This window comes from Mesorhizobium sp. M1396 (genome assembly GCF_040317725.1).
GTDB lineage: Bacteria > Pseudomonadota > Alphaproteobacteria > Rhizobiales > Rhizobiaceae > Mesorhizobium.
Genome location: NZ_JAMYLA010000020.1, coordinates 1 through 54894 on the forward strand (window position 1 = coordinate 1; position 54894 = coordinate 54894).

Sequence of the window (54894 nt, forward strand, 5' to 3'; positions counted from 1 at the left end):
CGGTCAATCCGAGCCGACCAAGAGACCGATCCTCCCTCAATCAGATGGCCTTCATATATGAATAAATTTCCCCGGACAGCCCTGCGCAAGGGGGGAGATTGGATGTCATACCGGCCTTCGCCAATCATCGACGTTGAAGGAAAGGCGCTATCATCGAAATTGCCAATCTCCCCCCCTGCGGGGGAGATGTCCGGCAGGACAGAGGGGGGTGTGAAGGAATGCTACCTCTGGAGGCAGCGTAGTCAGCCTGCAGAGGCGGTTCGCCAATGCTAGCGCTCTTCCTCCGCGACATCCGGCTCAACATCCGTGCCGGCGGCGGCGCGTTGACCGGCGTCATCTTTTTCCTCGCCGTCATCGCCACCATCCCGTTCGGGGTAGGGCCGGATCTCAAGCTGCTTGCCCGCATCGGGCCGGCGATCCTGTGGATCGGCGCGCTGCTGTCTTGCCTGCTTGGGCTCGACCGGCTGTTCCAGGCCGACCGCGAGGACGGTTCGCTCGATCTCCTGGTGCTCGGCAATGACCGACACATGCTGGCCTTGACGGTGCTGACGAAATGCCTGGCGCATTGGGCGGGCAGCGTTTTGCCGCTGGTCGTCGCCGCGCCCTTGCTCGGCCTGTTCATGAACATGGAGCCGCTCGGCATCGGCGCCACGGCGCTGACCCTTCTGGTCGGCACGCCGGCAATCACCTTCATCGGTGCAGCCGGTGCCGCGGTGGCGGTGGCGCTGCCGCGTGGCGGTCTGCTGATCTCGGTGCTGGTGCTGCCGCTGACCATTCCGGTGCTGATCTTCGGCGTTTCGGCGAGCTATGGCGCGACGGCCGACCCCGATCCGTTTCTGCAGCCCTTCCTCATTCTTGCCGCGCTGACCCTGTTTCTTGGCGTGCTGGGCCCGGTCTCGGCGGCGCTGGCGCTGCGCCACGGCACGGATTGAGTGACATCAGGCGCGGTTTGCGCGACATCAAGGGCGGCAGCCCGGCGACCGCATAAGTTCGGAAGCCGCGGCGCGGCAGCCGATTGCGAAGCCGCCAGCACGCCGTTAAGGGAAAGCATGATCGAGCGAAGCGGAAGGATCCGGTTGGGAAGAAGGATGTCGATGGAGCTGCAGGCCGAATGACCGCGCACGCACTTTACGTGACCGCCGCCTATGGCATCACCGCCGTGGTGCTGATCGGGCTGATCGGCTGGATCCTGCTCGACCAGCGGGCGCGCAAGCGCGAACTCGCCGAGCTGGAAGCGGGCGGCGTGCGGCGTCGCTCCGACAAGGCCGTCAAGTCATGAGCACCGAAATGGACACGCCGCCGCCGCGTCGCCGCCTGTTCGTGCTTTTGCCGCTGCTGATTTTCCTCGGCCTGGCGGGACTGTTCCTGTCGCAGCTGTTGTCGGGGCGCGATGTTTCGGAAGTGCCGTCGGCGCTGATCGGCCTGCCGGCGCCGCAGACCAACCTGCCGGCGCTCGAAGGCAGCAACCTGCCGGGGCTCGATTCGAAAGTCTTCGCCGGCAAGGTCACGCTGGTCAATGTCTTTGCGTCGTGGTGCGCGCCGTGCCGCGAAGAGCATCCGGTGCTCTTGGCGCTGTCTCAGGACAAGCGTTTTGTCATGGCGGCGTTGAACTATAAGGACCAGCCGGAAAACGCCCGCCGGTTCCTCGGCGAACTCGGCAACCCGTTCCAGGCGATCGGGGTCGACGAAGCCGGCCGTACGGCGATCGACTGGGGTGTCTACGGCGTGCCGGAAACCTTCGTCATCGGCAAGGACGGCAAGATCGCCTACAAGCATGTCGGCCCGCTGACACCCGAGACGGCGAGGGATCTCTTGCTGCCACAGATTGAAAAGGCGCTGGCGGCGCCGGGTTGACGGTCACTCGCTTTCGTCATCCTAGGGCGAAGCAAGGAGCGGGGCGACGCGGCGAAGACCCTAGGATCCATGCCGCGACATTCGCCCGGAAATGCGGCGGTCCGAAACGCGCGCTTTTTAGCGCGAAATCACGGGTCATCGCAAAACAAATTCTGCACCGTTGTGGTGCTCGAAAATCACGGCATGGATCCTTGGGTCTTCGCTCCGCTTCGCGTCGCTACGCCCAAGGATGACGAACGTGATAGGTCGACCGAATACTACTCAGCCGTAGATCTGCTTGTGGACCTGGTAGAGCATTTCCGAGCGGTCGGCGCGCATGTCGGCCAGATCGCGGCTGGAAAAGCTGTCGATTTCGGCGACAAGGCGGTTGTAGTGCTTGCGCTTGGCAATGCTGTTGCGAGCGCGGGTCATGAGACTGTCGAGGATCATAGCAAGGTTCCTTTTGGCGCCGCATTTGCGCGGCCGTTATTCCTCCCTTGATCGATACGAAGCATGACATAGTAATGGTGCATTGCAAAAAGAAGATGTTGCAATGCACCATTGCGTCTGGCGCATAGCCGGTTAAACCCGCTTAACCCAGGTTAACCCTGCTTAACCCTGCTTAACCCAGGTTAAGAGCCATTAACCCGGCATTCCTCGATCACGTGTGCAGGAGACCGCGGACGATTTCATCGATCGATCTTGCCATATCGATCGCCGGCTGGCTTGATCCGATCTCACCTGATGCCGGGAGGAAAGTATGGCGGCCGCAGACTATTATGAAATTCTCGATCCGCGCTTCGCGCGCCTGTTCAACGGCAACGCGCAGGTGGAGAAGCTGTTCACCGGATGCCAGTGGGCGGAAGGACCGGCCTGGTTCGCCGCCGGCCGCTATGTCGTCTGGTCCGACATCCCCAACAACCGCATGCTGCGCTATGACGAGACCGACGGCAATGTCAGCGTCTTCCGGCAGCCATCCGGCAATTCCAATGGCAACACTGTCGACCGGCAGGGCCGGCTGGTCACCTGCGAGCATTCCGGCCGCCGCGTCAGCCGCACCGAGTTCGACGGCTCGGTCACCACCATCGCCGCCAAATGGAAGGGCAAACGGCTGAACTCGCCCAACGACGTGGTGGTGAAGTCGGACGGCTCGATCTGGTTCACCGATCCGAGCTACGGCATCGACACCGACTATGAAGGCGACAAGGCCGAGAGCGAAATCGGCGCCTGCCATGTCTACCGGGTCGATCCCGGCACCGGCGAGGTCGAAGCCGTCATCACCGACATGGTCAGGCCCAATGGGCTGGCCTTCTCGCTCGACGAGAGCAAGCTCTATGTCGTCGACACTGGCCGCACGCACGGTGCGCAGAACCCGGCGCATATGCGGGTGTTCAATGTCGGCAAGGGCGGCAAGAAGGTGTCGGGCGAAAAGGTCTTCGCCGACTGCACCGCCGGCCTGTTCGACGGCTTCCGGCTCGACGAGGACGGACGCATCTGGACCAGTGCCGCCGACGGCATCCATTGCTACGATCCGGACGGCACGCTGATCGGCAAGGTCAAGGTGCCGGAAGTCACCGCCAATTGCGTGTTCGGCGGCAACAAGCTGAATAACCTCTACATCGCCGGCACCACCTCGCTCTACATGGTGCGGCTGATGGTCAACGGCGCCAAGACCTATTGAGACAAAGCAATGGCGACCGTTCGATAGTTTCGTCGAAGCGGCTCGCGAGCACGAACATCCCTGGGAGGACAAAAATGCCATTCGTCAACATCCGCATCGTCAAGGAAGTGATATCAGCCGATCCGGCGGGCAAGAAGGCGGATATCGCCAAGAAGGTCACGGCGGCCATCATGGAGGCCACCGGACTGGGTAACGACGATGTCTGGGTGGTCTTCGAGGAGGTCAACGCGCGCGATTGGTATGTCGGGAAGACGGATGTGGAGACGCTGAGGGGGAAGAAGTAGTTCGAAGGCGTGGTGGCCCAGCCCCACGCCTTCGTCATCCTAGGGTCTGCGCCGCGTCGCTGCGCTCCTTGCTCCGCCCTAGGATGACGAAGCGCGGTGATGGCTGCCCAGTGTCAACGCGAGCGGATGAACTCCACGAAGACTGAAACGGCATCATGCATCGCCTGCCGGTTCGCCGGCTCAGCCAGGATGGCCTCAACCTCCGGCGGTTTCTTGCCGAGCAGGGCAATCTCCGGCATTTCCTCGCAAAGCGCGAACGACATGGTGCGCATGATCTCGGCGGCGCGGGCGAACAGCGAGCGTAGTGAGGCATGCGCCAGCATGGCCGGCTTGGCGACGGCGGCGTCGCGCGAGACCAGCCAGTCGAGCGCATTCTTCAGCCCGCCGGGCACGCCGTGGGCATATTCGGGACACGAGACGATAACGCCGTCGGCTCGGGTGACGGCATCGATCAGCGCGGAGGCGTCGAGCGGTGTCCGCTCGCCCTCATCGTCGGGATTGAAGATCGGCAGACGGCCAAGTCCGTCATAGGCGGTGACGCGACAGCCTGGCGGCGCGTTGCGCGCCAGTGCGGCGATCAGCGCCGAATTGGTGGAGGCCGCGCGCAGGCTGCCGGAAATGGCAAGGATGTTCAGCAAGATATCGAACCGTTCAGGACGAATCGTCGTCCCGAAAGCCTACCACATCGTCTGCTTGTAGCCGTCGTCCAGCCAGCGGTCGGTCGCCTCGACCGAATCGGCAAGTGCCAGCTGGTCGCGCAGGATCTGGCCGAGCGTCGGCAGCGTCGCGCGGTCGTACCAGGTTTCCGACTTCCACAGGTCCGAGCGCATGGAGGCCTTGGCGCAATGCATGTAGGCGGCCTTGACGCTGACCACGACGACGCTCTGCGGCTCCTTGCCATCGACGGCAAGCCGTTCGCGCAAGCCCCCGTCCACGGTGATGCGGGCCTCGCCGTTGACGCGCAGCGTCTCGTTCATGCCGGGAATGAGGAACAGCAGCTCGACCGAGGGATTGACGAGAATGTTCTCAAGCGTGTCGAGCCGGTTGTTGCCGGGCCGGTCCGGAATGGCGATGGTCGTGTCGTCGAGCGCGGCGGCGAAGCCAGGCTTGTCGCCCTTCGGCGTCACGTCGGCATTGCCGGCGCCGTCGGACGAGCCGATCAGCACGAACGGACTCTTGCCGATGAAGGAACGGCAATGGCCGTCGAGCCCCTTCAATTCCTTGCGGATCGAGCCATCGGTCGGCCGCGGCGTCTTGTAGATCGTCCTCAGCTCATCGCGCGTGGTGACGAATTCCATCGCCCTTCCTGAGCGGTTCATCGTTTCACGAAAACGCAGAACCGCTCTTTCTCTTTGTTTTGACGCAACTCCCAAGGGAAAGCGCTATGCGCTTTTCCCGGAAAACCGCTTCACACTTTTCCTGGAGTTGCTCTATTTCCCGGCCTTGTCCTCGAGCGAATGGCGCAGGATCAGCGGCATCTGGCTGAAGGTGAACAGAAGCGTGATCGGCATGATGCCCCAGACCTTGAAGGTAACCCAGGCGTCGGTGGAAAAATTCCGCCACACCACTTCATTGGCAAGGGCCAGGAACAGGAAAAACAGGCCCCAGCGGAAGGTCAGCTTGCGCCAGCCTTCGGCATCGAGGCTGAAGGCCGAATCAAAGACATAGCCAAGCAGCGACTTGCCGAAATAAAGGCCGCCGAGCAGCACGCCGCCGAACAGCATGTTGACGATGGTGGGCTTCATCTTGATGAAGATGTCGTCCTGCAGATAGAGCGTCAGCGCGCCGAAGATGAAGACGACGACGCCCGACACCATCGGCATGATCGGCAAGGTGCGCATCAGCAGCCATGAGGCGATCAGCGCGATTGCCGTGGCGGCCATGAACAGGCCCGTGGCGACGAAGATCGGGCCGCCGAATTCGGCCAGAGCAGGGAATTTCTGCACCAGCCATTGGCCGCGCGCATTGGCGAAGAAGAACACCATCAACGGCCCCAACTCCAGCACCAGCTTGAGAAGCGGATTGACGCCTTCCTTCTTTTGTTTCTGCGGGTCGGACGGGTCGCGTTCGAGAATGGGTGGGTTCATGGAATCTCTTTCTTGCGCATGATCTGATCCAAAAAGTCTGCAACTTTTTGGGACATGCTTGCTACGCCACTCCAGCAATCGCCCTGGCGAATTCGCTTGCCGAGAAGGGTTCGAGGTCGTCGACCTGTTCGCCGACGCCGATGAAATAGACCGGCAATTTGTGCTTTGCCGCGATCGCCACCAGAATACCGCCGCGCGCCGTGCCGTCCAGCTTGGTCATCACCAGGCCGTTGACGCCGGCGACATTGCGGAAGATCTCGACCTGGTTGAGCGCGTTCTGGCCGGTGGTGGCATCGACCGTTTGCAGCACGGTGTGCGGCGCTTCCGGATCGAGCTTGCCGAGCACGCGGACGATCTTTTCGAGCTCGGCCATCAGTTCGGTCTTGTTTTGCAGGCGGCCGGCGGTGTCGATGATCAGCACGTCGGAGCCGGCTTCCCTAGCCTTTTCGAAGGCGTCGTAGGCCAACCCTGCGGCATCGGCGCCGATCTTGGAGGCGATGACCGGCGATTTCGTCCGCTCGCCCCAGATCTTCAACTGCTCGATCGCTGCGGCGCGGAACGTGTCGCCGGCGGCGAGCATCACCGACAGGCCGCCATCGGTGAGCTTGGCCGCGAGCTTGCCGATGGTCGTGGTCTTGCCGGTGCCGTTGACGCCGACCACCAGGATGACATGCGGCTTGTGCGAAAGATCGAGTTCCAGCGGCATGGCGACGTGGGTCAGCACCTTCTCCACCTCCGCCGCCATGATGGCGCGAACCTCGGTGTCGGAGACATCCTTGCCGTAGCGGCTGGCGGCCAGCGCATCGGTGACGCGCAGCGCGGTTTCCATGCCGAGATCGGCACGGATCAGCACGTCCTCCAGATCCTGCAGCGTCTCCTCGTCCAGCTTGCGCTTGGTGAAGACGCCGGCAATGTTGCCGGTCAGTTCCTTGGACGAACGGGCAAGCCCGTCCTTCATGCGCTGGAACCAAGAACGCCTCGGCGCCGGTTCCGGCGCCTTCCGCGGCTCGGCCTTCTGCTCGACTTTCCTGGTAACGGTCACCTTGCCGGGCGCGGGAACGGATCTTGGCGCGGGTTGCGGGACGGCCTGCGGTTCGGGTGCAATCTCGGCGATGATCGGCTGCGATTCGATCGGCGCGGGCTGGCGAATGGGAGGTACGATCTCGGCCGACGGAGCTTCAGCTACGTCTTGCGCAGGTTTGCGCTGCCCTTCTTCGAAGTCTGAAAGAGGAGGCGTGGCGTCACCGCTATCTCCCTTCTCCCCGTCTCCATACGGGGAGAAGGTGCCGGCAGGCGGATGAGGGGCTGCGCTGACCTCTGACGGTGGCTGAGCAGGGGCCGGCGCCGGTGTCGGCACCTCGATCGGAGTTGGTGTCTCTGCTGGAACCTCGACCGGCGGGGCCGGCACTTCGACCGGGGCCGGTTCCGGTTGCTTTTCCGGGCGCGACGGAACGATCTCCGGCTCGGACGGCGCGGGTGGCGGTACCTCTTGCGGCCGCGGTTTGGGAGCAGGCTCCGGAACGGCGGGAGGCGTTGGTATTTCCTCGGGCGCCGGCGGCTCGGCGGGTGTCTCAGGCGCGGGTTCTTCTTCCGGCTCGGGCTCCGGCAGGGGTTCCGGCACGGGCGGAACGGTAGGCTCCGGTGCCGGCGGAATGGTCGGTGCCGACTCGGGCACCGGTTTCTCGACAGGCGCCGGTTCCGGCGCTGGAATCACCTCCGGCCCGACTGTCGGCGTCGGCGCGGCTTCCGCCTCGGGCTCCAGCTCGTCGCGCTTCAAAAACTCCGGAACGACCTGCTCGGCCGCCGGCTTCAGCGCATCGAGTGCTTCCCACTTGATCGGCGGCAGCGGGGCGGTCTCGTCGACCTGCTCCTCGACCACCTCTTTCTTGCCGAACGAAAATATCTTCTTGAAAAAACCAGCCATGCTTTGCGTTTCTCAGGCCGCGCGGGCGGCAAGTGGGGTCGCGATCAGCCTGGTACCGTCGTGACCTGATATATCGGCCTCGACGATCTCACCCGGCACGCCCGTGCCGAGTGCGGCAAGCGTAAACCCTTCGGTGCGGCCAAGTCCGTCGCGCTCGATCAGGATCGACTGACGGGTTCCGGAAAGCGACGACAGATGGCGCCGATACGCGGCATCACCAGCGGCGCGCAGCCGGGCGGCGCGCTGCTTGACCAATTCGCGGCGGAGCTGCGGCATGCGCGCGGCGGGCGTGCCTTCGCGCGGGCTGAACGGGAAGACGTGGAGGTGAGTCAAGCCACACTCCTCGACGATTTTTTCCGAGTTCTCGAACATCTCGTCGGTCTCGGTCGGGAAGCCGGCGATGATGTCGGCGCCGAACACGATGCCGGGGCGCAGCTTGCGAACGTCCTCGCAGAAGCGGATCGACTGATCGCGCAGATGCCGGCGCTTCATGCGCTTCAGGATCATGTCGTCACCCGACTGCAGCGACAGATGCAGATGGGGCATCAGCCTGGGTTCGGTGGCGATGGCGTCGAGCAGATCGTCGTCGGCCTCGATCGAATCGATGGAGGACAGCCGCAGGCGCTTCACGTCGGGCACCTGCCTGAAGATGGTTTTTACCAGTCTGCCGAGCTTCGGGGCGCCCGGCAGGTCGGCGCCAAAACCGGTCATGTCGACACCGGTCAGCACGATCTCGGCATAGCCGTTTCCGGCGAGCCGCTTGACCTGCTCGACCACGGCGCCCATCGGCACCGAGCGTGAATTGCCGCGGCCGTAAGGGATGATGCAGAAGGTGCAGCGGTGGTCGCAGCCGTTCTGCACCTGGACGAAGGCGCGTGCACGGCCCTCGATGGCGTCGACCATGTGGCTGGCGGTTTCGCGCACCGAAAAGATGTCGTTGACGCGCGCCTTCTCGGTGTCGTTGACGCCGAAATCCGGCAGCGCGCGATAGGAGTTCGCCGCCAGCTTCTCCTCGTTGCCGAGCACGAGATCGACCTCCTCCATTGCGGCGAATTTTTCAGGCTCGGTTTGCGCGGCGCAGCCGGTGACGATGATGCGGGTTTGCGGGTTGTCGCGGCGCGCCTTGCGGATCGCCTGTTTGGCCTGGCGCACCGCCTCGCCGGTGACGGCGCAGGTGTTGAAGATCACGGCGCCGCCTTCCAGCGCGCCGAGGCCGGCGGTTTCAGCCTCGCGCCGCATCACTTCGGATTCATAGGTGTTCAGCCGGCAGCCGAAGGTCACCACATCGATGCCCCTGGACACCGGGCTCTTGGACAGAGCGGACATCAGGCCGCGCTTTCGGTGTCGCGAGCCCATGTTCCGGTCGCCGGATCGAAGCTGCCGGAAAATTCCCATTCGGCCGCGCCGGTGAGGATGACGTGGTCATCGCCGCGCCATTCCACATGCAGCGTGCCGCCGCCAGGGGTCAACAGGCTGACGCTGCGGCCGGTCCGATTGGTGCGGGCGGCTGCGACCACCGCGGCGCAGGAGGCCGAGCCACAGGCCTTGGTCAGGCCGGCGCCACGTTCCCATGTGCGGATGATCATGGTTTCGGGCGAAGTGATCTGAGCGATGGTGATGTTGGCGCGTTCGGGAAACATCGGATGGTTCTCGAGCAGCGGGCCGAAGCGGTCGAGCTCGTAGGACCAGACGTCGCGGTCGACCCAGAAGATGGCGTGCGGGTTGCCCATCGAGACGACAGAGGGTGAATGCAGCACCGGTGCGTCGATCGGGCCGATCTGCAGCTCGATCTTGCGGGTATCATGGAATTCCTCGGCCAGCGGAATGTCCTGCCAGCCGAAGCGCGGTATGCCCATGTCGACCGAGATCGAGCCATCGGCATGTTCGCGCGCGTTGAGAATGCCGGCGACGGTCTCGAAGGTGAAAGTCTTCTGGCCGGTCTCGGCGGCGAGCGCCTGGACGACGCAGCGCATGCCGTTGCCGCAGGCCTGCGCGCCGGTTCCGTCGGAATTCAATATGTCGATGAAAAAGGCGGTGCCCGGCGTCCTGGCGTCGTGGATCGCCATGATCTGGTCGAATCTTGTCGCGGCATCGGCGTTCAGCGCGATTGCCGCGGCCGCCGTCACCCGATCGGTACGGCCACGCATGTCGGCAACGATGATCTCGTTGCCGATGCCGTTCATCTTGGCGAAAGGGGCAGTGCTGGCCATTGCTCCGAAAGTTCCGTGTCCGATTGCCGCTATATGGCGGAAACGGGCAGGAATTACCAGTGCGGAGCCGCTTTACGTCACCGCGAAAATGCCAAGTACCATCAGCAGGAAGATGATCAGAACGATGCCGATGAGGATGCGCGCCCCGGTGGCGGCAGCACCTGCCAGCGCCGGCATGCCGAGCAAGCTCGCCGCCGCGGCGACGATCAGCAAAATGACGATCCATTTGAGCATGGGAATGCCTCGCAAGCCGACAGATTTTGAAACCGTATGAAAAACGCGGCTGCCGCGCTTGGGTTCCCGTCGGCTTGCGAGGCCGCTGCCGGTTGACCGACCTAGCCGGCGATCTCGATATCGGTGGTGAAGGGCGCCGTCTTGTTCGAATTCTCGTCATGCATGAGAAAGTCGCATCGGTATTTGCCGGGCGGCAAGCCGTCGAGGGACAGGTCCAGCTTGAAGAACAGTTCGCGGTTGTGTGAGCGGGAGGCGACCTGGACACGGCCGACCTTCTCACTCGTGCCGAGAGTCTCGCCGGTCGCGGAAACGACGGTGATGTCGACGGAAAGCGCGATCATGCTGTTGCCGAGACCGTCCGAGCCGTAGCCATAGCCAACAGGCTCCATATAGAGCACGATCTTCTCGCCGGGTTTGTAGATGCGATTGGCACGCTCGCTGTAGATGCCGAAACCGCTTGCGGAATCGACCTGTTTGACGTTCTGGACGGCCAGCGGCATCGCTTGCCAAAGGGCTTCCTCGGCGCCGCGGAATTTGTCCAGCGCGCCGGCGCCATGACCCGACTGCAGCAGTTTTTCGGCCTCGGTGGCGCGATCGGTGATTTCGCCTGCGAAAGCGCATGGCGTCGAAAACGCCAGCGCCATCAGAATTGCCATGATCGATTTCATCTGAAATTCCCCCTCTGCCCGTTAGGCGGACCATCCGCGAAAATGATCGGTCCGTAAATGCCCAATGCAGATGTCAGCCGCGCCCGATCTCGGGCACGCTCCAGACCTCGCCGGGCCGCAAGGCGCGAAAGCGCCCTCGTGGGATGCCTTGATCGTCAAGCGCCTCGGTCAATTTCCGCGCCGGTTCGTCGATCGGTTCGTCGGTGAGCTGAAAGGTGCCCCAGTGGCAGCCGGCGGCGAAAGCGGCGTTGCACAGCGTCATGCCTTGCACCGCTTCCCCCGGATTCTGGTGCTGAGGCGCCATGAACCAGCGCGGCTCATAGGCACCGATCGGCAGGATGGCGAAGCGGAAACCGCCATGTTTCCCGGCCATCTGCCGGTAGTTGATGCCATCGTGGAAGCCGGTGTCTCCGGCGAAATAGAGCTTGCTATCAGGCGTTTCGACGACGAAGCCGGCCCACAGCGCCATGCGCCGGTCGCGGGCGCCGCGCGCCGACCAGTGGTGCACCGTCTCGACATGGACGGCGACGCCGTTGCCGACCTCCACCCTGTCGCCCCAATCATGCGCCGACAGCCGCATGCCGGGAATCGCATGGCCGATCAGGGTGTCGTTGCCGAGCGGGGTAAGCACCAGTGGGTCGTGGCCGGCCTTCAGCCGCTTCAGCGTGGCGAGGTCGAGATGGTCGTAATGGTTGTGGCTGACCAGCACGAGGTCGATCGGCGGCAGGTCGGCGAAGGCGATGCCTGGCGGATTGATGCGTTTTGGTCCGGCGAAGAAAAGCGGCGACGCACGCTGCGACCAGACCGGGTCGGTCAGGATGTTCAGACCGGCCGTCTGGATCAGCAAGGTGGAATGGCCCACCATCGTTACGTTCAGCGCCGCGCCTTCGACCTTCGCGGCCGGCTTTGCCTGCGGAAAGGGGCTTGGATTCGTCGCCGGCCATTTCGAGCGCTTGCCATTCAACTGCCATTTCAGCAGGTCGGCGAAACGGCCGGGCAGCTGGCCGTCGGGATTGAAGAACAGGGTGCCGTCGAAATGATCGCTGGGCGGGCCGCTATAATAGCGATTGGCGGCTTTCTTTCTCGCAGCCAATTTTGCGGCTCCAGCAGGTTTCGTCTCCCTGACATAGGCGCTGTGCCTGCTTGCGCAAGCATTTGACCGCCGAATGGCAGGGGAGGGGCGGCACGGTGTCGACCGGGACCTCAGGGCGATGCGCGACAAGTGGCCCGTGCCATCGCGATTGCGATAAATTTGCAACAAATCTTGCCGCAAACCGTATTTTAACCATATCGGGTTGAAATTTCGCCACCTTCTCCATCTTGGTGGAGGTGAGATTGTGCGGACGGCTTCCCCCAGCCGGATCCGACGGAGGTTGGAATGACTTTTTCGAAAACCGGTCTGGTGGCCGTATCGCTGGCCGCGCTCGTTGCGAGCGGCTGTTCGACGTCACGTTTCTCGTCGATGGATGATCAGCAGCCGGCACCGCTGGAGGCCGCGCCCGCCGGCAAGGTGACCGCGAACCAGTTGCCGCCGCCGGCGTCGCCCGGCACCACGGACCCGTCGCAATTCCCGACCGCGCCGGCGAACACGCAGGTCGCCTCGCTGCCGCCGGACGGCACGGCACCGGCCGGCGCTTCGGACCTCAACGCCGCCAGTGTCGCGGGTGTCTGGAATGCCAACGTTTCGGGCCAGAGCTGCAAGGTGGCGACGCCGCAGACCAAATTCGGCGCCGGCTTCCGCGCCGGGCCGCTGCATTGCCCGGCACCGATCGACGGCATCAAGTCGTGGAACGTCGCCGGCAAGCAGCTGACGCTCTATGACGAGAATGGCGGCGCGCTGGCGCGGCTCTATTCCTCGGGCGGCTCGAAATTCGACGGCCAGACTTCGAACGGCCAGCCGATTTCGCTTACAAGATAGGCTAGCCCTTCCGAATGCATTTCGCCCAGAAGTGGCCCCGTTTTGGGACAGCGACATGCATAAAAACAAATGACGTGACCAATGCATCTGCGTGACGGCCTCCAGACCCATGCGACCGTCAGGCAGCGCTACGACCATCTGGTGGAAACCGGTGCGATCGGCCGCGATCCGGCGCAGGAGCGGATCACTGCCGCGCTGGACCGGCTGACCGACGAGATTTCGGCCAAGCGACTGGCACACAAGTCCAGCGCGCTGGGCTGGCTGTTTGCCCGCAAGCGCGAGACGCATGAGGCCGTCAAAGGCCTCTACATCCATGGCGGCGTCGGCCGCGGCAAGACCATGCTGATGGATATGTTCTTCGACCTGCTGCCGGTGCGGCGCAAGCGCCGCGTCCATTTCAACGACTTCATGGCCGATGTGCAGGATCGTATCCAGAAGCACCGGCAGGCGCGCAAGAATGGCGACGTCAGGGAAGACGATCCGATCCCGCCCGTGGCCAAGGCGCTCGCCGAGCAGGCCTGGGTGCTGTGCTTCGACGAGTTCTCGGTTACCGACATTGCCGATGCGATGATCCTGTCGCGGCTGTTTTCGGCGCTGTTTGCCAGCGGCGTGGTGCTGGTCGCCACCTCGAACGTGGCGCCGGAAGATCTTTATAGAGATGGGCTGAACCGCCAGCTTTTCCTGCCTTTCATCGGCATTCTGCAGCGGCATGCACAGGTGCTCTCGCTCGACGCCGACAAGGACTACCGGCTGGAAAAACTCGCCCGCACACCGGTCTATGTCACGCCGGCCGATGCGGCGGCCGACCAGATACTCGACGAGGCTTGGCAAGCCATGACGCGCGGAGTGCCAGAGGGCCAGACGTCACTTGCCCTCAAAGGCCGGCAAGTGGTCGTGCCGCGCGCCGCCGGCGACGTGGCGCGGTTCTCCTTCGCCGATCTCTGTGAAAAGCCGCATGGGGCACGCGACTACCTGGCGATCGCCGGGCGCTTTTCGACCATCTTCGTCGATCATGTCCCAGTGCTAGGCGAAGGCAAGCGCAACGAGGCCAAGCGCTTCATCCTGTTGATCGACACGCTTTATGACCATCATGTGCGGCTGGTGATGAGTGCAGAGGCTCCGCCGTCGCAGCTTTATCTCGCAAGGCGCGGCGTCGAGGTCTTCGAATTCGAACGCACGGCATCGCGCCTGATCGAGATGCAAAGCCATGACTGGCTGGAGGATTGGGCGGAGCGGCGGAAGATGAAGACGGCGCCAGAAGCGCAGCAGGCGCGTGCTTAGGCCTAGGTTCGCCACCCTCCTGCATCGCTGGTTACTGGCGAAACCGGCGCGACGATCGATCTCCCCCCTCGAGGGGGAGATGGACGGCAGGCAGAGGGGGGTTGGTTCGACCGGGCGCGGCACAGATGGCGCCAGCGCTTCACGCAAGGGGACCCCTCTGTCGCCTTTGGCGACATCTCCCCCTCGAGGGGGAGATTTGATGCCAGTATCACAACGGCGTCATCGCCTGGAAATAGCCTTCTGATCTCCATACTCATTGCGTAACCTCGCAAGTCGGCTTACAAACTTTGACGTTTACGTAAATCCCAATGTTTCTAACCGATTGAAATTATTCACTCGAAAATAATCGATTGAATATATTTTCCACCGGGGCTACTGGATGCGGCGAAGTCTCGCGGGTCCCCGCTGCATTCCGGCCTCTTCCTCGACGCCGCCAACCCAGATCGCCAGGGATTTGGGCGTCGTCACAGACAAAGGGAAAATTTCCTCACATGGCACGCAACAAGATAGCGCTCATCGGCTCTGGCATGATCGGCGGCACGCTCGCCCACATGATCGGCCTCAAGGACCTCGGCGACGTGGTGCTGTTCGATATTGCCGAGGGTATCCCGCAGGGCAAGGGGCTCGATATCGCGCAGTCGTCGCCGGTCGATGGCTTCGACAGCCGCCTCACCGGCATTAACGACTATGCCGGCATCGAGGGTGCCGATGTCTGCATCGTCACCGCCGGCGTGCCGCGCAAGCCGGGCATGAGCCGCGACGACCTTCTGGGCATCAACCTCAAGGTCATGGAACAGGTCGGCGCCGGGCTGAAGAAATACGCGCCGAAGGCCTTCGTCATCTGCATCACCAATCCGCTCGATGCCATGGTGTGGGCGCTGCAGAAGTTTTCCGGCCTGCCCAAGAGCCATGTCGTCGGCATGGCCGGCGTGCTCGACAGCGCGCGCTTCCGCTATTTCCTGGCCGAGGAATTCAAGGTTTCGGTCGAGGACGTCACCGCCTTCGTACTCGGCGGCCATGGCGATTCCATGGTGCCGATGATCCGCTATTCGACGGTGTCAGGCATTCCGCTGCCCGACCTCATCAAGATGGGCTGGACCTCGAAGGAAAAGCTCGACCAGATCGTGCAGCGCACCCGCGACGGCGGCGCCGAGATCGTCGGCCTGCTCAAGACCGGCTCGGCCTATTACGCGCCGGCCGCCTCGGCGATCTCGATGGCCGAAGCCTACCTCAAGGACAAGAAGCGCGTGCTGCCATGCGCCGCATATCTATCCGGCCAGTATGGCGTCAAGAACACCTATGTCGGCGTTCCCGTGGTGATCGGCGCCGGCGGCGTCGAGCGCATCATCGAGATCGACCTCAACAAGAGCGAGCAGAAGATGTTCGACAGTTCGGTGGCGACGGTGCAGGGCCTGACCGAGGCCTGCGTCAAGATCGCACCGCAACTCGCCGCCAAGTAACCCGGAGAAGATCCAGATGAACATCCATGAGTATCAGGGCAAGGCGCTGCTGAAGTCTTTCGGCGCGCCGGTGGCCGAAGGCGTGCCGGTGTTCAAGGCGAGCGAGGCGGAAGCCGCCGCCAGGGCGCTGCCCGGCCCGCTCTACGTGGTGAAGAGCCAGATCCATGCCGGCGGTCGCGGCAAGGGCAAATTCAAGGAGCTTGGCCCAGACGCCAAGGGTGGTGTGCGGCTGGCGAAGTCGGTGGCCGACGTCGTCACCAACGCCAACGAGATGCTGGGCAACACGCTGGTGACCAAGCAGACCGGCCCGGCCGGCAAGCAGGTCAACCGCCTCTACATCGAGGACGGCGCCGACATAGAGCGCGAACTCTATCTGTCGATCCTGGTCGACCGCTCGGTCGGCCGCGTCGCCTTCGTCGTCTCGACGGAAGGCGGCATGGACATCGAAGCGGTCGCGCACGACACGCCGGAAAAGATCATCACCGTCGCCATCGATCCGGAAAAGGGCGTCACATCGGCCGATCTGAAGGCGCTCAACGGCGCGCTGAAGCTCGATGGTGACGCGGCCAAGGACGGCGATACGCTGTTCCCGATCCTCTACAAGGCCTTTGTCGAAAAGGACATGAGCCTGCTCGAGGTCAACCCGCTGATCGTTATGAAGAACGGCCGGCTGCGCGTGCTCGACGCAAAAGTGTCGTTCGACAACAACGCGCTGTTCCGTCACCCAGATGTGCTCGAACTGCGCGACACCACCGAAGAGGACGAGAAGGAGATCGAGGCGTCGAAATACGATCTCGCTTATGTCGCGCTCGACGGCAATATCGGCTGCATGGTCAACGGTGCCGGCCTCGCCATGGCGACGATGGATATCATCAAGCTCTACGGCGCCGAACCGGCCAACTTCCTCGATGTCGGCGGCGGCGCGTCGAAAGAGAAAGTGACGGCGGCGTTCAAGATCATCACCAAGGATCCGGCGGTCAAGGGCATCCTGATCAACATCTTCGGCGGTATCATGAAGTGCGACATCATTGCCGAGGGCGTCATTGCCGCGGTCAAGGAAGTCGGCCTGGAAGTGCCGCTGGTAGTGCGCCTGGAAGGCACCAATGCCGAGCTCGGCAAGAAGATCATCAACGACAGCGGCCTCAACGTGGTGTCGGCCGACGATCTCGACGACGCGGCCAAGAAGATCGTGGCGGCGGTGAAGGGCTGATCTGGTGCCTCCGCACAAGATAAACCTGATCGAGGCGGCGGATCAGAAGATCAAGAAGGTTTTCGATCCGCATATCGCCGGCGACGTCAACGATGCCCAGGTCAAGATCGCCAAGTTCGGCGATGTCTTCGACTGGCACGCGCATGACAATGAGGACGAAGCCTTCCTCGTGCTGCGCGGGCGCATCGCAATCGATTTTCGCGACGGCACGGTGGAGCTCTCCAGCGGCGAGTTCATCGTCGTGCCGCGCGCTGTCGAACACCGGCCGCGCTCGCTCAGCGAAGAACCCGTCGTGCTGATGTTCGAACCGGCGACGACGCTCAACACCGGCAACGCCAAGAGCGACTTAACCGTCGCCGACCTGAAGCGGCTCTGACCCATGAACGCAGCCGCCTTCTCCTCGCTCTCGGCCGATCACCAGCGCCTGCAGGCGCTGGTCGGCGCGTGGCGTGGTGAGGAAGAGGTGGCGGCAACCCAGTGGACCGATGCCGGCACAGCGACTTCCGAAGTGCTGGCTGAGGCACAGTTCGGCGGGCTGTTCGTGGTGCAGCGCTATCGCCAGCGTCGCGACGGCACGGTCTCGTTCGGCGCGCACAGCGTGTTTGGCTTCGACCAGCAAAACAGCATCGCCACCATGCATCAGTTCGACTCGATGGGCTTCGTGCCGGCGGCGCCGGCCATGGGCACGTGGAACGGCAACGAGCTCACTCTGGAGCGGTCGTCGCCGCGCGGCGCCGCGCGCGTGACGTACATTTTTGACGGTGCCGACGCCTACCGCATGCGATTGCAGTTCAAACCTGCCGGCAGAGATGCCTGGCAGGACATGGTGAGCGGCGTTTACCGGCGCGTCTCGCCTTCCGAGTTAGGGGAAGGCTGAGCGATGCAGATCATGGGCATGGCGGTTGAAAAAATACACATAATCACACATATATCGGCTGTGTATTTATGTGGAGATAGGCGATGAAGAATGTCACCCTAGCCATGGACGACGCTCTGCTCGAAAAGGCGCGAGGCCTTGCCGGACGTCGCAACACCACGCTCAACGCCCTCATTCGTTCACTCCTTGCGCATGAAGTCGAGCAGGAAGACCGGATGGCCTGGGCCAAGGCGGGAATGAAGCGACTCATGGACGAGGCCGCGAGACAGAGCGACAGCGCCGACACCCCTTACAAGTGGGATCGAAGGGACGCCTATGCCGACCGGGAGGATCGATTGCTTTCTCGACACGAACGTCCTGATCTACGCGGCTTCGGAGAAGAATCGTGATCCACGCCGCGCGCCGATCGCCGCAGAACTGGTATCGAGCACCATCTTTGGCGTGTCGGGGCAAACTTTGGCCGAATTCGCCGCAGTGTCGCGAGCGAAATCCCTTCTGGGCGATCACCTGCTCGATCAGTGGCTGGTTCTCCTCGGGACCTGCCCTTTGGTGCCCGTCGACGAAAGCTACGTCCGCTCTGGGCTGGACCTCGCGCGCCGTTATGGAATTCACTACTACGACGCCGCGCTTCTCGCCGCGGCCGGGTATCTCGGTGCGCCGATTTTCTACACCGAGGATCTCAACCACAACCAGGTTTATGGCTCGGTACGAGCCGTCAATCCTTTCTTGTAATCGCTGAATCCAGAGGCGTTATCACCCATGTCCATCCTCGTCGACAAGAACACCAAGGTGCTGGTGCAGGGCCTGACCGGCAAGACCGGTACGTTCCACACCGAACAGGCGCTGGCCTATCACGGTACGAAAATGATCGGCGGCATCCATCCCAAAAAGGGCGGCGAGACCTGGACCGGCTCCAAGGGCGAGAGCCTGCCGATCTTCGCCACCGTCGCCGAGGGCAAGGAGAAGACCGGCGCCAACGCGTCCGTGGTCTATGTGCCGCCGGCGGGCGCCGCCGAAGCAATCCTCGAAGCGATCGAGGCCGAGATCCCGCTGATCATCTGCATCACCGAAGGCATACCGGTGATGGACATGATCAGGGTCAAGGCGCGGCTCGACCGCTCGACCTCGCGACTGATCGGTCCGAACTGCCCGGGCGTCTTGACCCCCAACGAATGCAAGATCGGCATCATGCCCGGAAACATCTTCCGCAAGGGTTCGGTCGGCGTTGTTTCGCGCTCGGGAACACTTACCTATGAGGCCGTGTTCCAGACCACCAATGTCGGCCTCGGCCAGACCACCGCCGTCGGCATTGGCGGCGACCCCGTCAAGGGCACCGAGTTCATCGATGTGCTCGAGATGTTCCTGGCCGACGACGAGACCAAGTCGATCATCATGATCGGCGAGATCGGCGGTTCGGCCGAGGAAGACGCCGCGCAGTTCCTCAAGGACGAAGCCAAGCGTGGCCGCAAAAAGCCGATGGCCGGCTTCATCGCCGGGCGCACGGCGCCGGCCGGCCGCACGATGGGTCATGCGGGCGCGGTCATCTCCGGCGGCAAGGGCGGCGCCGAGGATAAGATCGCGGCGATGGAATCAGCCGGCATCAAGGTATCGCCCTCGCCGGCCCGACTCGGCACGACGCTGGTCGAGGCGATCAAGGGTTAAAAGTGAGTAGCGAGTAGTGAATAGCGAATAGGGAAAACAGAGTAGCGGCGCGACCACAGGGCAATCCCTACTCGCTATTCGCTACTCCCTATTCGCTCCAAACAGGAGACGGAGCCAGGCTCCGCGGACAAAAATGGCAAGACAAGATCAGGCCAACGACCAGTTTTCGCTCACCTCTTTCCTCTATGGCGGCAATGCCGACTACATCGACGCGCTCTATGCCGCCTATGAGGACGATCCAGCCTCGGTCAATCCCGAATGGCAGGAGTTCTTCGCCGGGCTGAAGGACGATGCTGGCGATGTGCGCAAGAATGCCAAGGGCGCCTCATGGGCGAAGCCCTCCTGGCCGCTGCAGGCCAATGGCGAACTGGTGTCGGCGCTCGACGGCAATTGGGGCATCGTCGAGAAGACGATCGAAAAGAAGGTCAAGGACAAGGCGGTCACCAACGGTGTCGTCCTTTCCGATGCCGATGTGCACCAGGCGACGCGCGATTCCGTGCGCGCCATCATGATGATCCGCGCCTACCGCATGCGCGGCCATCTGCACGCCAATCTCGATCCGCTTGGCATCGCCAAGCCGCTCGAGGACTACAACGAATTGTCGCCGGAAAACTACGGCTTCACCGCAGCCGATTACGACCGGCCGATCTTCCTCGACAATGTGCTCGGGCTCGAATTCGGCAGCATCCGGCAGATGCTGGAAATCCTCACCCGCACCTATTGCTCGACGCTCGGCGTCGAGTTCATGCATATTTCCGACCCCGAGGAAAAGGCCTGGATCCAGGCGCGCATCGAAGGCGCCGACAAGGAGATCACCTTCACCGCCACCGGCAAGAAGGCGATCCTGCAGAAGCTGGTCGAATCCGAAGGTTTCGAACAATTCATCGACGTCAAGTACAAGGGTACCAAGCGTTTCGGCCTCGACGGCAGTGAAGCACTGATCCCGGCTCTGGAGCAGATCATCAAGCGTGGCGGCCAGCTCGGCATGAAGGAAATCGTGCTCGGCATGGCGCATCGCGGACGGCTGAACGTGCTTTCCCAGGTGATGGCCAAGCCGCACCGCGCCATCTTCCACGAATTCAAGGGTGGCTCGGCGGCACCCGACGAGGTCGAGGGCTCGGGCGACGTCAAGTACCATCTCGGCGCCTCGTCGGACCGCGAGTTCGACGGCAACAAGGTGCATCTGTCCTTGACTGCCAATCCCTCGCATCTGGAAATCGTCGATCCGGTGGTGATGGGTAAGGCGCGCGCCAAGCAGGATTATCTGTTCGGCCGCAGCCGCGAGGAAATCGTGCCGCTGGAAGAGCGCGCCAAGGTGCTGCCGCTGCTCTTGCACGGCGATGCCGCCTTCGCCGGCCAGGGCGTGATCGCCGAAATCCTCGGCCTGTCCGGCCTGCGCGGCCACCGCGTCGCCGGCACGCTGCATTTCATCATCAACAACCAGATCGGCTTCACCACCAATCCGCGCTTCTCGCGCTCGTCGCCCTATCCGTCCGACGTGGCCAAGATGATCGAGGCGCCGATCTTCCACGTCAACGGCGACGACCCGGAAGCCGTGGTGCACGCCACCAAGGTGGCGATCGAATTCCGCATGAAGTTCCACAAGCCCGTGGTGGTGGACATGTTCTGCTACCGCCGCTTCGGCCACAATGAAGGCGACGAGCCGGCCTTCACCCAGCCGATCATGTATCGGAACATCCGCACCCACAAGACGACGGTGCAGATCTATGCCGACCGCCTGATTGCAGAGGGCCACATCACCCAGGCCGAGTTCGACCAGATGAAGGCCGACTGGCGCGCGCATCTGGAATCCGAGTGGGAAGTCGGCCAGCACTACAAGCCCAACAAGGCCGATTGGCTCGATGGCGCCTGGTCGGGCCTGCGCACGGCCGACAACCAGGACGAACAGCGGCGGGGCAAGACCGCCGTGCCGGTCAAGACGCTGAAGGAAATCGGCAAGAAGCTGACCGAGGTGCCGAAGGATTTCGAGGCGCACAAGACGATCATCCGCTTCCTCGAGAACCGCCGTCAGGCGATCGAGTCCGGCGAGGGCATCGACTGGTCGACGGCCGAGGCGCTGGCCTTCGGCGCCATCCTGCTCGACGGCAATCCGATCCGCCTGTCGGGGCAGGATTCCGAACGCGGCACCTTCTCGCAGCGCCATTCCGTGCTCTACGATCAGCGCGACGAAACCCGCTATATCCCGCTCAACAATCTGTCGGCCGCACAGGCCGGCTACGAAGTCATCAACTCGATGCTGTCGGAAGAGGCGGTGCTCGGCTTCGAATATGGCTACAGCCTGGCCGAGCCGAAGGCACTGACGCTGTGGGAAGCGCAGTTCGGCGACTTCGCCAATGGCGCCCAGGTGGTGTTCGACCAGTTCATCTCTAGCGGAGAGCGCAAGTGGCTCAGAATGTCGGGCCTCGTGTGCCTGTTGCCGCACGGCTATGAGGGCCAGGGTCCGGAACACTCCTCGGCCCGGCTCGAGCGCTTCCTGCAGCTTTGCGCCGAAGACAACATGCAAGTCGCCAACTGCACGACGCCGGCCAACTACTTCCACATCCTGCGCCGGCAGCTGAAGCGCGACTTCCGCAAGCCGCTGATACTGATGACGCCGAAGTCGCTGCTGCGCCACAAGCGGGCGGTGTCGACGCTGCCGGAAATGTCGGGCGAAAGCTCGTTCCACCGGCTGCTGTGGGACGATGCCCAGCTGCTGCCCAACCAGGCGATCAAGCTCACCAAGGATTCCAAGATCCGCCGCGTCGTGCTGTGCTCGGGCAAGGTCTATTACGACCTCTACGAAGAGCGCGAGAAGCGCGGCATCAACGACATCTACCTGCTGCGCGTCGAACAGCTCTATCCATTCCCGGCCAAGGCGCTGATCACGGAACTGTCGCGCTTCCGCAATGCCGAGATGGTCTGGTGCCAGGAGGAGCCCAAGAACATGGGCGCCTGGTCGTTCATCGATCCCTATCTGGAATGGGTGCTGGCGCATATCGATGCCAAGCATCAGCGGGTCCGCTACACCGGCCGCCCGGCGGCCGCTTCGCCGGCGACCGGGTTGATGTCCAAGCATCTCGCCCAGCTCGCCGCCTTGCTCGAAGACGCGCTCGGTGAATAGAACAGAGCGCCCCAATAGAGCAGAATTGGGCTGACAAAACAGAACCCGACAAGAAACGGACAGGCACAATGGCTACCGAAATCCGCGTTCCCACTCTCGGCGAATCCGTCACCGAGGCGACCATCGGCAAATGGTTCAAGAAGGTCGGCGATGCCATTGCCGCCGATGAGCCCTTGGTCGAGCTCGAAACCGACAAGGTGACGGTGGAAGTGCCCGCCGCTGCCGCCGGGACGCTGAGCGAAATCACCGTCAAGGAAGGCGAGACTGTCGGCGTCGGCGCGCTGCTGGGTTCGATTTCGGCAGGTGGCGCGGCCGCAGCGCCTGCGACCAAGCCGCAGGCGGTGTCGCAGGCCTCGTCGCCGGATGCTGCATCGACCGGCAAGCAGGCGGCGGCCGAGACCGCCAAGATCGCCGGCGATGCCGGATCGGTCGAGCCGCGCAGCATGCCGCCGGCACCGGCGGCGGCGAAACTGATCGCCGAACACAATCTCTCGGTCGACCAGCTCTCGGGTTCGGGCAAACGCGGCCAGGTGCTGAAGGGCGACGTGCTCGACGCCATTTCCAAGGGTGCGCCATCGCAGCCGGCCGAGACCTCCAAGGCCGCACCGGTTGCCGTGCGGGCGCCGTCCTCGGGCGACGACGCATCGCGCGAGGAACGCGTGCGCATGACCAAGCTGCGCCAGACCATCGCGCGCCGTCTCAAGGAAGCGCAGTCCACCGCCGCCATGCTGACCACCTTCAACGAGGTCGACATGTCAGCGGTGATGGCGCTCAGGACCAAATACAAGGACGTGTTCGAGAAGAAGCACGGCGTGAAGCTCGGCTTCATGGGCTTCTTCACCAAGGCCGTGACGCACGCCTTGAAGGAAATCCCTTCAGTCAACGCGGAGATCGACGGCACCGACATCATCTTCAAGAACTACGCCCATATCGGTGTCGCCGTAGGCACGGAAAAGGGCCTGGTGGTGCCGGTCGTGCGCAATGCCGACCAGATGTCGATCGCCGAGATCGAAAAGGACATCGGCCGGCTGGGCATCGCCGCACGCGACGGCAAGCTGTCGGTCGCCGACATGCAAGGCGGGACGTTCACGATTTCCAATGGCGGCGTTTACGGGTCGCTGATGTCGACGCCAATCCTCAACGCTCCGCAGTCGGGCATTCTGGGCATGCACAAGATCCAGGACCGGCCTGTCGTGGTCGGCGGCCAGATCGTGATCCGGCCGATGATGTACCTGGCGCTCAGCTACGATCACCGCATCGTCGACGGCAAGGAAGCGGTGACCTTCCTGGTGCGCGTCAAGGAAAGCCTGGAGGATCCGGAACGGCTGGTGCTGGATCTCTAGGGTTGGTGCCGATCCGGCTTTTAAACGGTAGGCAAGGGGAAGGGATCTGCGCGGCAGAATGACGACTTATTCCCTTAGCCTTTCTAAGGTTCTTTCGATCGTATCGATCGCGGCCGGCATGGCGTTGGCCGTCGCTGGCGCTCATGCTGCCTGCCCGATCGAGCTCGCCGTCTATGGCGACACGCAGAGCGGCGCCGAGATCAATTTTACGCCGACCGGCACCTCGGCGTCCGTCACCAACACGTTCCGGATGATCCTCGACAACAATGTGGTGCTGAACGGTATCGTCATGTGGAACGAGGGCGTGTCGCGGCCGAACGGCGCGCTGATGTACAAATGCCCGGAGGGCGACGTCACCGGCGAGGAGCTTGCCGCCTGCACGCCCTGGCATGGTGTCATCTACACATCGGATGACAAGGGCAGCATCGGGCTGCTGCCGGCCGAAGGCGTCGTGGCGCCGAAGATGCTTATCCTGCCAGATCTCGGTCCGGCGCTGCGCCAATCCTCGGCCTATGGCGGCAGCGGGTTCTCGAAAGTGCCGTGGGATGCATTTACCTTGAAGGGGTGTCAGGAATGAGCGCGACGCAAAAAGTGCTGCTGGTCACCGGCGGCAGCCGGGGCATCGGTGCGGCGATCTGCCGGGTCGGCTCGAAGGCCGGCTACCGTGTCGCGGTCAACTACGCCTCGAACCGGGATGCCGCCGACGCACTGGTCGCCGAGATCAAGACCGGCGGCGGCGAGGTTTTTTCCGTCAAGGGCGATGTCGGCGCCGAGTCCAATATCGTGGCCATGTTCGGCGCTGTAGACCGCGCCTATGGCCGGCTCGATGCCTTCGTCAACAATGCCGGCATCGTCGACGTCAAGGCGCGCGTCGACGAGATGGATGTGGCGCGGCTCGAGCGCATGATGCGCATCAACGTCGTCGGCTCGTTCCTTTGCGCCCGCGAGGCGGTGAAGCGCATGTCGACCCGTCATGGCGGGTCGGGCGGATCCATCGTCAACATCTCGTCGGCGGCAGCGACATTGGGCTCGCCGGGCGAGTTTGTCGACTATGCCGCCTCCAAGGGTGCCATCGACACCTTTACCATCGGGCTCGCCCGTGAGGTCGCGCTGGAAGGCATCCGCGTCAATGCAGTGCGGCCGGGGCTCATCGATACCGAGATCCATGCCTCTGGCGGGCAGCCGGACAGGATAGAACGGTTCCGCGATTTATTGCCGATGAAAAGAGCGGGCACCGCGGATGAAGTCGCGGGTGCGGTTCTCTATCTTCTATCCGAAGCCGCGTCCTATACGACGGGCGCGATCCTGAATGTCAGCGGCGGCCGCTGAGCCCCAATCAAGAAGGACAGTATCATGGCTTATGACGTCGTCATCATCGGATCGGGACCAGGCGGCTATGTCTGCGCCATCAAGGCGGCGCAGCTCGGGCTGAAGGTCGCGGTGATCGAGAAGAACGCGACCTTCGGCGGCACCTGTCTCAACATCGGTTGCATCCCGTCCAAGGCGCTGCTCCATGCCTCCGAGATGTTCGCCGAGGCGGGGCATTCCTTCGACACGCTGGGCGTCGAGATACCGGCGCCGAAGCTGAACCTGAAGAAGATGATGGCGCACAAGGATGCGACGGTGTCTTCGAACGTCAACGGCGTCGCCTTCCTGTTCAAGAAGAACAAGATCGATGCGTTTCGCGGCACCGGCAAGGTGATCGCGGCTGGCAAGGTCTCGGTGACTGGCGAGGACGGCAAGGTCGAGGAGATCGAGACCAAGAACATCGTCATCGCCACCGGCTCGGATGTCGCCGGCATTCCCGGCGTCAAGGTCGACATCGACGAGAAGGTGATCGTGTCTTCGACCGGCGCGCTGTCGCTGGACAAGGTGCCAGGCCATCTGGTGGTGGTCGGCGGCGGTGTCATCGGGCTTGAGCTCGGCTCGGTGTGGGCGCGGCTTGGCGCCAAGGTCACCGTGGTCGAGTTCCTCGACACGATCCTGGGCGGGATGGACGGCGAGGTATCCAAGCAGTTCCAGCGGCTTTTGTCGAAGCAGGGTTTCGAGTTCAAGCTCGGCGCCAAGGTCACCGGCGTCGCCAAGGCGAAGAAGGGTGCCACCGTCACCTTCGAGCCGGTCAAGGGCGGTGCCGCCGAGACCATCGAAGCCGACGCGGTGCTGATTTCGACGGGACGCCGCCCCTATTCCGACAGCCTCGGGCTGAAGGAAGCCGGCGTCGAGGTCGACGAGCGCGGCCGGGTCAAGACCGATGGCCATCTCAGGACCAACGTTCCCGGCATCTATGCCATCGGCGATGTCATCGCCGGGCCGATGCTGGCGCACAAGGCCGAGGACGAGGGCGTGGCGGTGGCGGAAACCATTGCCGGCCAGGCCGGCCATGTGAATTACGACGTCATTCCAAGCGTCGTCTACACCAGCCCCGAAATTGCCTCGGTCGGCAAGACCGAGGAAGAGCTGAAGAAGGCAGGCATCGACTACAAGGTGGGAAAGTTTCCGTTCAGCGCCAATGGCCGGGCACGCGCCATGCTGCACACCGATGGTTTTGTGAAGATCCTCGCCGACAAGGCGAGAGACCGCGTGCTCGGCGTGCATATCGTCGGCTTCGGCGCCGGCGAGATGATCCACGAGGCGGCGGTGCTGATGGAGTTCGGCGGCTCGTCCGAGGATCTCGCCCGCACCTGCCACGCGCATCCGACGATGTCGGAAGCGGTGAAGGAGGCGGCGTTGGCAACGTTCTTCAAGCCGCTCCACATTTAGCTAAAAGCGACCAACGCTTCGTGGTCCCAGGGCGGAGCGGAGCGAGCGACGTCGCCGTGACCTGGCATCCATGCCGCGACGAAAGTGCGCCGCGGCGGTGCGGAATTCTGTTCCGCCACTCTTCTCGGCTGCGACATGAATCCTCGGGTGAAGCCGACGAGCGCGCGGCACTTTCGCCCCAAAGCAAAACGGCCCGCCTTTCAGCGGGCCGTTTGTATTTGATGTCGGGCCGATCTATTGGGCCGGCGCTGGGGCCGGTGCGGGTGCGGGCGCTGGCGCGGGTGCCGGGGCCGGGGCAGGCGCCGGTTCCGCAGGTGCAGGTGCGGGTGCAGGCGCGGGTTCGGCCGGCTTCATCGGTTCCGCCGGTGCGGGCGCGGGGGCCGGTGTGCTGGCCGCCGGCGGCTCGGCCGGTGCCGGGCGCTCACCACTTCTTCCGAAAACATAATACGCGACAACCGCCAGAATAACGACGACCAGTGCAATCAGCCAACCACTGCCGCCGCCGCCACTTGGCCTCGGAGTGTTGGTGGATGGATTGAACGGGTCGTTTGGATTCGGTGCGTTCGCCATAAAAGTGTCCTCCGTGGATGAAAAATATCAATCAACACCAATCAACGCGCAATCATCGAACTGGTTTCACGCTAGGGTTGGAAAACGCCAAAAACAAGGACAATCCTGCCTCTTCGGAGCCGGAATGGCGTCGTTTCGCCACGCAGTGCACCGAGTTTGTGCCTGCTATGGTCGTTTCGGAGGATTTTACCGTGATGAATCGCACAGCGCAGCCTGTCCCGAATCGCTACGACGCTCTTGCCGGAGCCCAGTTCGCCGACCGCTATGTGCTGATCACCGAAGGTCTTTCGTTGACCGCACTCGGTGCCGCCGAACGGGCTTTGGGGCGAACGCCGCGATGGGTCGGTAGGCTCACGGCGCTGCGCAACCTTGCCGTCAGGCCGTTCCGGCTGAAGACAGGCCTCGAACCCGCGGTGTTGCCGGCTGGCCGGATCGGAATCTTTCCGCTCATCAGCCAGTTTCCCGGCAAGGTCGTGCTTGGCCTCGACGATCGGCATCTCGATTTCCGCGTCCTGGTCGAAGTCAGGGATCTCGGCATGGGCCGGCAGGAGGTGGCCGCAACGACGGTCGTCAAGACGCACAATTGGCTCGGGCGCGCCTATCTGGCGATTATCATGCCGTTTCACCGGATCATCGTTCCGGCGATGCTGGCTCAGATCCTGGTCAAGTAAAGCTAAAGTCCGACAGGCGTGACGGTATAGCCGGCCTTGCGGAAATCCTCGACCAGGCCTTCGGGGCCGGGAAGGTGGAGGGCACCGACCGCCATGAAGGCATTGCCCCTGGCAAGGATCGGTTCGGCATGCTCGACCATCACCTTGTTGCGGCTGGTGATCATGGTTTCCTCGAACGCCGCATAGCCCGCGGGGTCGTCCTGTCCTTCTGGCATGGCCGCGCGAAACAGCGGCCAGAACATGCCGGTGTCGCCGCGCTGGTAGAGCACGATCATGGTTTCGTTGATGTCGTTGACCTTGTCGCCGAGCTTCAGCGTGTCGACGAGGCCCTTCATGTGAAAGGCCAGCGGCAGCGAGGCCATGGCGCGCAGCTGGCTTTCAGCCGTCTCCAACCCTTCCACCGGCTTGCCGGCAGCCTTTGCACCTTCCGCCAGCTTGACGTCGAGAACCGGTGCGCCACCGGACTGGCGGGCGAGCTCGCAGGCCGGCAGCGCCATCATGGCCGAGAGCATCCACGGCTTCATCTTGGCAACGGTCGCCGGCGGGATGCCGCGGGCGTCGAGGGCGGTGTTCATGGCCGCCGCATCGTCGGGCGACAGCAGCGACGCCAGCGTCGTGCTATCGGTGAACATCATCAGGTCCGGCTCCTTGAGCATCGCGACCATCATCTTCTGCTTGTCGAGCACGTCGGTGGTTTCGATAACGATGGTGCCGGCGGCGTCATAGGCCTTCTGGGCGTCCGGCGGCAGAGCGGTGACGCGCGGGTCGGTCATATGCATGGTGCCGAACAAGAAGGACGGCTTCTCGCCTGGCTTTTCCAGCTTCCACAACAGGCCTTTGCCATTCGGTGTGGCCGCGGCTTCCGCCTCGATCTTGCGGTAGGTCTCCGGATCGTCCTTCTGCAAGGCCGACAGCATGTCGGCGCCGGTGCAGGTCGGGATTTCGGCATGCGCCCTGCCGGTCGCGAACAGCAACACGGCGAGGAACGACAGAAAAAACAGGACGTTGAGCGCGACAAGCAGCTTCAGGGAGATGTGAGCCGCACGGTCGGCGATGGCGATGACGCGTTTCATGATCCTCTTCTAGGACCGAAAAGCGGCAAAACGGTTAATCGGAGCCGTGAAATTGTCTTTGACCGGTTCTGGTTTCTCGGCGCGGACGTTTGAGCCGCTTGCGTTGACGCACGGTATGCCTCGGCAATTGGTGGTAACCCCCACTTCGTCATCCACGGGCGGAGCAAGGAGCGCAGCGACGCAGCGCAGACCCGAGGATCCTGTATGTTGTTCCCATGCTATGTTTGAAGTGGGAAGGAGACCGAGAGGATCCTGGTCGCCTTTCACTTCAAAGCGCCACTATGGTGCAGAATTCTGCACCGCCGCATTCTTCGGCCAAGGTCCCGGCATGGATCCCAGGGTCTGCGCGCCGCTTCGCGTCGCTCCGCCCTAGGATGACGAATTTGGGGGCTTCCAGCGGTTATGCCCTTGGATGCGCCGCCTCATAGATCTCGAGCAGCCGCGCCGTGTCGACGCCGGTGTAGATCTGCGTCGTCGACAGGCTGGCGTGGCCCAAGAGCTCCTGGATGGTGCGCAGGTCGCCGCCGCGCCCCAGCAGATGCGTGGCGAAGGAATGGCGCAGCGCATGCGGCGTCGCGGTGGCGGGCAGGTTGAGCGCCGAGCGCAGTTTCGCCATGTCGCGCTGGACGATGGCCGGGTTGAGCGGGCCGCCACGGGCGCCACGGAACAACAGTCCCTTGGGGTCGAGATGATAGGGGCAGAGCCGGCGGTATTCGGCGATGGCCCGCAGCGCCACCGGCAGCACCGGCACCAGCCGCGTCTTGCCGCCCTTGCCGGTGACGCGCAGCACGGTGTCCGCCTCGGATGCCAGCTCGGCGCCGGCCAGCCCAAGCGCCTCGGAAATGCGCAGGCCCGAGCCGTAGAGCAGCGTCAGCACGGCGGCGTTGCGGGCAGCGATCCAGGGCTCTTCCGCCAATTGGCCTTCGACGGAAACGATATGCTTGGCATCGCTTGCCGTCAGCGGCTTGGGCAGCGATTTGGGCTGGCGCGGCGCGCGAAGTGCTGCCGCACCCGCGGCATTGGCAAGACCGCGCCGCTCGAGGAAACGCAGCAGCGAACGGATGCCGGCGAGACCCCGGCCGAGCGTGCGGGCGCCGGCGCCGGCGTTGCGCCGTGCAGCGAGAAAGCCGCGCAGATCGGCCGGGCGCAGGTTGGCGATGTCCGAAATGCCGGGAGAGCCGCCGCAATGGCCGGTGAGGAAATGCAGGAACTGGCGCGTGTCGCGCTCATAGGCTCCCACCGTCTCGGGCGACAGCCGACGTTCTCGCGCGAGCATCTTCAGCCAGCTTTCGCGTGCCGCCTGGAGGTCGGGTTTGGCCGGGATAAGGAATTCCTGCATGGCGTGCTTCCAATCGTTGTTTCATGCATGTCGTCGTCCCCAAAACCGGAGCCACTTTTGGGCGACATGCATTGGCGGCCATTTTCCGGCAGCCTGGTTAGGAAGCGGTGAAGAGCGCGTCATTGAAATGACGAACGGGGAGCGTTAGAGCAAAGCCAAAGGATGTCGCGCCATGAGCAAGCCCCAGAACCCTGTCCAGATGGCCGTGATCGGCGCCGCCCACGGCATCAAGGGCGAATTGCGGGTGAAGACCTTCACCGGTGAGCCGCTGGCGCTGGCCGATTACGGGCCGCTCTATGACAAGGACGGCCGCGCCTTCCAGATCATCGACATCAGGCCCGCCAACACCGTCGTCGTGGTTCGCTTCAAGGGCATTGCCGACCGCAACGCGGCGGAGGCGCTTGCCGGCACGGAGCTGTTCGTCGACCGCTCGGTGCTGCCGGACGACGGCGAAGAAGACGAATTCTATCATGCCGACCTTGTCGGCCTGGAAGTCCGGGACGACACGGGTGCTGTGCTCGGTAAGGTGGTCGCGGTGCATAATTTCGGCGGCGGCGACATTCTCGATGTAACATTGGGCGGGCGCAAGGGCGTGCTGATTCCGTTCACGCAGGCCGCCGTGCCACAAGTGTCGATCGCCGAAGGCTTCGTCCGTGTCGACCCGGCGGCGGCCGGGCTGGTCGAGGACGAGGATGGCGATGGCCCGCGCGAAGAAGACTTCGACCCGAAGGGCAGGCCGCGCGGACCGAGCGACGCCGGGGGCAACCGGTGAGTTTTTTCGCCTCGGTGCTGACGCTCTATCCCGAGATGTTCCCGGGCGCGCTCGGCCTGTCGCTGGCCGGGCGTGCGCTCGAGGCCGGCACATGGTCGCTGGAGGTGATCCAGATCCGCGACTTTGCCACCGACCGCCACCGCACCGTCGATGACACGCCTGCCGGCGGCGGCGCCGGCATGGTGATGCGCGCCGACGTGCTGGCGAAAGCCATAGATCACACCTCGCCGCCAGGCGATTTGCGGCCGCGGCTGCTGATGAGTCCGCGTGGCAGGCCACTGACCCAGGCCCGCGTGCGCGAACTGGCCGCCGGTCCTGGTGCCGTCATCGTCTGCGGGCGTTTCGAAGGCGTCGACCAGCGGTTGATCGAAGCGCGTGGCCTGGAAGAGGTTTCGATCGGCGATTTCATCCTCTCCGGCGGTGAACCGGCGGCACTCGTGCTGCTCGATGCGGTGGTGCGGCTGTTGCCCGGCGTGATGGGCAATGCTGTATCGGGCGAGGAGGAGAGTTTCGAGAACGGCCTGCTCGAACATCCGCACTACACGCGGCCGCAGGAGTTTGAAGGCCGCGAGATTCCCGAGGTGCTGATTTCGGGCAACCACAAGAAGATCGCTGCCTGGCGGCGGGCTCAGTCCGAAGCGCTGACGAGGGAGAGGCGGCCTGATTTGTTGGGCGCCGCTGCTCAGCCTTTCCAAAAGTAATAGAAGGCCAAAAAGAGGCCGACGGCGACGACGAAGCCGCGCACCGCGTTTTGTGGCACGCGCTTGGCGATCCAGACGCCCGCATAGCCGCCAAGCGCGCCGCCCGGGATCATGATGATCGCCTGAGGCCAGGCGACGACGCCGCCCGAGACGAAGACGACGATCGCGACAGCGGCGATGACCATGGCCAGCATGTTCTTCAGTGCGTTCAGCCGGTGGTAGTCGCCGGCTTGTGTGAGGCCGAGCGTTGCCAGCATCATCACGCCCATGCCGGCGCCGAAGAAGCCGCCATAGATGGCGGTGGCGAACTGCGCCAGCGAACCGGTGAGTGACCCCACCGACGCTTCATGGCCGGGTTTTGGCGCGGGCTTTAGCCAGGGCCCTGCGGCGAACAGGGCCGTCGCGCCCAACAGCAGCCATGGCACCAAGGCGCGAAACGACGGGTTGTCCAGCGCCAGCAGGATCGGCGCGCCGGCCAGCGCGCCGGTCGCCGAGATCAGGCACAGCACAAGCGCGCCGCGCCAGAAATGCCTGATGTCAGCCGAGTAGGCGAGCGTCGAGGTGATGTAGCCTGGAAATTGCGTGACCGAGGAGGTGGCGTTGGCGACGATCGGCGGCAGGCCGACCAGTGTCATGGCACCGAATGTGATGAAGGTGCCGCCACCGGCGACCGCATTGGCGGCGCCTGACAGAAAGCCCGCCAGGAACAGCAGGATGGCATCGAAGACAGACATGGGGGTGGCCGCTCAAAACTGTGTTGTCGCAGCCTTAGGAGGCCTGAGGGACCGGAGCAACCCGGCACGGCAAGATTACGATGGTGCCATGCGAGCAGAAAAATGCGCGGCCAAGGCGTGACAAAGCCGCGAAATAGCTGTATGTGCCCGCCCGTACCGGCCAGAGAGAATCTGCCGGACCCGTCAACAATGACGGTGTAGTCGCCCCTGCCCGATGTTTCAAAGACAAATGTCTCGAACAAAGGGCATAGCCGAGCGGTCAATGGAACTGCAAGGCGAGTGTCGGACGCTCTGACTGTCGGAAGAACAAGAAGTGGACTATTGAGATGGATATTCTCCGTCAGCTCGAGGCCGAACAGGCCGCCAAGATCGAAGCCAAGCGCAAGCTTCCCGAATTCCAGCCCGGCGACACAGTGCGCGTCCAGGTCCGCGTGACCGAAGGCACCCGCACCCGCGTCCAGGCTTATGAGGGCGTCGTCATCGCCCGCGCCGGTGCCGGCTTCCAGGAGAACTTCACCGTTCGCAAGATTTCCTACGGCGAAGGCGTCGAGCGCGTGTTCCCGGTCTACTCGCCGATGATCGAAGGCGTCGAGATCGTGCGCCGCGGCAAGGTGCGTCGCGCCAAGCTCTATTACCTGCGCGATCGTCGCGGCAAGTCGGCCCGTATTTCGGAAAACACCGGCGTGCGCGCCCGCAAGCTGAACGACGAGGAGCGCGATGCGCTGAACGCCGAGAAGGCCCGCATCGAGGCCGAGAAGGTGGCAGCCGCCGAGGCTCTGGCCGTCGAGAAGGCCGCCCAGGACGCCGCCGAGAAGAAGGCCGCCGCCGAGGCAGCTGAAGCCGCCAAGGCAGCGGAAGCAGCCACCGCCGAATAAGATTTTCGACGAGCATGTTCAAAAAGGCGGCTTCGGCCGCCTTTTTCGTTCCCGGGGAACGGTTTTGGGCCTGGCAGGAAATTCCCGGTTGACTCGATTTATGTCGTGTACTAAACAATCGTACACTATTTAAATGGAGAAGTGAGATGCCTGCATTGTATTCCACCCAAGCCCGCGCCGTCGGCGGCCGCGCCGGCCATGTCCAGAGCGATGATGGCCTGCTCAGCCTCGACCTTGCCATGCCCAAGGAGCTTGGCGGCAAGGGCGGCGCCACCAATCCCGAGCAGCTTTTCGCCGCCGGCTATGCCGCCTGCTTCGAAAGCGCCATGCGCTTCATCGCCGGCAAGCAGAAGCTGCCGCTGCAGGACGCTTCGGTGACGGCCAATGTCAGCCTGCACAGCAATGCGCAGGGCGGATTTGTACTTGGCGTATCGCTCGCGGCGGAAACGAAAGGTCTTGATCAAACAGCGGCGGAAGCGCTTGTATCGGCGGCGCACCAGGTTTGCCCCTATTCCAACGCCATCAAGGGCAACATCGAAGTGGCGCTTTCGGCAAAGGCGCTTCCGGCAAAGGCAGCATGACCGCGGAAACGACAACCAGGTCCAAGCAAACCCCGGCGCAATTCGCCGGGGCGGCAAAACTCGACCAACAGCTCTGCTTCGCGCTCTATTCGGCAAGTGGACTGATGACGCGGCTGTATCGGCCGCTGCTCGATCCGCTCGGCCTGACCTATCCGCAATATCTGGCCATGCTGGCGCTGTGGGAACGGGCACCAAGCACGGTGGGCGAGCTTGGCGAAGCGCTCGGGCTCAATTCGGCGACATTGACGCCGCTGCTCAAGCGGCTGGAGGCAGGTGGCCTGGTCACGCGCCGTCGCGATCCCGCCGACGAGCGCCGCGTTCTGGTCGAGCCGACGGCGAAGGGCCAGGCACTGCGCGAGCAGGCCAGAAGCGTGCCGGCGGCGATGCTGTGCAATCTGCCGCTGGAAGCCGACGAATTGAAATCCCTGCACCGCACCCTGACGCGGTTCGTCTCCGGCTTGCGCAAGGCGGATCCCGGCACCGCGAACCAGAGCTGATCGCCGCCGCGGCACTGTTCCTTCTCGAATTGCGGGATTGAAGGTATTGGATTCCGCTTTCGCGTGCACTGACGCAGCGGAGCGTCTTGCATGACGCTTGCGGAAAGCTAAAGTCGGCGCCGGATTTTCCTGCAAGCCCGGCCATGCCCGGGTCATTCAATTCCCGGGGAGTGTGTCATGACCAAATCGAAACTGCTGCTGGCAGGCCTGCTTGCCCTCGTCCTGGCGCCCGTTGCCGCCTTCGCGCAGGCGCTTCCCGATCTCGGCGGCAAGAAAGTGGTGGTGGTGACCGAAAACGCCTATCCGCCGCTGCAGTTCATCGACGCCAAGACCGGCAAGCAGATCGGCTGGGAATATGACGCGATGAACGAGATCGCCAAGCGGCTCAATTTCACGGTCGAGTACCAAAACACCTCCTGGGACGCGATGATCCAGGCGGTTTCCGACAACCAGTACAACATCGGCATGACCGGCATCACCATCAAGGACGACCGCAAGGAGAAGGTCGATTTCTCCGACCCCTACATGCGTTCGGAACAGTTCATGCTGGTGCGCGGCGATGAAAGCCGCTTCACCGACGCCAAGACCTTCGGCGCCTTCAAGGACGGGCTGGTCGGCGCGCAGGCCGGCACCACGCCCTTCTACACCGCCGTCTACAGCGTGCTCGACGGCAACGAGCAGAACCCGCGCATCAAACTGTTCGAGACGTTTGGTGCGACGGTGCAGGCGCTGAAATCCGGCGACGTCGATGTCGTGCTGACCGACGGCACCGCGGGCAAGGGCTATGTCGATGCTTCCGAAGGCAAGCTGAAGCTGATCGGCGGGCCGCTCGGCACCGAGGATTTTGGCTTTATCTTCCCGAAGGGTTCGGATTTGGTGAAGCCGGTCAACACGGCCATCGCCGCGTTGAAGGCCGACGGGACGCTCGAAGCGCTGAACAAGAAGTGGTTTCTTGATTATAAGATGGGGCAGTAGGCCCTGTTGCCGCTTTCGCTAATCGCAAACGCCAAGCAACAGGCGTGGTTGGCAAAGCTGCCAATCTCCCCCCTTGCGGACCCCCGCAAAGGGGGAGATAGGCTGCCCTTGCGAGGGCAGCCGTTCACCAGCGTTGGGAATTGATGCCCCCCGCTTCCTCCAAAGCCGACTTCCCCTGGTGGCTCGTCGTTGCCGTAGCCATCGCGATCGCGGTGGCCGTCTTCGTCGCCACCAGCGACCTCTACGCCCAGGTCTTCGCCACCGTTGCCAAGGGCATCGGCATCACCATCTTCGTCACCGTGATCGCCTTCGTGCTGGCCTCGGTCATTGGCCTCGGTATCGCGCTGATGGGAATGTCCGGCTCGCGTTTGATGCGCCAGATCGCGCGCTTCTATGTCGAGATCATCCGTGGCGTGCCGATCCTGGTGCTGTTGTTCTGGATCGCCTTTGTCGGTGCACCGGCTTTCGTCGCGGCCTGGAACGCGCTGACCGCGCCGCTGCAAAACGCCGGCCTGTTCGGCGAGCTTCTGGTGCGCGACGTTTCGCTGCTGTGGCGCGCCATCATGGCGCTGACCATCGGCTATTCGGCCTTCATCTCGGAGGTTTTCCGGGCCGGCATCCAGGCGGTGGAGAAAGGACAGATCGAGGCGGCGAAGGCGCTCGGGTTGAGCCGGGCGCAGCGCTTCCGGCTGATCGTGTTCCCACAGGCCATCCGCACCATCCTGCCGCCGCTCGGCAATGATTTCGTCGCTCTGGTCAAGGATTCCTCGCTGGTCTCGGTGCTCGGGGTCGCCGACATCACGCAGATGGGCAAGGTCTATGCCGCCGGCTCGTTCCGCTTCTTCGAGACCTATTCGATCGTGGCCTATATCTATCTCATCCTGACGATAGGCCTGTCCTTGGCCTTGCGGGCACTGGAACAGCGACTGCATCGTCAGCACGAGCAATAGTTTTCGGGCCAGGACGGCGCTACGATCCTTACCGGCATATTCGTTGAGGAGGTCCCATGATTGTCGACAAAGCCAATGCGGCGCTGGATTCGGTCTATACGGCCGACACGCCGGAGGCGCTTGAAGAGGCCTATGCCGCATGGGCCGCGACCTACGACAGCGAAACCGCGTCGCTCGGGTATCTCCTGCCTTTCCTGATCGCCGCCTGGGTGGCGCGCCATGTGCCGGCGGGCGATGGGCCCTTGCTCGATGCCGGCTGCGGCACCGGCCTGTCGGGGCCGTCGCTGAAGGCACTCGGCTACCGCGACATTGCCGGGCTCGACCTTTCCGACGACATGCTGAAGATCGCCGGCAGCCGCAATGCCTACAGCGAGCTGAAACAGGCGATGCTCGGCGGTCCGCTGCCATGGCCGGACGGCCATTTCCGCGCCTTCTTCTCGACCGGCGTGTTCACCATCAGCCACGCGCCGGCATCCGGCCTGCACGAACTGGTGCGCATTACCGGCCAGGGCGGGCATGCGATCTTCACCGTGCGCGACCAGGTGTTTGAGAGCGGCGGCTTTCAGGCCGTGTTCGACGAGCTGGAACAGATGAAAAAATGGCGGGCGGTCGAGCAAAGCCCATGGTTCCGCTGCTATGCGATCGCCGAGCCGGATGCGTTGGTGAAGACTTTTGTGTTCGAAATCCTGTAGCGGAGTGAAGCCTGGTCTTCGGCATCCAAGCACCCATCGGCCGGAACTATGGGCAAGTCAGTGCGTTCCGAAAGCGTGAGGCTGCGCCTCACTGCGAAAGCGGGTTATGGCGCCGCCGCGGTAATTCGGCACAAGAGGAGAAGGCTGAATGGCGTCCGTCCGTTATATCGTTGCCGACATAGACAAGGCGGTAGAATTTTACCGAGATAATCTCGAATTCAAGGTCGAAATGCACAATCCTGGCAAGTTCGCGGCGCTGCTTCGCGACGACCTTACCCTGTATCTCAGCGCTCCAGGTGCGGGAAGCGGTGGTCAGGCCGGCGGTGATCCGGAGCCAGGCGGGTGGAACAGGTTCATGGTCGTAACCAAGGGGCTCGATGCCCTGATCAACCGATTGCGCGCGGCCGACGTGACGTTCCGCGGGAACATCAGCGATGGCGGTGCGGGCCGGGCTATTCTGCTTGAAGATCCGTCGGGCAACGTCATTGAGCTGTTCGAATTCAAGAAGGACAGACAGTGATCCCCCCATTTCGTGGGGCGAGGAACCAGGTTCCGCGAAGGCACGCAATTGCCGAAAAGCCAAAACATTGGTATGAGCCACGCCATGGAAGAGCTTTTTGGCGATCCGGCCTATAAGGGGTTCGTGCTGCAGGACAGGAAACGCCTGCCGTCGCGCTTCTCCGCGCGCGTGTCCGGGGCGCTGACCAGCCGGCTTAGCTAGGCCGACCTGTCCAGGTCGTTTCGCCGGGCCGAAAGTCAGGCGTATGCTCTTTCCCATTCTCATATCGACGGATTTACGCACATGAGCGCACCGCGCACCCTCTACGACAAGATTTTCGACGACCATGTCGTCGACCGCCAGGATGACGGCACCTGCCTGCTCTATATCGACCGCCACCTCGTCCATGAAGTGACCAGCCCGCAGGCTTTCGAAGGCCTGCGCATGACCGGCAGAAAAGTCCGGCATCCGGAAAAGACGCTGGCCGTGGTCGATCACAATGTGTCGACCTCGCCCGAGCGCAAGTTCGGCATCAAGAACGAGGAAAGCCGCATCCAAGTCGAGGCGCTGGCCAAGAACGCCAAGGATTTCGGCGTCGAATATTATTCCGAGAACGATATCCGCCAGGGCATCGTCCACATCATCGGTCCGGAGCAGGGTTTCACCTTGCCCGGCATGACCATCGTCTGCGGTGACAGCCACACCTCGACCCATGGTGCTTTCGGAGCATTGGCGCACGGCATCGGCACGTCCGAGGTCGAGCATGTGCTGGCGACGCAGACGCTGATCCAGCGCAAGGCCAAGAACATGCTGGTGCGCGTCGACGGCCAGCTGCCGGAAGGCGTCACCGCCAAGGACATCATCCTGGCGATCATCGGCGAGATCGGCACCGCCGGCGGCACCGGCTATGTCATCGAATATGCCGGCGAGGCGATCCGTGCGCTGTCGATGGAAGGCCGCATGACGATCTGCAACATGTCGATCGAAGGCGGCGCGCGCGCCGGCCTGATCGCCGCCGACGAGACGACCTTCGCCTATGTCAAGGACAAGCCGCGCGCCCCGAAGGGCGCGGCCTGGGATGCGGCGCTCGAATACTGGAAGACGCTGCAGTCCGACGAGGGCGCGCATTTCGACAAGGTGATCGTGCTCGACGCGGCCAAGCTGCCGCCGATCGTCTCCTGGGGCTCGTCGCCCGAGGATGTCGTGTCGGTGCAAGGCATCGTGCCGAACCCGGAAGACATCACCGATGAAAACAAGCGCACCTCCAAGCAGCGCGCGCTCGACTATATGGGGCTGACGCCGGGCACCAAGATCACCGATATCTCGCTCGATCGAGTCTTCATCGGCTCCTGCACCAATGGCCGTATCGAGGACCTGCGCGCCGTTGCCAAGGTGGTCGAAGGCAAGACGGTCAGCCCGCATGTCGATGCGATGATCGTGCCGGGTTCCGGCCTGGTCAAGGAACAGGCGGAAGCCGAAGGCCTCGACAAGATCTTTATCGCCGCCGGCTTCGACTGGCGCGAGCCGGGTTGCTCGATGTGCCTTGCCATGAACGACGACCGGCTGAAGCCGCATGAGCGCTGCGCCTCGACCTCGAACCGAAATTTCGAGGGACGCCAGGGTTTCAAGGGCCGCACCCATCTGGTGTCGCCGGCGATGGCGGCGGCGGCGGCGATCGCAGGGCACTTCGTCGACATCCGCGAGTGGAAATAGCAGGAAGCGCCGGCTTCGTGCGAATACCAGGCCCCGGAGCGCTTTGCGGCTCCGGGGCTTTTTTTAACCGGTTCGTTCACATATTCGCCTTCGCTTAACCGCTTGTTTGCGCTTGCGCTCTAAGTCTTTCCCGACGTAAGCGGGGAAATCACAGTCGTTTGGACACGGGCCTGCTCATAGCGCTGCTCAACCCGACGATAGCGTTGGCGCTCGGCGCCGCGTTCCTCGTGCTATGGTCCTATCAACGCCACCGCCCCTATCTGGCTGTGCTGGCGATCTGCTACGGTCTTTCGGCGGTAGGCTTCCTGCTGCAGTATTTTACCTTGCCGATCGGCATGCCGCTGACCAAGCTGGCTTCGAACATCTGCTTCACCATCGCCGGCTGCTGCCTGTCCAGCGCCATCGTCCATCGCCATGGCCGCAAGGTGCCCTATGTGGGGATTGGCGTGTTGGCGGGCGGCGGCCTGGCGTCGTTTTGCTGGTTCCTGTTCGTCGCGCCGGATCTCACCTGGCGCATCCTGGCGATGAATTTCGCTTTCGGCGGTATCAGCCTTCTGGTCGCCGCCGAACTGCGCCCGGTGCGCAACAACGGTCCGACCGAAAAAATCCTGTTCGTGCTGTCGCTGCTGTCGGGCGTCAACTTCTTCGTGCGCACCCTTGTCGTCGTCATCGCGCACGGGCCCTTCACCAGTTATGACGGTTTCTATGGCTCGTCCTACTGGACGACGGCGCTTCTGTCGCACGCGCTGCTGTCGCTGCTCATTGCACTGTGCCTGTTCTCCGCCGCCGCGCTCGACGTGATGAAAGCGTTGAAGACCGAGACCTATACCGACCCGCTGTCGGGCCTGCTCAACCGGCGTGGCTTCGAGGAACGCGGCATGCTGCTCCTGCGGCACTGCGCCACGGCCCGTTTCCCGGTCGCGCTGGTGCTGGCCGACCTCGATCATTTCAAGGCGCTCAACGATGCGCACGGGCATGCGTCGGGCGATCGGGTGATTGCCGATTTCGCAGCCAAGCTTCGGTCGGCGGCGGGTGCGCGCGGTGTTGCCGGGCGTATCGGCGGCGAGGAATTCGCCGTGCTGCTGCCGCTCACCGATCTCGCCGCCGCGCGGCTGTTCGCCGAGGCGGTGCGCACGGTTTATTCGGCCGGTCATGTCGACGGGCTTCCTGCCGGGACGAAGGTGACAGCCAGCTTCGGCGTGGCGGCGCGCAGCGGTGACGAGACGCTGGAGCCGCTGATGCGCCGTGCCGACGACGCGCTCTACAAGGCCAAGAAGAATGGCCGCGACAGCGTGCGCCTGTCCTATGAGAGGCCGGAAACGGCGTTCGTGCCGGCGTCGCTCAAGACAGGCTGACCCTGTCCAGACGAGTTGGCGTTAACGTCTTCTTCGCCCGTCGATGCTTAGCTGTCGGGACGGGTGCGGGAAGAACATGAGCGGCGCCAACTTCATCCTGTTGATCAATTTGTCGGTTGCCGGCCTGCTGGCGGCATCCTTCATGGCGGTCGCGTTTCATGACGTCGGCCGTGCGCCGGCGCGTTTGCTGGCGTTTGGCTACCTGCTGGGCATGGCCTATTCGGCGATCGAATTCAGCATTCCCGCTTTCTCCGACGCGCGGCTCCCGGTCGTTGCCGCCTTCGCGGTTTTCCTTGGCGCGACCATTGCGGTCAATGGCGGACTTGCCCGCAAATACGGCGTGACGCCGCCCTGGCTGCCGATGCTGTTGTCCCTGGTCGCCTCGGCCATAGCTGTGTATTTCGTGCAGGACCTGCCGCGCCAGTCGCTGGTGCGCATGATTGCCTACCAGCTTCCCTATGCGGTCATGCAGTTCGTCGGGTTGGCCATCGTCTGGTCGTCGAGGCAAAGCCTCGCCCGTCTCGACCGCATCCTGATGGCGGTGCTGGCGGCCTGCGGCCTGCAGTTTGCCTCCAAGCCGTTCATCGCGCATGCGCTGGGCGGCTGGGGCGCCAATCCGCAAGCCTATCTGCAAAGCAGCTACGCGCTGGTGTCGCAGTCGCTCGGCACTGTGTTTGCGCTGGCGCTGGCGCTGCTGATGCTGGCCATCCTGGTCCGCGACGTGCTTGCCGAAGTGACGTCGAAATCGGAGACCGACACGCTTTCGCGCCTGCTCAACCGCGGCGGCTTCACCCGCCATGCGGAGCTGGCGGTGCTGGGCGCGATGCGGCAAGGCGTGCCGGTCGCCCTGGTCATCGCCGACCTCGATCACTTCAAGAGCGTCAACGACAGTTTCGGCCACGCGTCCGGCGACCGGGTGATCGAGACCTTCGCCGGCTTCCTGCGCGAGGCGGCCGCCGGCCATCATGTCGCCGGCCGCGTCGGCGGCGAGGAGTTCGCCATCATGCTGCCGGGAACCAATCTTGCCGCCGCCCGGCTGTTCGCCGAGGGCACGCGCAGTGCTTTCGGCGCGCTGCCCATCGACGGGCTGCCGGCGGACAACCGCTGCACCGCGAGCTTCGGCGTCGCCGAGCTTCATCCGAGCGAAGACTTTGCCGATCTGATGCGGCGCGCCGACCAGGCGCTTTACCAGGCGAAGAATGCCGGGCGCGATTGCGTACGCGTCTCCGCCGGGCCGGCCGGCAACGGGTCGTCAGCCGGGATGGAAGCCAGAGCAATTCCAGGAAAAGTGTGAAACGGTCTTCCCGGGAAAAGCGCCTAGCGCTTTCCTCTGAGAAAGGAGCCTAGCGCTTTCCCCTGGGAATCGCGTCCAAACGAAGAGTCTAGCGGCAGGGGCTGAGTTCCGGCATCTCGCCGTCGGAAAGGCCGTACATATAGGAGCGGCCCTTCACCAACACCGGCGGCCGGTAGCAATCGCTGTAGCCTGATATCTCGTCGGCTTCGTTCTCGTAGATCACCTTGGGCTGGCCGGCGCTGGTGTAGTCGGACAGTTGCTTGGCCAGCCTGCCTTTGCCGACGAGAATGCGCTTGTAGCCGGCGGCGCTGTCGATGACGAGATTGCCGAAGGAATCGGCGTAGACGCGATCCTGATGACGTGTTCCGGCGAGCGCGGGCGCTGCCGGGCCGACGACCGATGCCGCCACTATGAGCGCCGCAAGGCGCGACCTGCCCGAATTCGAACGCATGGCGTCCTCCGTGTCTTGAGGAAAGCCTCCTCGAATCGGAAATTAACGCTTTCTTAACCTTTGTTAAGAGGCTGACGCGCTTCGCGGTGATGTCTCGGTAAACATGGTTAATATCCGTTAATATCCGACTGGATGGAAAGCCCGGTGGCCATCATTCGGCCATGCTTGGCCGCACCATCGCGGTCGGCGTCCGTCTCGGCGTCGGGATGACCTTGATCTTGGCAAAGCATCGCGGCTGATTCGCCGCGCGGGAGGACAGCCTATGGCGCTAGGCCGGACGTTTCGGGCAACGCTTGCCCTTTCGCCGCTTCTGATCGCCATGGCCTGCGTGCCGCAGGGCAACGAGCCCAAGGCCGGCAACAAGATCGCCGCATTGGCTTCGCCGGCACTCTCGGCGGGTGGCACCGTCACCGACGTGACCGCGCCGCAGCCGCGTACCGCGACCTACAGCTGTGCCGACGGCGGCAGGATAACCATCGAGAATCTCGGTACCTCGGTGCATGTCGCCGGTTCCGACGGCGCCAGCGAGGATCTGCAGGCCTCGCCGGCCAACCAGAACAGCCGTTACGAGCAGGCGCATGACGCGATTGTGATCGACGGTCGCGAGGCGCTGGTCATGAAGGCGGGCTCGACGCCGGTGACCTGCAAGCGCTAGCGCGAATCTCAATACGGCCAGCCTTGGGCCAGACATGCTGCACTGCAGCGATATCGAGCCGGCTTCAGATCATGAGCGCCTAATCGATTGAAGCCCGAGCCAGATTTTTAGTCAGACTAAATTACGTTTTCGAAACGGTTTTCCGGCTTTGACGCGGTGCAAAAAGAGCATTAGAAACCGGCTGTCCGAAGTCGCAGCCGGAAGCGGCAATGCCGCATTTCCACCTGAGGCAGGAGACGCCGAACTGGGGGAGCCATGAGCAAATCACCAGCCACCCGCGCCAGACCTCTTTCGCCGCACCTCACGGTGTACCGGCCGCCGATCACGATGACGATGTCGATCATCCATCGTATTACCGGCGGCGCGCTGTATTTCGGCACGCTGCTGGTCGCGCTGTGGCTGATGGCGGCGGCAAGCTCACAGGCGACCTTCGACTGGGTCAGCTGGGCCTTCGGCACCTGGCTCGGCCGGTTGATCCTGTTCGGTTACACCTGGGCGCTGATGCATCACATGCTGGGTGGCGTGCGCCATCTGGTCTGGGACACCGGCGCCGGCCTCGAGAAGCACTCGGCCTCGAAGATCGCCTGGGCGACGCTGGCCGGATCGATCCTGCTCACGCTGCTGATCTGGATCGCCGGCTATATGGCGCGAGGAGCCTGATCATGAGCGGCAACAACTCCGACATGCGCACGCCGCTGGCGAAGGTCCGCGGCCTCGGGTCCGCCCGCGAGGGCACCGGACATTTCTGGCGCCAACGCCTGACCGCGATCGCCAACATCCCACTGATACTGTTCTTCGTCGGCTTCCTGATCGCGCTCAACGGCGCAAGCTATGCCGAAGTGCGGACAGCGCTCGCCAACCCGTTCGTGGCGCTGGTGATGGCCCTGGTGCTCGTCTCCGGGCTCACCCATATGCGGCTCGGCATGCAGGCGATCATCGAGGATTACGTGCATGGCGAGGGCATCAAGCTGGCGCTGATCGCGCTCAACACATTTTTTCCCATAGCGGTCGGCGTCGCTTCGATCTTCGCCCTGCTCAAGCTGACATTCGGAGGCTGAGTTGGCCAAGGACGCAAAACAAGCCAACAGCGCTGGCTACACTTATGTCGACCACAAGTTCGACGTGGTGGTCGTCGGTGCCGGCGGTGCCGGCCTGCGCGCCACGCTCGGCATGGCCGAACAGGGCCTGCGCACCGCCTGCATCACCAAGGTGTTCCCGACCCGCTCGCACACGGTGGCGGCGCAAGGCGGCATCGCCGCTTCGCTTGCGAACATGGGACCCGACAATTGGCAATGGCATCTCTTCGATACCGTCAAGGGTTCGGATTGGCTGGGCGACATCGACGCGCAGGAATACATGGTCCAGCAGGCGCCCGCCGCCGTCTACGAACTCGAACATTACGGCGTGCCGTTCTCGCGCACCGAAGAAGGCAAGATCTATCAGCGGCCGTTCGGCGGCATGATGATGAATTTCGGCGAAGGCCCTCCGGTGCAGCGCACCTGCGCCGCCGCCGACCGTACCGGCCATGCCATGCTGCATACGCTCTACGGCCAGTCGCTGAAGCACAACGCGCAGTTCTTCATCGAGTATTTCGCGCTCGACCTGATCATGGAGCCGGACGGCACCTGCACCGGCGTCGTCGCCTGGAACCTCGATGACGGCACCATCCACCGCTTCTCGGCCAAGATGGTGGTGCTGGCGACGGGCGGCTATGGCCGCGCCTATTTCTCGGCGACCTCGGCGCACACCTGCACCGGCGACGGCGGCGGCATGGCGGCACGTGCCGGCTTTCCGCTGCAGGACATGGAGTTCGTGCAGTTCCACCCGACCGGCATCTATGGCGCCGGCTGCCTGATCACCGAAGGGGCGCGCGGCGAGGGCGGCTATCTCGTCAATTCCGAAGGCGAGCGCTTCATGGAGCGCTACGCGCCGTCGGCCAAGGACCTTGCCTCGCGCGACGTCGTCTCGCGATGCATGACGCTGGAAATCCGCGAAGGCCGCGGCGTCGGCCCGAAGAAGGACCACATTTTCCTGCACCTCGACCACCTCGATCCTGCCGTTCTGCACGAGAGGCTGCCGGGCATTTCGGAATCGGCCAAGATCTTCGCCGGCGTCGACCTGACCAAGGAGCCGATCCCGGTGCTGCCGACGGTGCACTACAATATGGGCGGCGTGCCGACCAATTACTGGGGCGAGGTGCTCAACCCGACAACGCTCAATCCCGACCAGGTGTCGCCGGGGCTGATGGCGGTCGGCGAGGCCGGCTGCGCCTCGGTGCACGGCGCCAACCGGCTCGGTTCGAACTCGCTGATCGATCTTGTGGTGTTCGGCCGCGCGGCGGCGATCCGCGCGGGCCAGGTCATCGACCGCAATTCGGCGATCCCTTCGCCCAATGAGGCCTCGGTCGAAAAGATCATGGACCGCTTCGATCGGCTGCGCCACGCCAACGGCTCGACGCCGACCGCGGTACTGCGTGAGAAGATGCAGAAGGCGATGCAGGAAGACGCTGCGGTGTTCCGCACCCAGGAATCGCTGGACAGTGGCTGCGAACGCATTTCCCGGATCTGGGGCGAGCTCAAGGACATAAAAGTGTTCGATCGCTCGATGATCTGGAATTCCGATCTGGTCGAGACGCTGGAATTGGAAAACCTAATGGCCAACGCCATCACCACGGTCCACGGCGCCGCGGCGCGCAAGGAGAGCCGTGGCGCGCATGCGCGGGAGGATTTTTCGGCGCGCGACGACAAGGTCTGGCGCAAGCACACTCTTGCCAAGGTGAGCGAAGACGGCGAGGTGACGCTCAGCTATCGGCCCGTGCACACCGAACTGCTGCTAAAGGAAGAAAATGGCGGTATCAACCCGGCCAAGATCGCACCGAAGGCCAGGGTGTATTGACGATGGCGCCGACGGCCGCGGGATATTCCGACACGCCCCTTCCGGCCAAGCTCGGCCTGAAGGACGGCATGACCGCCGCCTTCATCGCGCTCCCCCACGACCTTGACGATCTCATGGAAGCCGCGAATTTCTCTTCAGTCGACCGGCTGGCCGATTGGTCGCGGATTTCAGGCATTCGGCTGAAATATGACGCCGTCCATGCCTTCACCCGGCAGCGTGCCGAGATCGAGGATCGCCTCGGTGATGTCGAGGCGGCGATCAAGCGCGACGGCATGGTCTGGGTATCCTGGCCTAAAAAGGCATCGAAGGTGGCTACCGACGTCACCGAAGGCGTCGTTCGCGCCGAGGCGCTGAAGCGCGACCTTGTCGACGTGAAGGTGGCCGCCGTCAATGAAATCTGGTCCGGGCTGAAGCTCGTCATCCGAAAGGACCTGAGGTAATGGTTGAACTGACGCTTCCCAAGAACTCGAAGATCCAGCAGGGCAAGACCTGGCCGAGGCCGGAAGGCGCCACCAATCTGCGCGAATACCGCATCTACCGCTGGTCGCCGGACGATGACGAGAACCCGCGCATCGACACCTATTTCGTCGACATGGACGATTGCGGGCCGATGGTGCTCGACGCGCTGCTGTGGATCAAGAACAAGATCGACCCGACGCTGACCTTGCGCCGCTCCTGCCGAGAGGGCATTTGCGGCTCCTGCGCCATGAATATCGACGGCTCCAACACGCTGGCCTGCACCAAGGGCTGCGACGACATTTCCGGCGCCGTCAAGGTCTACCCGCTGCCGCATATGCAGGTGGTCAAGGACCTGGTGCCCGACCTCACCAATTTCTACGCCCAGCACGCCTCGATCCAGCCATGGCTGAAGACGGTGTCGCCGGAGCCGGCCAAGGAATGGCTGCAAAGCCATGAGGACCGGGAGAAGCTCGACGGGCTCTACGAGTGCATATTGTGTGCCTGCTGCTCGACCTCGTGCCCAAGCTACTGGTGGAACGGCGACCGCTATCTCGGCCCGGCAACGCTTTTGCAGGCCTATCGCTGGCTGATCGATAGCCGCGACGAGGCCAAGGGCGAGCGGCTCGACGATCTCGAGGATCCATTCCGGCTCTATCGCTGCCACACCATCATGAACTGCGCGCAGACCTGCCCCAAGGGCCTCAACCCGGCCAAGGCGATCGCCGAGATCAAGAAGATGATGGTGGAGAGAAGGGTCTAGGCGGCAGGTTGGTTGCCGGCGCGAACAAATCCAATGAGCGATGATCTTCCCATCCTTTCCCCCGTCGAAGTCCGTGTGCTCGGCTGCCTGATCGAGAAGAAGGAGCTGACGCCGGATGTCTATCCGCTGACGCTCAATTCAGCACTGGCCGCCGCCAACCAGAAGACGGCGCGCGAGCCGGTGATGGCGCTGGAGCAGGCCGAGGTGCACCGGGGGCTGAAGCTGCTCGAACAAAAGGGGCTGGTGCGGCAGATGTTCGGTTCGCGCGTCGAGCGCTACGAGCACCAGATGGCGCAGCGCTTCTCGCTGACCACGCCGCAGACCGCTTTGATCGGCCTGCTGTTGCTGCGCGGGCCGCAGACGGCACATGAACTGCTGGCGCGGAGCGAGCGCATGGCGCGGTTCTCATCGATCGAAGATCTGCGCGCCGAGCTCGATATGCTGATCGGCCGCCGACCGCCGCTCATCCAGGAAATCCCGCGCGGACCAGGCCAGCGCGAGGACCGCTACGTGCATCTCCTCAGCGGCCCGGTGGACGTTGCAGCCCTTTCGGTACAGCGGAGCGCGTCGGTCCTGCCTGCTTCCGACCTGGAGGCGCGGTTGGAGGCGCTGGAGCAGGAAGTCGCCGCACTTCGCGCCAGGTTGGACGCGCTGGGCGCGTAGGCCCCGGCGCGCGCCTGAGCGTTCGCGCCGGGTCTTCACACCGGATGCGGCGTTGTCAGCCGAGCCTGGCGTCGAGCGATACGTTGATGGCGCCGAGCGCTTTCGAGACCGGGCATCCAGCCTTGGCCTTTTCGGCCAACTCCCCAAACTTCGCCGCATCGATGCCCGGCACCTTGCCGACCACGGTGAGGGCGCTGCCGGTGATACCGGTGCCTGGAACCAGCGTCACCACCGCCTTGGCGTCGAGTTCCGTGGCGGGCGTGCCGTTCTCGGCCAAGAAATGCGAGAACTGCATGGCAAAGCAGCCGGCGTGTGCGGCGGCGATCAGCTCTTCCGGATTGGTGCCGGATTTGCCGTTCTCGTCCTCGAAGCGCGCCTTGAACGAATAGGGCGTGCCCTTCAGGGTTCCGCTCTGCGTGTCGAGCGTGCCCGTGCCCTCTTTCAGATTGCCTTTCCAGACGGCGTTTGCTGTGCGGTCCATGAAGTCCTCCTTGGTTTCGTGGCTGGGGTCGTCGTTGCTCGTTGCCTGGGTGAACCGGCGTCCAGTCAACTATAGCGCGCGCCGACGCGAAGGCCACTGCGCTCTTTGAACCGCTGCGTGGGTGGTGGCCAAATTCTTGTCGAAAAAATGCGCGTGCAAAAATGTCGACTTTGGTCTGCCTCGCCCGTCCTGCGGGCGGCCACGGATTTGTGGCCGGATGGAGGCTCGCATGGACAATCTGTTTTTCGCACTGTGGAAAGGCGCAGGCCGCAAGACCTGCCGACCGGAAGACTTCTGGCTGCACCCGCCGGCGTCCGGCTTTGGCCGACTTCTGGCGGCGGTTGCCATCATCGGGATCGCGGCATGCCTTCTTGACCATGTGGCGGCGGTCAAGGGCAATGCTGACACCTTCGCCGCCGCATCCTATGGTTCGACGCAGCAAGGGAGCTGGAAATGAAATATGTCTGCCTGGTCTATGGTGAGGAAAAGGACCTCCATGCCATGACGCCGGAGCGTCTGGCCAAGCTCGATGCCGATTCGATGGCTCATGACCGTTCGCTGGATCAGCGTGGGATACTGATCGTCGCCCAGGCGCTTCAATCGGTGAAAAATTCGAAGACCCTTCGCAGGCGCAAGGGCAAGAGCCTGATCACCGACGGCCCGTTCGCCGAAACCAAGGAGCAATTGCTCGGCTTCGTCATGATCGAGGCTGATAATCTTGACCAGGCGCTGGAGATCGCCGCCGAGATTCCGCTGGCCGAAATCGGAACTATCGAGGTGCGCGCGATCTACGATGTGCCGGGATCGTAGAGCCCTGCCATGCATTGCGGCCACGTGAACCAGGCGTTCGGTTGAGCCAACGTCCTGGTACATGGTCGTGCGCAACGTTTGCGTGTTGAAGCAATGCCGGAGTTCTCCTATCGTCGCCGGGATTTTGGGGGGATGTCGGCATGCCGTTCTTGATTGCTATTTTTGGCGTGTTGGGCGCGGCGGCGTTCTGGTGGTATCGAATGAAGGCGATGAACGATGCGGCTCGCGAGGTCGCGGACGTCGTCGGGCGCGTGCAAGGCAACATCCGCCGCAAGAAGCTGCGCAAACAGGCGGCCCTGTCGCCGTTGACGTCGATCGACGATCCGGTGGTGGCCGCGGCGACGCTGATCACCGCCATCGTCTCCGAGAATGGGCCTATCCTGCCGCAGCGCGAGGCCGTCATTCGCGCGGTGATTTCCGAGATCGCCGACAAGAAGAAAACGGACGAAGCGGTGGTCTACGCCAAATGGGCGGCGGCACAGATCGACGACACCACTGTTGTCATCGACAAGCTGGCGCCGTTCCTGCGCGAACGCCTCGATGTCGCCGAGCGAAACGACCTGCTGCGGATGGTCAACCGCGCCGCTCAAGGCGGCGAGAAACGCCTCGAGATATCCGACCAGCGCATACTGCGGCTGCGGCAGAAGCTGGGCTTCGAGGTGAACTGAGGACGGCGCTCAGATCGCCTCGCCCTTCAACAATCGAGGCGTGCTAGCGGACAGGCCCGATGCCTGGCGGATAAAAAACTCCTTCAGGCGCGGCATGCGTTCGACCAAGCCGAGGCCGATGTCGCGGACGGTGCGCAGCGGGCCGATGTCGTTGGAAAACAGCCGGTTCAGCACATCGGTCGTGATGCCCATCTGCACCGTGTCGAAGCGGCGCCATTGCTGGTAGCGTTCGAGCACGTCGAGCGCGCCGATGTCCTGGCCGAGCCGGTCGGCCTCGACGATCACCTCGGCAAGTGCGGCGACATCCTTGAAGCCGAGATTGAGACCCTGGCCGGCGATCGGGTGGATGCCGTGGGCGGCGTCACCGGCGAGCGCGATGCGGGGTGCTACGAAGGCACGCGCGATGGTGAGGCCGAGCGGCCAGGCGCGCGGCTTGTCGGCAACGCGGATTTCGCCGAGCTTCAGGCTGAAGCGCTGCTCGAGTTCGTGCTCGAAGACGAGGTCGTCGCCGGCCACCAGCTTCTCGGCATCTTGCGTGCGCTCGACCCAGACGATCGACGAGCGGTTCGTGCCGTCCTCACCAGGCTTCAGCGGCAGAGTGGCGAAGGGGCCGGCCGGCAGGAAATGTTCTTCGGCGCGGCCATTGTGCGGGCGTTCATGCGCAACCGTGCAGACGATGCCGGACTGGCCGTATTCCCATTTCACCGTCTTGATGCCGGCCATGTCGCGCAGCTTGGAGTTGACGCCGTCGGCGGCGACCAGCAGCCGCGCCTTCAGCGTCGCGCCGTCGGCGAGATGCACGGTGATGCCGGCGCCGTTGGTTTCCAACCCCTGTACCGCGACGCCCTCGATGATGTCGATGCCGAGTTTTTCGGCGCGGGCCCGCAAGGCACCGTTCAGAACCTTGTTGGCGACCATATGCGCAAAGGGCTCGCCCGGCGCCACTTCGCCGTCGAAGGTCAGGAAGACCGGACGCACCGGATCGGAGGTGCGCGAATCGGTGATGATCATCTCGGTGATCGCCTGCGCCTGCGGCGCGATTTCGGCCCACACGCCGAGCTGGTCGAGCATGCGGCAGGCGGCGGCGGCAATGGCCGAAGCGCGGCCATCCCTTTGCCAGACGCCAGCGGGCGCGGCATCGACGAGAGCGATGGCGAGACCCGGGCGCGCCTGCTTCAACGACACGGCGCTGGCCAGGCCGACATAGCCGGCGCCGGCGACCAGAACATCGAGCCCGGACTTTGTTTTCGCGCTTGGCCTGGTTTTAGCGTCCGCCTTGCGTTCCATCATCTTCGCTCCTTGCGCGCCGGCCGGGTCTTCAACCCTTGACTGCATGTCCGTCCTGTCGGAAACCGCCATAACACTTCCGCGGCGAGGGCGAGAAATATGACGGCAGCCATGGACGAGCTTCTCGGCATTCTCGACCTCGAGAAGCTGGAACACAATCTGTATCGTGGTCGCAGCCCCCTGCTCGACTGGCAGCGCGTTTTCGGCGGCCAGACCATCGCGCAGGCGCTGGTCGCGGCGCAGCGAACCGTCGATCCCGATCGCCACGTGCATTCGCTGCACGGCTATTTCATGCGGCCCGGCGACACCAAGGTGCCGATCGTCTACGAGGTCGACCGCATCCGTGACGGCGGCTCCTTCACCACGAGGCGCGTGGTGGCGATCCAGCACGGCCAGGCGATCTTTTCGCTGGAAGCGTCGTTCCAGCAAGACGAGGTCGGTCTCGAGCACCAGGTGCCGATGCCGCAAGATATTCCGGGGCCAGACACCTTGCTGTCGCAGCGCGAATTGCTGGGCAAATTCGGCGAGGCTGTGCCCGAAGGCATCAAACGTTACTGGGACCGCGACCGGCCGATCGAGATGAAGCCGGTGATGCTGAAGCATTACACCAGCCGCGAAAAGCTGGAGCCGAAGCAGAACATCTGGATCCGCACCACCGGTCCGGTGCCGGCGGATCGCGCCATCCAGTCGGCGGTGCTCGCCTATCTCTCCGACATGACGCTGCTCGACACGTCGACCTTCGCGCATGGCCGCGCCATTTTCGATCGTGACATCCAGGCGGCGAGCCTCGACCATGCCATGTGGTTCCACCGCGGCCACGCGCTCGACGACTGGATGCTCTACACGCAGGACAGCCCGTCGACACAGGGCTCGCGCGGCTTCACGCGCGGGTCGCTGTTTGCCCGCGACGGCACGCTGATCGCCTCGGTTGCGCAGGAAGGGCTGATCCGGCTCAAGCGATCGCCTGCAGAGTAGGCATTTTGCGAAAATTGCCTAATTTTTAAGCAGATGCTTCGCCGCAGCTGTGGGCAGGTTGCATCGCGACACTTCCCAATCTCTTTGTTTACAACGGGTTAACCCCCTGCTTCGGCACTTGGCACGGAGCTTGAATCCTCGTGGGCACTCTCCGGCTCTTTGGGATCGGTGAAGTCGTACAAACGCGGGGGACCGCAACAGCAAAGGGTGAAACCTTATGAAAATCGTGATGGCAATCATCAAGCCGTTCAAGCTCGACGAGGTACGCGAAGCGCTTACCGCCGTCGGCATCCAGGGCCTGACCGTCACCGAAGTCAAAGGCTACGGGCGTCAGAAAGGGCATACGGAAATCTATCGCGGGGCGGAATACGCGGTCAGCTTCCTGCCGAAGATCAAGATCGAAGTCGCGGTTAGTGCCGACATGGTCGACAAGGCCGTCGAAGCCATCACCGCCGCCGCCAAGACCGGCCAGATCGGCGACGGCAAGATCTTCGTTTTCGGCATCGATCAGGCGGTGCGCATTCGCACCGGCGAAACAGACACCGACGCACTCTGAGCGGCGAACACGTATTCCAAATGGAGAGTTCAATGAATATTCCTTCCACCTTGAAGACGACGGGACGCGCCGCCCTCTTGGGCACGCTCGCTCTCGCGGCATTGGGCACGGTCGCCGCCTTCGCGCAGGAAGCGGCTCCCGCCGCCGCCGCGGCCGCGCCGGCTGCTGCCCCGACCCCGGTGCTCGACACCGGCAACACCGCCTGGATGCTGACCTCGACGGCGCTCGTGCTGATGATGACCGTCCCGGGTCTGGCGCTGTTCTACGGCGGCATGGTGCGCAAGAAGAACGTGCTCGCCACCATCATGCAGAGCTTTGCCATCACCTGTCTGGTGACGGTGCTGTGGTTCATGTTTGGCTATTCGCTGGCCTTCTCCGACGGCGGCGGCATGAACAGCTATCTCGGCGGCACCTCGAAATTCTTCCATAACGGCATCACCACTGCTTCGCTGTGGCTGCCAGGCGTCGCGAACATTCCTGAATTTGTCTTCTCGATGTTCCAGATGACCTTCGCCATCATCACCCCGGCGCTGATTGCCGGCGCCTTTGCCGAGCGCTTTAAATTCTCGGCGCTGCTGATCTTCATGGCGCTGTGGCTGCTCGTCGTCTACGTGCCGATCGCGCATTGGGTCTGGGGTGGCGGCTTCCTCGGCACGGCTGGCGTGCTCGACTTTGCCGGCGGCACGGTCGTCCACATCAATGCCGGTGTCGCGGGTCTCGTCTGCGCACTGGTTCTCGGCAAGCGCGAAGGCTACGGCACCACCAACATGGCGCCGCACAACCTGGTCTATTCGGTGATCGGTGCTTCGCTGCTGTGGGTCGGCTGGTTCGGCTTCAACGCCGGTTCGGAACTGGCCGCGGACGGCCTTGCCGGCGCTGCCATGCTCAACACCCAGGTCGCAACCGCCGCGGCGGCTCTGGCCTGGATGTTCGCCGAATGGATCGTTGCCAAGAAGCCTTCCGTGCTTGGCATCATCTCGGGCGCCGTCGCCGGCCTGGTGGCGGTGACTCCTGCCTCCGGCTTCGTCAACCCGACCGGCGCCTTCATTGTCGGCATCGTTGCCGGCGTCGTGTGCTATCTCTCGGCGGTCAAGGTCAAGCACATGTTCGGCTATGACGACTCGCTCGATGCCTTCGGCGTACATGGCGTCGGCGGTGTGATCGGCGCCCTGCTCACCGGCGTGCTCGCCGACCCGGCGATCAACAGCCTCGGTGCAGGTGCTTCGCTCGGCAAGCAGATCTACGGCGTTGCCGTCACCATCGTGTGGACGGCTATTGCCACCTTCGTGATCCTCTACATCGTCAAGGCGCTGGTCGGCCTGCGTCCGACGACCCAGGAAGAGGTCGAAGGCCTCGACATCTCCCAGCATGGCGAAGTGGTGCCGTAAGGCCAGCTTAGCCGCGGGGCCGGTGGAACCTCCTCCCGCCGGCCCCAAGAATCCCGTCGTGACGCTCCCGAAAGGAGTTTCACGCATTGAGGCCCGGATCACGTCCGGGCCTCTTTTTTGGCAAACCGTTCCGGCAAGGGCCGGTTTGGCGCAATCACGTGATCATGATTTTTCAGGAACCGTCGACCGTATCGGTTCCGAACTGTGGGGACGATCGTCGTTCTGAACGGCCACCGTCAGGACCGCGGCGATCAGGATCCGCAGGCCGAGGTCCGGCATTCGAAGCGGCTCAACCGGTGGTAACGAGGTTTGATCACCTCAACCCCTTATAGTTAATGCGCCTTTAACCTTCCCACCGATAGTCTGAGACCCGAATCTGCCGGAGTGCGCCACGCACCCGGCGAGTCCATGACAGACGGGGAAGAGCATGCGTTCAGGGGCTTCAGCACCGCTCGCGCTGGCCGATACGGGGCACGGCATCCAGGCGTTCGCGCGGCGTCAGGTCGGGCGGCTGGTCGGCGCCGGGCTGTTCGCGCTCACCGCCTTTGGCGTCGCCAGCCTTGCCACCTGGAACGTCGCCGATCCGAGCTTTTCCCACGCGACGAACAGCCCCGTCACCAACGCCATGGGCTATGCCGGTGCCGTGTTCTCCGACCTCGCCATGCAATTCTTCGGTCTTGCCGCCGTCGCGGCGCTGGTCCCGACGGTCATATGGGGGTTCCTGCTCTTTTCCGCGCGCGGCGTCGACAGGCTGCCCAAACGCGGGCTGTCCTGGTTCGGCTTCGCCCTGCTGGCCGCTGCAATGGCGGGCTGCGTGGTGCCACCCAAGACCTGGCCACTGCCCACCGGCCTCGGCGGCGTGTTCGGCGACATGGTGCTGAAGATCCCCAGCATCGTCATCGGCGGCTATCCGACCGGGCTGATCGCCAGCATCATCGCCATCCTGCTGGCCGCACCCGCGCTGTGGCTCTTCGCCCATGGCTCGGCGCTGATCGGACGCAA

The 54894-nt window shown here is 63.5% G+C and carries 62 protein-coding genes (1 of these 62 only partly in view); 46 read left to right on the forward strand and 16 right to left on the reverse strand.

What is annotated here, in order from left to right:
* Positions 1-266 precede the first annotated feature (266 nt).
* The 3 genes from ccmB (at position 267) to NKH02_RS15160 (ending at position 1854) form a co-directional block, all read left to right on the forward strand.
* Entirely contained in the window at positions 267-932 is a 666-nt protein-coding gene (gene ccmB, locus NKH02_RS15150; protein WP_352879764.1) for a heme exporter protein CcmB, read from the forward strand.
* Positions 933-1111: 179 nt separating this feature from the next.
* Positions 1112-1279 carry a heme exporter protein CcmD gene (ccmD, locus tag NKH02_RS15155; RefSeq protein ID WP_352879766.1) on the forward strand — a complete coding sequence of 56 codons (168 nt, stop codon included), beginning with the start codon at positions 1112-1114 and terminating at the stop codon, positions 1277-1279.
* Positions 1276-1854: a DsbE family thiol:disulfide interchange protein gene (locus tag NKH02_RS15160; RefSeq protein ID WP_352879768.1), complete on the forward strand. Its 579-nt coding sequence runs from the start codon at positions 1276-1278 to the stop codon at positions 1852-1854. The genes ccmD and NKH02_RS15160 overlap by 4 nt, the downstream gene beginning before the upstream one ends.
* A gap of 261 nt (positions 1855-2115) precedes the next feature.
* On the opposite strand, the gene NKH02_RS15165 is transcribed toward NKH02_RS15160, so the two are convergent.
* Positions 2116-2283: a hypothetical protein gene (locus NKH02_RS15165; RefSeq protein ID WP_081738754.1), complete on the reverse strand. Its 168-nt coding sequence runs from the start codon at positions 2281-2283 to the stop codon at positions 2116-2118.
* 310 nt (positions 2284-2593) lie between these two features.
* Here NKH02_RS15165 and NKH02_RS15170 point away from each other — a divergent pair, with 310 nt between their 5' ends.
* Entirely contained in the window at positions 2594-3514 is a 921-nt protein-coding gene (locus tag NKH02_RS15170; RefSeq protein WP_352879770.1) for an SMP-30/gluconolactonase/LRE family protein, read from the forward strand.
* 74 nt (positions 3515-3588) lie between these two features.
* Positions 3589-3798, forward strand: coding sequence for a tautomerase family protein (locus NKH02_RS15175; RefSeq protein WP_352866351.1), 210 nt, complete (start codon positions 3589-3591; stop codon positions 3796-3798).
* A 113-nt stretch (positions 3799-3911) separates the two neighbouring features.
* Here NKH02_RS15175 and NKH02_RS15180 read toward each other — a convergent pair whose 3' ends face one another.
* From NKH02_RS15180 to NKH02_RS15220, 9 genes are all read right to left on the reverse strand, one after another.
* Positions 3912-4436, reverse strand: a complete 525-nt coding sequence (locus NKH02_RS15180; protein WP_352879772.1) for an NADPH-dependent FMN reductase — start codon at positions 4434-4436, stop codon at positions 3912-3914.
* 39 nt (positions 4437-4475) lie between these two features.
* The gene (locus tag NKH02_RS15185) at positions 4476-5096 is read right to left on the reverse strand and encodes a pyridoxamine 5'-phosphate oxidase family protein (RefSeq protein ID WP_352879774.1); all 621 of its coding nucleotides are present in this window, start codon (positions 5094-5096) and stop codon (positions 4476-4478) included.
* A gap of 132 nt (positions 5097-5228) precedes the next feature.
* The gene (locus tag NKH02_RS15190; protein ID WP_352879776.1) at positions 5229-5885 is read right to left on the reverse strand and encodes a septation protein A; all 657 of its coding nucleotides are present in this window, start codon (positions 5883-5885) and stop codon (positions 5229-5231) included.
* A gap of 61 nt (positions 5886-5946) precedes the next feature.
* Positions 5947-7809, reverse strand: coding sequence for a signal recognition particle-docking protein FtsY (gene ftsY, locus NKH02_RS15195; protein ID WP_352879778.1), 1863 nt, complete (start codon positions 7807-7809; stop codon positions 5947-5949).
* Between the two features lie 12 nt (positions 7810-7821).
* Positions 7822-9135: a tRNA (N(6)-L-threonylcarbamoyladenosine(37)-C(2))-methylthiotransferase MtaB gene (gene mtaB, locus NKH02_RS15200; protein WP_352879780.1), complete on the reverse strand. Its 1314-nt coding sequence runs from the start codon at positions 9133-9135 to the stop codon at positions 7822-7824.
* Positions 9135-10019: a diaminopimelate epimerase gene (dapF, locus tag NKH02_RS15205; protein ID WP_352879782.1), complete on the reverse strand. Its 885-nt coding sequence runs from the start codon at positions 10017-10019 to the stop codon at positions 9135-9137. Before dapF ends, mtaB begins: the two co-directional genes overlap by 1 nt.
* A 72-nt stretch (positions 10020-10091) precedes the next feature.
* A complete protein-coding gene (locus NKH02_RS15210) occupies positions 10092-10253 on the reverse strand; it encodes a DUF1328 family protein (RefSeq protein WP_128304269.1) in 162 nt (53 codons plus the stop codon).
* 101 nt (positions 10254-10354) lie between these two features.
* Complete coding sequence (locus tag NKH02_RS15215; protein ID WP_352879784.1) at positions 10355-10921, reverse strand: hypothetical protein; 567 nt, start codon at positions 10919-10921, stop codon at positions 10355-10357.
* Positions 10922-10994: 73 nt separating this feature from the next.
* Entirely contained in the window at positions 10995-12014 is a 1020-nt protein-coding gene (locus NKH02_RS15220; protein ID WP_352879786.1) for an MBL fold metallo-hydrolase, read from the reverse strand.
* A gap of 285 nt (positions 12015-12299) precedes the next feature.
* Here NKH02_RS15220 and NKH02_RS15225 point away from each other — a divergent pair, with 285 nt between their 5' ends.
* From NKH02_RS15225 to NKH02_RS15295, 15 genes are all read left to right on the forward strand, one after another.
* Positions 12300-12839: a protease inhibitor Inh/omp19 family protein gene (locus tag NKH02_RS15225; RefSeq protein WP_352866329.1), complete on the forward strand. Its 540-nt coding sequence runs from the start codon at positions 12300-12302 to the stop codon at positions 12837-12839.
* A gap of 81 nt (positions 12840-12920) precedes the next feature.
* Positions 12921-14120 (forward strand): cell division protein ZapE, encoded by a 1200-nt coding sequence (gene zapE / locus NKH02_RS15230; RefSeq protein WP_352879788.1) that lies wholly within the window; start codon positions 12921-12923, stop codon positions 14118-14120.
* A 491-nt stretch (positions 14121-14611) separates the two neighbouring features.
* Positions 14612-15580, forward strand: coding sequence for a malate dehydrogenase (gene mdh, locus NKH02_RS15235; RefSeq protein WP_352606045.1), 969 nt, complete (start codon positions 14612-14614; stop codon positions 15578-15580).
* 16 nt (positions 15581-15596) lie between these two features.
* A complete protein-coding gene (gene sucC / locus NKH02_RS15240) occupies positions 15597-16790 on the forward strand; it encodes an ADP-forming succinate--CoA ligase subunit beta (RefSeq protein ID WP_352879790.1) in 1194 nt (397 codons plus the stop codon).
* Between the two features lie 4 nt (positions 16791-16794).
* On the forward strand, positions 16795-17166 hold the full coding sequence (locus NKH02_RS15245) for a cupin domain-containing protein (protein WP_352879792.1): 372 nt from the start codon (positions 16795-16797) through the stop codon (positions 17164-17166).
* 3 nt (positions 17167-17169) lie between these two features.
* A complete protein-coding gene (locus tag NKH02_RS15250) occupies positions 17170-17667 on the forward strand; it encodes a DUF1579 family protein (RefSeq protein WP_352866317.1) in 498 nt (165 codons plus the stop codon).
* An 83-nt stretch (positions 17668-17750) separates the two neighbouring features.
* Entirely contained in the window at positions 17751-18056 is a 306-nt protein-coding gene (locus NKH02_RS15255) for a hypothetical protein (protein WP_352866315.1), read from the forward strand.
* Positions 17983-18399, forward strand: coding sequence for a PIN domain-containing protein (locus NKH02_RS15260; protein WP_352879794.1), 417 nt, complete (start codon positions 17983-17985; stop codon positions 18397-18399). Before NKH02_RS15255 ends, NKH02_RS15260 begins: the two co-directional genes overlap by 74 nt.
* Positions 18400-18426: 27 nt before the next feature.
* Entirely contained in the window at positions 18427-19329 is a 903-nt protein-coding gene (gene sucD / locus NKH02_RS15265) for a succinate--CoA ligase subunit alpha (protein WP_352663842.1), read from the forward strand.
* 133 nt (positions 19330-19462) lie between these two features.
* Positions 19463-22450, forward strand: coding sequence for a 2-oxoglutarate dehydrogenase E1 component (locus NKH02_RS15270; protein ID WP_352879796.1), 2988 nt, complete (start codon positions 19463-19465; stop codon positions 22448-22450).
* Positions 22451-22518: 68 nt separating this feature from the next.
* Entirely contained in the window at positions 22519-23793 is a 1275-nt protein-coding gene (gene odhB, locus NKH02_RS15275; protein WP_352879798.1) for a 2-oxoglutarate dehydrogenase complex dihydrolipoyllysine-residue succinyltransferase, read from the forward strand.
* Between the two features lie 118 nt (positions 23794-23911).
* The gene (locus tag NKH02_RS15280) at positions 23912-24370 is read left to right on the forward strand and encodes a hypothetical protein (RefSeq protein WP_502913818.1); all 459 of its coding nucleotides are present in this window, start codon (positions 23912-23914) and stop codon (positions 24368-24370) included.
* On the forward strand, positions 24367-25122 hold the full coding sequence (locus NKH02_RS15285) for an SDR family oxidoreductase (RefSeq protein WP_352879801.1): 756 nt from the start codon (positions 24367-24369) through the stop codon (positions 25120-25122). Before NKH02_RS15280 ends, NKH02_RS15285 begins: the two co-directional genes overlap by 4 nt.
* A 24-nt stretch (positions 25123-25146) precedes the next feature.
* Entirely contained in the window at positions 25147-26553 is a 1407-nt protein-coding gene (lpdA, locus tag NKH02_RS15290) for a dihydrolipoyl dehydrogenase (protein ID WP_352879802.1), read from the forward strand.
* A 764-nt stretch (positions 26554-27317) separates the two neighbouring features.
* The gene (locus tag NKH02_RS15295) at positions 27318-27794 is read left to right on the forward strand and encodes a DUF2867 domain-containing protein (RefSeq protein ID WP_352879804.1); all 477 of its coding nucleotides are present in this window, start codon (positions 27318-27320) and stop codon (positions 27792-27794) included.
* 2 nt (positions 27795-27796) lie between these two features.
* Here NKH02_RS15295 and NKH02_RS15300 read toward each other — a convergent pair whose 3' ends face one another.
* Positions 27797-28867 (reverse strand): TraB/GumN family protein, encoded by a 1071-nt coding sequence (locus NKH02_RS15300; protein ID WP_352866301.1) that lies wholly within the window; start codon positions 28865-28867, stop codon positions 27797-27799.
* A gap of 400 nt (positions 28868-29267) precedes the next feature.
* A complete protein-coding gene (locus tag NKH02_RS15305) occupies positions 29268-30206 on the reverse strand; it encodes a tyrosine recombinase XerC (protein ID WP_352879806.1) in 939 nt (312 codons plus the stop codon).
* A 172-nt stretch (positions 30207-30378) separates the two neighbouring features.
* Between NKH02_RS15305 and rimM the strand changes: the two genes are divergently transcribed.
* Positions 30379-30978 carry a ribosome maturation factor RimM gene (gene rimM / locus NKH02_RS15310; protein ID WP_352866297.1) on the forward strand — a complete coding sequence of 200 codons (600 nt, stop codon included), beginning with the start codon at positions 30379-30381 and terminating at the stop codon, positions 30976-30978.
* Positions 30975-31679 carry a tRNA (guanosine(37)-N1)-methyltransferase TrmD gene (gene trmD, locus NKH02_RS15315; protein ID WP_352879808.1) on the forward strand — a complete coding sequence of 235 codons (705 nt, stop codon included), beginning with the start codon at positions 30975-30977 and terminating at the stop codon, positions 31677-31679. The genes rimM and trmD overlap by 4 nt, the downstream gene beginning before the upstream one ends.
* On the opposite strand, the gene NKH02_RS15320 is transcribed toward trmD, so the two are convergent.
* Positions 31661-32413 carry a sulfite exporter TauE/SafE family protein gene (locus NKH02_RS15320; protein ID WP_352879810.1) on the reverse strand — a complete coding sequence of 251 codons (753 nt, stop codon included), beginning with the start codon at positions 32411-32413 and terminating at the stop codon, positions 31661-31663. The genes trmD and NKH02_RS15320 overlap by 19 nt on opposite strands.
* Positions 32414-32739: 326 nt before the next feature.
* Between NKH02_RS15320 and rplS the strand changes: the two genes are divergently transcribed.
* The 10 genes from rplS to NKH02_RS15370 all read left to right on the forward strand — a co-directional run bounded on the left by rplS (position 32740) and on the right by NKH02_RS15370 (position 41844).
* Positions 32740-33288: a 50S ribosomal protein L19 gene (rplS, locus tag NKH02_RS15325; protein WP_352866290.1), complete on the forward strand. Its 549-nt coding sequence runs from the start codon at positions 32740-32742 to the stop codon at positions 33286-33288.
* A 146-nt stretch (positions 33289-33434) separates the two neighbouring features.
* On the forward strand, positions 33435-33869 hold the full coding sequence (locus tag NKH02_RS15330; RefSeq protein WP_352866288.1) for an organic hydroperoxide resistance protein: 435 nt from the start codon (positions 33435-33437) through the stop codon (positions 33867-33869).
* Complete coding sequence (locus tag NKH02_RS15335) at positions 33866-34366, forward strand: MarR family winged helix-turn-helix transcriptional regulator (RefSeq protein ID WP_352879812.1); 501 nt, start codon at positions 33866-33868, stop codon at positions 34364-34366. Before NKH02_RS15330 ends, NKH02_RS15335 begins: the two co-directional genes overlap by 4 nt.
* 177 nt (positions 34367-34543) lie before the next feature.
* Positions 34544-35341: a transporter substrate-binding domain-containing protein gene (locus NKH02_RS15340; protein ID WP_352879814.1), complete on the forward strand. Its 798-nt coding sequence runs from the start codon at positions 34544-34546 to the stop codon at positions 35339-35341.
* Between the two features lie 143 nt (positions 35342-35484).
* Positions 35485-36291: an amino acid ABC transporter permease gene (locus tag NKH02_RS15345; protein WP_352879816.1), complete on the forward strand. Its 807-nt coding sequence runs from the start codon at positions 35485-35487 to the stop codon at positions 36289-36291.
* 56 nt (positions 36292-36347) lie between these two features.
* Positions 36348-36983: a class I SAM-dependent DNA methyltransferase gene (locus NKH02_RS15350; RefSeq protein ID WP_352879818.1), complete on the forward strand. Its 636-nt coding sequence runs from the start codon at positions 36348-36350 to the stop codon at positions 36981-36983.
* 148 nt (positions 36984-37131) lie between these two features.
* A complete protein-coding gene (locus NKH02_RS15355) occupies positions 37132-37503 on the forward strand; it encodes a VOC family protein (RefSeq protein ID WP_352879820.1) in 372 nt (123 codons plus the stop codon).
* 282 nt (positions 37504-37785) lie between these two features.
* The gene (gene leuC, locus NKH02_RS15360; protein ID WP_352630805.1) at positions 37786-39195 is read left to right on the forward strand and encodes a 3-isopropylmalate dehydratase large subunit; all 1410 of its coding nucleotides are present in this window, start codon (positions 37786-37788) and stop codon (positions 39193-39195) included.
* A gap of 158 nt (positions 39196-39353) precedes the next feature.
* Positions 39354-40550, forward strand: a complete 1197-nt coding sequence (locus NKH02_RS15365; RefSeq protein WP_352879822.1) for a GGDEF domain-containing protein — start codon at positions 39354-39356, stop codon at positions 40548-40550.
* Positions 40551-40626: 76 nt separating this feature from the next.
* Positions 40627-41844 carry a GGDEF domain-containing protein gene (locus tag NKH02_RS15370; RefSeq protein WP_352879824.1) on the forward strand — a complete coding sequence of 406 codons (1218 nt, stop codon included), beginning with the start codon at positions 40627-40629 and terminating at the stop codon, positions 41842-41844.
* Between the two features lie 88 nt (positions 41845-41932).
* On the opposite strand, the gene NKH02_RS15375 is transcribed toward NKH02_RS15370, so the two are convergent.
* Positions 41933-42295: a hypothetical protein gene (locus tag NKH02_RS15375; protein WP_352879825.1), complete on the reverse strand. Its 363-nt coding sequence runs from the start codon at positions 42293-42295 to the stop codon at positions 41933-41935.
* A 262-nt stretch (positions 42296-42557) separates the two neighbouring features.
* Between NKH02_RS15375 and NKH02_RS15380 the strand changes: the two genes are divergently transcribed.
* The 7 genes from NKH02_RS15380 (at position 42558) to NKH02_RS15410 (ending at position 47727) form a co-directional block, all read left to right on the forward strand.
* Positions 42558-42950, forward strand: coding sequence for a hypothetical protein (locus NKH02_RS15380; RefSeq protein ID WP_352879827.1), 393 nt, complete (start codon positions 42558-42560; stop codon positions 42948-42950).
* Between the two features lie 255 nt (positions 42951-43205).
* The gene (sdhC, locus tag NKH02_RS15385; RefSeq protein WP_352879829.1) at positions 43206-43610 is read left to right on the forward strand and encodes a succinate dehydrogenase, cytochrome b556 subunit; all 405 of its coding nucleotides are present in this window, start codon (positions 43206-43208) and stop codon (positions 43608-43610) included.
* Positions 43611-43612: 2 nt separating this feature from the next.
* A complete protein-coding gene (gene sdhD, locus NKH02_RS15390) occupies positions 43613-44008 on the forward strand; it encodes a succinate dehydrogenase, hydrophobic membrane anchor protein (RefSeq protein ID WP_352866268.1) in 396 nt (131 codons plus the stop codon).
* Position 44009: 1 nt separating this feature from the next.
* On the forward strand, positions 44010-45845 hold the full coding sequence (gene sdhA, locus NKH02_RS15395; RefSeq protein WP_352879830.1) for a succinate dehydrogenase flavoprotein subunit: 1836 nt from the start codon (positions 44010-44012) through the stop codon (positions 45843-45845).
* A gap of 2 nt (positions 45846-45847) precedes the next feature.
* On the forward strand, positions 45848-46285 hold the full coding sequence (locus tag NKH02_RS15400) for a DUF3052 domain-containing protein (RefSeq protein WP_352866263.1): 438 nt from the start codon (positions 45848-45850) through the stop codon (positions 46283-46285).
* Positions 46285-47064: a succinate dehydrogenase iron-sulfur subunit gene (locus NKH02_RS15405; RefSeq protein WP_352866260.1), complete on the forward strand. Its 780-nt coding sequence runs from the start codon at positions 46285-46287 to the stop codon at positions 47062-47064. The genes NKH02_RS15400 and NKH02_RS15405 overlap by 1 nt, the downstream gene beginning before the upstream one ends.
* Before the next feature lie 33 nt (positions 47065-47097).
* Positions 47098-47727 carry a YceH family protein gene (locus NKH02_RS15410; RefSeq protein WP_352866259.1) on the forward strand — a complete coding sequence of 210 codons (630 nt, stop codon included), beginning with the start codon at positions 47098-47100 and terminating at the stop codon, positions 47725-47727.
* A 55-nt stretch (positions 47728-47782) separates the two neighbouring features.
* Here the strand turns inward: NKH02_RS15410 and NKH02_RS15415 are convergent, their stop codons facing one another.
* Positions 47783-48208 carry an OsmC family protein gene (locus NKH02_RS15415; RefSeq protein WP_352866257.1) on the reverse strand — a complete coding sequence of 142 codons (426 nt, stop codon included), beginning with the start codon at positions 48206-48208 and terminating at the stop codon, positions 47783-47785.
* Positions 48209-48437: 229 nt separating this feature from the next.
* Here NKH02_RS15415 and NKH02_RS15420 point away from each other — a divergent pair, with 229 nt between their 5' ends.
* From NKH02_RS15420 to NKH02_RS15430, 3 genes are all read left to right on the forward strand, one after another.
* A complete protein-coding gene (locus tag NKH02_RS15420) occupies positions 48438-48665 on the forward strand; it encodes a hypothetical protein (protein ID WP_352866256.1) in 228 nt (75 codons plus the stop codon).
* Positions 48662-49018: a YciI family protein gene (locus NKH02_RS15425; protein ID WP_352866253.1), complete on the forward strand. Its 357-nt coding sequence runs from the start codon at positions 48662-48664 to the stop codon at positions 49016-49018. The genes NKH02_RS15420 and NKH02_RS15425 overlap by 4 nt, the downstream gene beginning before the upstream one ends.
* A gap of 140 nt (positions 49019-49158) precedes the next feature.
* Entirely contained in the window at positions 49159-49686 is a 528-nt protein-coding gene (locus NKH02_RS15430) for a hypothetical protein (RefSeq protein ID WP_352879832.1), read from the forward strand.
* Positions 49687-49695: 9 nt separating this feature from the next.
* On the opposite strand, the gene NKH02_RS15435 is transcribed toward NKH02_RS15430, so the two are convergent.
* A complete protein-coding gene (locus NKH02_RS15435) occupies positions 49696-50973 on the reverse strand; it encodes a ubiquinone biosynthesis hydroxylase (RefSeq protein ID WP_352866594.1) in 1278 nt (425 codons plus the stop codon).
* Positions 50974-51072: 99 nt separating this feature from the next.
* Here NKH02_RS15435 and tesB point away from each other — a divergent pair, with 99 nt between their 5' ends.
* The 4 genes from tesB to NKH02_RS15455 all read left to right on the forward strand — a co-directional run.
* The gene (gene tesB / locus NKH02_RS15440; RefSeq protein ID WP_352866249.1) at positions 51073-51948 is read left to right on the forward strand and encodes an acyl-CoA thioesterase II; all 876 of its coding nucleotides are present in this window, start codon (positions 51073-51075) and stop codon (positions 51946-51948) included.
* A 217-nt stretch (positions 51949-52165) separates the two neighbouring features.
* Positions 52166-52504 carry a P-II family nitrogen regulator gene (locus NKH02_RS15445; RefSeq protein ID WP_013528889.1) on the forward strand — a complete coding sequence of 113 codons (339 nt, stop codon included), beginning with the start codon at positions 52166-52168 and terminating at the stop codon, positions 52502-52504.
* A 32-nt stretch (positions 52505-52536) separates the two neighbouring features.
* Positions 52537-53892, forward strand: coding sequence for an ammonium transporter (locus NKH02_RS15450; RefSeq protein ID WP_502913524.1), 1356 nt, complete (start codon positions 52537-52539; stop codon positions 53890-53892).
* Positions 53893-54319: 427 nt separating this feature from the next.
* Positions 54320-54894, forward strand: the beginning of a protein-coding gene (locus tag NKH02_RS15455) for a DNA translocase FtsK (protein ID WP_352879833.1). It continues 2080 nt past the right edge of the window; only the first 575 of its 2655 coding nucleotides appear in the window; the start codon lies at positions 54320-54322; its stop codon lies off the right edge, out of view.

Coding starts and splice junctions, on each gene's coding strand:
- ccmB (WP_352879764.1), top strand. CDS start 267: ATGCTAGCGCTCTTCCTCCGCGACATCCGGCTCAACATCCGTGCCGGC.
- ccmD (WP_352879766.1), top strand. CDS start 1,112: ATGACCGCGCACGCACTTTACGTGACCGCCGCCTATGGCATCACCGCC.
- NKH02_RS15160 (WP_352879768.1), top strand. CDS start 1,276: ATGAGCACCGAAATGGACACGCCGCCGCCGCGTCGCCGCCTGTTCGTG.
- NKH02_RS15165 (WP_081738754.1), bottom strand. CDS start 2,283: ATGATCCTCGACAGTCTCATGACCCGCGCTCGCAACAGCATTGCCAAG.
- NKH02_RS15170 (WP_352879770.1), top strand. CDS start 2,594: ATGGCGGCCGCAGACTATTATGAAATTCTCGATCCGCGCTTCGCGCGC.
- NKH02_RS15175 (WP_352866351.1), top strand. CDS start 3,589: ATGCCATTCGTCAACATCCGCATCGTCAAGGAAGTGATATCAGCCGAT.
- NKH02_RS15185 (WP_352879774.1), bottom strand. CDS start 5,096: ATGGAATTCGTCACCACGCGCGATGAGCTGAGGACGATCTACAAGACG.
- NKH02_RS15190 (WP_352879776.1), bottom strand. CDS start 5,885: ATGAACCCACCCATTCTCGAACGCGACCCGTCCGACCCGCAGAAACAA.
- ftsY (WP_352879778.1), bottom strand. CDS start 7,809: ATGGCTGGTTTTTTCAAGAAGATATTTTCGTTCGGCAAGAAAGAGGTG.
- mtaB (WP_352879780.1), bottom strand. CDS start 9,135: ATGTCCGCTCTGTCCAAGAGCCCGGTGTCCAGGGGCATCGATGTGGTG.
- dapF (WP_352879782.1), bottom strand. CDS start 10,019: ATGGCCAGCACTGCCCCTTTCGCCAAGATGAACGGCATCGGCAACGAG.
- NKH02_RS15210 (WP_128304269.1), bottom strand. CDS start 10,253: ATGCTCAAATGGATCGTCATTTTGCTGATCGTCGCCGCGGCGGCGAGC.
- NKH02_RS15215 (WP_352879784.1), bottom strand. CDS start 10,921: ATGAAATCGATCATGGCAATTCTGATGGCGCTGGCGTTTTCGACGCCA.
- NKH02_RS15225 (WP_352866329.1), top strand. CDS start 12,300: ATGACTTTTTCGAAAACCGGTCTGGTGGCCGTATCGCTGGCCGCGCTC.
- zapE (WP_352879788.1), top strand. CDS start 12,921: ATGCATCTGCGTGACGGCCTCCAGACCCATGCGACCGTCAGGCAGCGC.
- mdh (WP_352606045.1), top strand. CDS start 14,612: ATGGCACGCAACAAGATAGCGCTCATCGGCTCTGGCATGATCGGCGGC.
- sucC (WP_352879790.1), top strand. CDS start 15,597: ATGAACATCCATGAGTATCAGGGCAAGGCGCTGCTGAAGTCTTTCGGC.
- NKH02_RS15250 (WP_352866317.1), top strand. CDS start 17,170: ATGAACGCAGCCGCCTTCTCCTCGCTCTCGGCCGATCACCAGCGCCTG.
- NKH02_RS15255 (WP_352866315.1), top strand. CDS start 17,751: ATGAAGAATGTCACCCTAGCCATGGACGACGCTCTGCTCGAAAAGGCG.
- NKH02_RS15260 (WP_352879794.1), top strand. CDS start 17,983: ATGCCGACCGGGAGGATCGATTGCTTTCTCGACACGAACGTCCTGATC.
- sucD (WP_352663842.1), top strand. CDS start 18,427: ATGTCCATCCTCGTCGACAAGAACACCAAGGTGCTGGTGCAGGGCCTG.
- NKH02_RS15270 (WP_352879796.1), top strand. CDS start 19,463: ATGGCAAGACAAGATCAGGCCAACGACCAGTTTTCGCTCACCTCTTTC.
- odhB (WP_352879798.1), top strand. CDS start 22,519: ATGGCTACCGAAATCCGCGTTCCCACTCTCGGCGAATCCGTCACCGAG.
- NKH02_RS15280 (WP_502913818.1), top strand. CDS start 23,912: ATGGCGTTGGCCGTCGCTGGCGCTCATGCTGCCTGCCCGATCGAGCTC.
- NKH02_RS15285 (WP_352879801.1), top strand. CDS start 24,367: ATGAGCGCGACGCAAAAAGTGCTGCTGGTCACCGGCGGCAGCCGGGGC.
- lpdA (WP_352879802.1), top strand. CDS start 25,147: ATGGCTTATGACGTCGTCATCATCGGATCGGGACCAGGCGGCTATGTC.
- NKH02_RS15295 (WP_352879804.1), top strand. CDS start 27,318: ATGAATCGCACAGCGCAGCCTGTCCCGAATCGCTACGACGCTCTTGCC.
- NKH02_RS15300 (WP_352866301.1), bottom strand. CDS start 28,867: ATGAAACGCGTCATCGCCATCGCCGACCGTGCGGCTCACATCTCCCTG.
- NKH02_RS15305 (WP_352879806.1), bottom strand. CDS start 30,206: ATGCAGGAATTCCTTATCCCGGCCAAACCCGACCTCCAGGCGGCACGC.
- rimM (WP_352866297.1), top strand. CDS start 30,379: ATGAGCAAGCCCCAGAACCCTGTCCAGATGGCCGTGATCGGCGCCGCC.
- NKH02_RS15320 (WP_352879810.1), bottom strand. CDS start 32,413: ATGTCTGTCTTCGATGCCATCCTGCTGTTCCTGGCGGGCTTTCTGTCA.
- rplS (WP_352866290.1), top strand. CDS start 32,740: ATGGATATTCTCCGTCAGCTCGAGGCCGAACAGGCCGCCAAGATCGAA.
- NKH02_RS15330 (WP_352866288.1), top strand. CDS start 33,435: ATGCCTGCATTGTATTCCACCCAAGCCCGCGCCGTCGGCGGCCGCGCC.
- NKH02_RS15335 (WP_352879812.1), top strand. CDS start 33,866: ATGACCGCGGAAACGACAACCAGGTCCAAGCAAACCCCGGCGCAATTC.
- NKH02_RS15340 (WP_352879814.1), top strand. CDS start 34,544: ATGACCAAATCGAAACTGCTGCTGGCAGGCCTGCTTGCCCTCGTCCTG.
- NKH02_RS15345 (WP_352879816.1), top strand. CDS start 35,485: ATGCCCCCCGCTTCCTCCAAAGCCGACTTCCCCTGGTGGCTCGTCGTT.
- NKH02_RS15350 (WP_352879818.1), top strand. CDS start 36,348: ATGATTGTCGACAAAGCCAATGCGGCGCTGGATTCGGTCTATACGGCC.
- NKH02_RS15355 (WP_352879820.1), top strand. CDS start 37,132: ATGGCGTCCGTCCGTTATATCGTTGCCGACATAGACAAGGCGGTAGAA.
- leuC (WP_352630805.1), top strand. CDS start 37,786: ATGAGCGCACCGCGCACCCTCTACGACAAGATTTTCGACGACCATGTC.
- NKH02_RS15370 (WP_352879824.1), top strand. CDS start 40,627: ATGAGCGGCGCCAACTTCATCCTGTTGATCAATTTGTCGGTTGCCGGC.
- NKH02_RS15375 (WP_352879825.1), bottom strand. CDS start 42,295: ATGCGTTCGAATTCGGGCAGGTCGCGCCTTGCGGCGCTCATAGTGGCG.
- NKH02_RS15380 (WP_352879827.1), top strand. CDS start 42,558: ATGGCGCTAGGCCGGACGTTTCGGGCAACGCTTGCCCTTTCGCCGCTT.
- sdhC (WP_352879829.1), top strand. CDS start 43,206: ATGAGCAAATCACCAGCCACCCGCGCCAGACCTCTTTCGCCGCACCTC.
- sdhD (WP_352866268.1), top strand. CDS start 43,613: ATGAGCGGCAACAACTCCGACATGCGCACGCCGCTGGCGAAGGTCCGC.
- NKH02_RS15400 (WP_352866263.1), top strand. CDS start 45,848: ATGGCGCCGACGGCCGCGGGATATTCCGACACGCCCCTTCCGGCCAAG.
- NKH02_RS15405 (WP_352866260.1), top strand. CDS start 46,285: ATGGTTGAACTGACGCTTCCCAAGAACTCGAAGATCCAGCAGGGCAAG.
- NKH02_RS15410 (WP_352866259.1), top strand. CDS start 47,098: ATGAGCGATGATCTTCCCATCCTTTCCCCCGTCGAAGTCCGTGTGCTC.
- NKH02_RS15415 (WP_352866257.1), bottom strand. CDS start 48,208: ATGGACCGCACAGCAAACGCCGTCTGGAAAGGCAATCTGAAAGAGGGC.
- NKH02_RS15420 (WP_352866256.1), top strand. CDS start 48,438: ATGGACAATCTGTTTTTCGCACTGTGGAAAGGCGCAGGCCGCAAGACC.
- NKH02_RS15425 (WP_352866253.1), top strand. CDS start 48,662: ATGAAATATGTCTGCCTGGTCTATGGTGAGGAAAAGGACCTCCATGCC.
- NKH02_RS15430 (WP_352879832.1), top strand. CDS start 49,159: ATGCCGTTCTTGATTGCTATTTTTGGCGTGTTGGGCGCGGCGGCGTTC.
- NKH02_RS15435 (WP_352866594.1), bottom strand. CDS start 50,973: ATGGAACGCAAGGCGGACGCTAAAACCAGGCCAAGCGCGAAAACAAAG.
- tesB (WP_352866249.1), top strand. CDS start 51,073: ATGACGGCAGCCATGGACGAGCTTCTCGGCATTCTCGACCTCGAGAAG.
- NKH02_RS15445 (WP_013528889.1), top strand. CDS start 52,166: ATGAAAATCGTGATGGCAATCATCAAGCCGTTCAAGCTCGACGAGGTA.
- NKH02_RS15450 (WP_502913524.1), top strand. CDS start 52,537: ATGAATATTCCTTCCACCTTGAAGACGACGGGACGCGCCGCCCTCTTG.